53 protein-coding genes and 3 riboswitches (1 of these 56 cut by a window edge) are annotated in these 56,665 nt (G+C 67.4%); of the genes, 24 read left to right on the plus strand and 29 right to left on the minus strand.

The features are described from left to right. Nucleotides 1-1,161 (minus strand): BCCT family transporter (locus tag E4487_RS00005; RefSeq protein ID WP_175252465.1); only part of this gene is annotated, 1,161 nt, incomplete at its 3' end. 283 nt (nt 1,162-1,444) lie between these two features. Between E4487_RS00005 and cls the strand changes: the two genes are divergently transcribed. Further along, a complete protein-coding gene (cls, locus tag E4487_RS00010; RefSeq protein WP_175252466.1) occupies nt 1,445-2,890 on the plus strand; it encodes a cardiolipin synthase in 1,446 nt (481 codons plus the stop codon). Nucleotides 2,891-3,020: 130 nt separating this feature from the next. After that, entirely contained in the window at nt 3,021-3,752 is a 732-nt protein-coding gene (locus E4487_RS00015) for an ABC transporter substrate-binding protein (RefSeq protein WP_037054660.1), read from the plus strand. Nucleotides 3,753-3,755: 3 nt separating this feature from the next. Here the strand turns inward: E4487_RS00015 and E4487_RS00020 are convergent, their stop codons facing one another. The 10 genes from E4487_RS00020 to E4487_RS00065 all read right to left on the minus strand — a co-directional run bounded on the left by E4487_RS00020 (nt 3,756) and on the right by E4487_RS00065 (nt 16,662). Further along, nucleotides 3,756-4,268: a DUF3617 domain-containing protein gene (locus E4487_RS00020; protein ID WP_175252467.1), complete on the minus strand. Its 513-nt coding sequence runs from the start codon at nt 4,266-4,268 to the stop codon at nt 3,756-3,758. A 139-nt stretch (nt 4,269-4,407) separates the two neighbouring features. Then, a complete protein-coding gene (locus E4487_RS00025; protein ID WP_037054664.1) occupies nt 4,408-4,815 on the minus strand; it encodes a DUF1850 domain-containing protein in 408 nt (135 codons plus the stop codon). Further along, complete coding sequence (locus E4487_RS00030; protein ID WP_037054666.1) at nt 4,812-6,839, minus strand: TRAP transporter permease; 2,028 nt, start codon at nt 6,837-6,839, stop codon at nt 4,812-4,814. The genes E4487_RS00025 and E4487_RS00030 overlap by 4 nt, the downstream gene beginning before the upstream one ends. 130 nt (nt 6,840-6,969) lie before the next feature. Next, the gene (locus tag E4487_RS00035) at nt 6,970-7,923 is read right to left on the minus strand and encodes a TAXI family TRAP transporter solute-binding subunit (protein ID WP_037054668.1); all 954 of its coding nucleotides are present in this window, start codon (nt 7,921-7,923) and stop codon (nt 6,970-6,972) included. 466 nt (nt 7,924-8,389) lie between these two features. Further along, entirely contained in the window at nt 8,390-9,730 is a 1,341-nt protein-coding gene (locus E4487_RS00040; RefSeq protein ID WP_037054670.1) for a sigma-54 dependent transcriptional regulator, read from the minus strand. A gap of 171 nt (nt 9,731-9,901) precedes the next feature. Beyond that, nucleotides 9,902-11,653, minus strand: coding sequence for an ATP-binding protein (locus tag E4487_RS00045; protein ID WP_047589497.1), 1,752 nt, complete (start codon nt 11,651-11,653; stop codon nt 9,902-9,904). Nucleotides 11,654-11,790: 137 nt separating this feature from the next. Further along, nucleotides 11,791-12,798 carry an iron ABC transporter permease gene (locus E4487_RS00050; RefSeq protein WP_037054673.1) on the minus strand — a complete coding sequence of 336 codons (1,008 nt, stop codon included), beginning with the start codon at nt 12,796-12,798 and terminating at the stop codon, nt 11,791-11,793. Further along, nucleotides 12,795-13,787, minus strand: coding sequence for an ABC transporter substrate-binding protein (locus tag E4487_RS00055; RefSeq protein WP_175252468.1), 993 nt, complete (start codon nt 13,785-13,787; stop codon nt 12,795-12,797). Before E4487_RS00055 ends, E4487_RS00050 begins: the two co-directional genes overlap by 4 nt. Then, nucleotides 13,787-14,554 carry an ABC transporter ATP-binding protein gene (locus E4487_RS00060; protein ID WP_175252469.1) on the minus strand — a complete coding sequence of 256 codons (768 nt, stop codon included), beginning with the start codon at nt 14,552-14,554 and terminating at the stop codon, nt 13,787-13,789. Before E4487_RS00060 ends, E4487_RS00055 begins: the two co-directional genes overlap by 1 nt. Continuing rightward, nucleotides 14,554-16,662: a TonB-dependent receptor gene (locus E4487_RS00065; RefSeq protein WP_175252470.1), complete on the minus strand. Its 2,109-nt coding sequence runs from the start codon at nt 16,660-16,662 to the stop codon at nt 14,554-14,556. The genes E4487_RS00060 and E4487_RS00065 overlap by 1 nt, the downstream gene beginning before the upstream one ends. A gap of 325 nt (nt 16,663-16,987) precedes the next feature. Beyond that, a riboswitch (cobalamin riboswitch) is annotated at nt 16,988-17,182 on the minus strand. Between the two features lie 98 nt (nt 17,183-17,280). Between E4487_RS00065 and E4487_RS00070 the strand changes: the two genes are divergently transcribed. The 4 genes from E4487_RS00070 (at nt 17,281) to E4487_RS00085 (ending at nt 20,034) form a co-directional block, all read left to right on the plus strand. Then, on the plus strand, nt 17,281-17,997 hold the full coding sequence (locus E4487_RS00070; protein WP_150607261.1) for a ferredoxin: 717 nt from the start codon (nt 17,281-17,283) through the stop codon (nt 17,995-17,997). A 113-nt stretch (nt 17,998-18,110) separates the two neighbouring features. Continuing rightward, nucleotides 18,111-18,365: a membrane protein gene (locus E4487_RS00075; protein ID WP_037054684.1), complete on the plus strand. Its 255-nt coding sequence runs from the start codon at nt 18,111-18,113 to the stop codon at nt 18,363-18,365. 53 nt (nt 18,366-18,418) lie between these two features. Beyond that, nucleotides 18,419-19,261 carry a DUF692 domain-containing protein gene (locus E4487_RS00080; RefSeq protein WP_047589508.1) on the plus strand — a complete coding sequence of 281 codons (843 nt, stop codon included), beginning with the start codon at nt 18,419-18,421 and terminating at the stop codon, nt 19,259-19,261. Continuing rightward, nucleotides 19,252-20,034: a DNA-binding domain-containing protein gene (locus E4487_RS00085; RefSeq protein WP_037054688.1), complete on the plus strand. Its 783-nt coding sequence runs from the start codon at nt 19,252-19,254 to the stop codon at nt 20,032-20,034. Before E4487_RS00080 ends, E4487_RS00085 begins: the two co-directional genes overlap by 10 nt. Here the strand turns inward: E4487_RS00085 and E4487_RS00090 are convergent. Together E4487_RS00090 and cbiE are read right to left on the minus strand one after the other, a co-directional pair. Further along, nucleotides 20,031-20,750 (minus strand): cobalt-precorrin-6A reductase, encoded by a 720-nt coding sequence (locus E4487_RS00090; protein WP_150607263.1) that lies wholly within the window; start codon nt 20,748-20,750, stop codon nt 20,031-20,033. The two genes, E4487_RS00085 and E4487_RS00090, sit on opposite strands and share 4 nt — an antisense overlap. Beyond that, complete coding sequence (cbiE, locus tag E4487_RS00095; RefSeq protein WP_150607265.1) at nt 20,747-21,949, minus strand: precorrin-6y C5,15-methyltransferase (decarboxylating) subunit CbiE; 1,203 nt, start codon at nt 21,947-21,949, stop codon at nt 20,747-20,749. Before cbiE ends, E4487_RS00090 begins: the two co-directional genes overlap by 4 nt. A gap of 133 nt (nt 21,950-22,082) precedes the next feature. Beyond that, nucleotides 22,083-22,283: riboswitch (cobalamin riboswitch) on the plus strand. A gap of 93 nt (nt 22,284-22,376) precedes the next feature. Between cbiE and cobG the strand changes: the two genes are divergently transcribed. The 6 genes from cobG to E4487_RS00125 all read left to right on the plus strand — a co-directional run bounded on the left by cobG (nt 22,377) and on the right by E4487_RS00125 (nt 28,589). Further along, nucleotides 22,377-23,714 (plus strand): precorrin-3B synthase, encoded by a 1,338-nt coding sequence (gene cobG, locus E4487_RS00100; RefSeq protein ID WP_373921494.1) that lies wholly within the window; start codon nt 22,377-22,379, stop codon nt 23,712-23,714. After that, complete coding sequence (locus E4487_RS00105; protein WP_037054693.1) at nt 23,707-24,333, plus strand: precorrin-8X methylmutase; 627 nt, start codon at nt 23,707-23,709, stop codon at nt 24,331-24,333. The genes cobG and E4487_RS00105 overlap by 8 nt, the downstream gene beginning before the upstream one ends. Continuing rightward, on the plus strand, nt 24,333-25,073 hold the full coding sequence (locus E4487_RS00110) for a precorrin-2 C(20)-methyltransferase (RefSeq protein ID WP_047587061.1): 741 nt from the start codon (nt 24,333-24,335) through the stop codon (nt 25,071-25,073). Before E4487_RS00105 ends, E4487_RS00110 begins: the two co-directional genes overlap by 1 nt. A 197-nt stretch (nt 25,074-25,270) precedes the next feature. Further along, the gene (gene cobJ / locus E4487_RS00115) at nt 25,271-26,923 is read left to right on the plus strand and encodes a precorrin-3B C(17)-methyltransferase (RefSeq protein WP_150607269.1); all 1,653 of its coding nucleotides are present in this window, start codon (nt 25,271-25,273) and stop codon (nt 26,921-26,923) included. Between the two features lie 147 nt (nt 26,924-27,070). Then, nucleotides 27,071-27,910, plus strand: a complete 840-nt coding sequence (locus E4487_RS00120) for an AraC family transcriptional regulator (RefSeq protein ID WP_150607271.1) — start codon at nt 27,071-27,073, stop codon at nt 27,908-27,910. Nucleotides 27,911-27,989: 79 nt separating this feature from the next. Then, nucleotides 27,990-28,589 carry a LysE family translocator gene (locus E4487_RS00125; RefSeq protein WP_047588817.1) on the plus strand — a complete coding sequence of 200 codons (600 nt, stop codon included), beginning with the start codon at nt 27,990-27,992 and terminating at the stop codon, nt 28,587-28,589. Between the two features lie 49 nt (nt 28,590-28,638). On the opposite strand, the gene E4487_RS00130 is transcribed toward E4487_RS00125, so the two are convergent. Then, the gene (locus tag E4487_RS00130) at nt 28,639-29,622 is read right to left on the minus strand and encodes a GlxA family transcriptional regulator (protein WP_175252472.1); all 984 of its coding nucleotides are present in this window, start codon (nt 29,620-29,622) and stop codon (nt 28,639-28,641) included. Nucleotides 29,623-29,714: 92 nt separating this feature from the next. Between E4487_RS00130 and E4487_RS00135 the strand changes: the two genes are divergently transcribed. Beyond that, entirely contained in the window at nt 29,715-30,326 is a 612-nt protein-coding gene (locus E4487_RS00135; RefSeq protein ID WP_037054705.1) for a LysE family translocator, read from the plus strand. Between the two features lie 40 nt (nt 30,327-30,366). Here E4487_RS00135 and E4487_RS00140 read toward each other — a convergent pair whose 3' ends face one another. Then, nucleotides 30,367-30,936: a flavin reductase family protein gene (locus tag E4487_RS00140; RefSeq protein ID WP_150607275.1), complete on the minus strand. Its 570-nt coding sequence runs from the start codon at nt 30,934-30,936 to the stop codon at nt 30,367-30,369. Between the two features lie 84 nt (nt 30,937-31,020). Beyond that, on the minus strand, nt 31,021-31,764 hold the full coding sequence (locus E4487_RS00145; protein WP_037054708.1) for an SDR family oxidoreductase: 744 nt from the start codon (nt 31,762-31,764) through the stop codon (nt 31,021-31,023). 142 nt (nt 31,765-31,906) lie between these two features. Here E4487_RS00145 and E4487_RS00150 point away from each other — a divergent pair, with 142 nt between their 5' ends. The 6 genes from E4487_RS00150 to E4487_RS00175 all read left to right on the plus strand — a co-directional run bounded on the left by E4487_RS00150 (nt 31,907) and on the right by E4487_RS00175 (nt 38,401). Beyond that, nucleotides 31,907-32,818: a LysR family transcriptional regulator gene (locus E4487_RS00150; protein WP_037054709.1), complete on the plus strand. Its 912-nt coding sequence runs from the start codon at nt 31,907-31,909 to the stop codon at nt 32,816-32,818. Between the two features lie 101 nt (nt 32,819-32,919). Beyond that, nucleotides 32,920-34,215: an MFS transporter gene (locus E4487_RS00155; protein WP_175252473.1), complete on the plus strand. Its 1,296-nt coding sequence runs from the start codon at nt 32,920-32,922 to the stop codon at nt 34,213-34,215. A gap of 209 nt (nt 34,216-34,424) precedes the next feature. Next, on the plus strand, nt 34,425-34,904 hold the full coding sequence (locus tag E4487_RS00160) for a carboxymuconolactone decarboxylase family protein (protein ID WP_175252474.1): 480 nt from the start codon (nt 34,425-34,427) through the stop codon (nt 34,902-34,904). A gap of 145 nt (nt 34,905-35,049) precedes the next feature. After that, a complete protein-coding gene (locus E4487_RS00165; protein WP_175252475.1) occupies nt 35,050-37,188 on the plus strand; it encodes a TonB-dependent receptor domain-containing protein in 2,139 nt (712 codons plus the stop codon). A gap of 217 nt (nt 37,189-37,405) precedes the next feature. After that, nucleotides 37,406-37,909 (plus strand): GNAT family N-acetyltransferase, encoded by a 504-nt coding sequence (locus tag E4487_RS00170; protein ID WP_134676606.1) that lies wholly within the window; start codon nt 37,406-37,408, stop codon nt 37,907-37,909. A gap of 30 nt (nt 37,910-37,939) precedes the next feature. Beyond that, nucleotides 37,940-38,401, plus strand: a complete 462-nt coding sequence (locus E4487_RS00175) for a GNAT family N-acetyltransferase (RefSeq protein ID WP_134676607.1) — start codon at nt 37,940-37,942, stop codon at nt 38,399-38,401. Between the two features lie 166 nt (nt 38,402-38,567). Here the strand turns inward: E4487_RS00175 and cobF are convergent, their stop codons facing one another. The 7 genes from cobF to cobW all read right to left on the minus strand — a co-directional run bounded on the left by cobF (nt 38,568) and on the right by cobW (nt 48,306). Beyond that, on the minus strand, nt 38,568-39,335 hold the full coding sequence (gene cobF / locus E4487_RS00180; protein ID WP_175252476.1) for a precorrin-6A synthase (deacetylating): 768 nt from the start codon (nt 39,333-39,335) through the stop codon (nt 38,568-38,570). Next, a complete protein-coding gene (locus E4487_RS00185; RefSeq protein ID WP_306669861.1) occupies nt 39,332-40,087 on the minus strand; it encodes a VWA domain-containing protein in 756 nt (251 codons plus the stop codon). The genes cobF and E4487_RS00185 overlap by 4 nt, the downstream gene beginning before the upstream one ends. Next, nucleotides 40,069-41,076 (minus strand): ATP-binding protein, encoded by a 1,008-nt coding sequence (locus tag E4487_RS00190; RefSeq protein WP_175252478.1) that lies wholly within the window; start codon nt 41,074-41,076, stop codon nt 40,069-40,071. Before E4487_RS00190 ends, E4487_RS00185 begins: the two co-directional genes overlap by 19 nt. Nucleotides 41,077-41,137: 61 nt before the next feature. Beyond that, nucleotides 41,138-42,748: an ATP-binding cassette domain-containing protein gene (locus tag E4487_RS00195; RefSeq protein WP_175252479.1), complete on the minus strand. Its 1,611-nt coding sequence runs from the start codon at nt 42,746-42,748 to the stop codon at nt 41,138-41,140. A gap of 300 nt (nt 42,749-43,048) precedes the next feature. After that, nucleotides 43,049-43,318 (minus strand): hypothetical protein, encoded by a 270-nt coding sequence (locus E4487_RS00200; protein ID WP_175252480.1) that lies wholly within the window; start codon nt 43,316-43,318, stop codon nt 43,049-43,051. A gap of 115 nt (nt 43,319-43,433) precedes the next feature. After that, a complete protein-coding gene (gene cobN, locus E4487_RS00205; protein WP_175252481.1) occupies nt 43,434-47,180 on the minus strand; it encodes a cobaltochelatase subunit CobN in 3,747 nt (1,248 codons plus the stop codon). A gap of 76 nt (nt 47,181-47,256) precedes the next feature. Next, a complete protein-coding gene (gene cobW, locus E4487_RS00210; RefSeq protein WP_037054731.1) occupies nt 47,257-48,306 on the minus strand; it encodes a cobalamin biosynthesis protein CobW in 1,050 nt (349 codons plus the stop codon). Nucleotides 48,307-48,400: 94 nt separating this feature from the next. Further along, nucleotides 48,401-48,597, minus strand: a riboswitch (cobalamin riboswitch). 125 nt (nt 48,598-48,722) lie between these two features. Between cobW and E4487_RS00215 the strand changes: the two genes are divergently transcribed. Both E4487_RS00215 and cobM read left to right on the plus strand, forming a co-directional pair. Continuing rightward, on the plus strand, nt 48,723-49,124 hold the full coding sequence (locus tag E4487_RS00215) for a cobalamin biosynthesis protein (RefSeq protein ID WP_257229292.1): 402 nt from the start codon (nt 48,723-48,725) through the stop codon (nt 49,122-49,124). Then, nucleotides 49,121-49,876: a precorrin-4 C(11)-methyltransferase gene (gene cobM / locus E4487_RS00220; RefSeq protein ID WP_175252483.1), complete on the plus strand. Its 756-nt coding sequence runs from the start codon at nt 49,121-49,123 to the stop codon at nt 49,874-49,876. The genes E4487_RS00215 and cobM overlap by 4 nt, the downstream gene beginning before the upstream one ends. 229 nt (nt 49,877-50,105) lie before the next feature. Here the strand turns inward: cobM and E4487_RS00225 are convergent, their stop codons facing one another. Next, nucleotides 50,106-50,336, minus strand: coding sequence for a hypothetical protein (locus tag E4487_RS00225; protein ID WP_037054745.1), 231 nt, complete (start codon nt 50,334-50,336; stop codon nt 50,106-50,108). 152 nt (nt 50,337-50,488) lie between these two features. On the opposite strand from E4487_RS00225, the gene E4487_RS00230 reads away from it, so the two are divergent. Both E4487_RS00230 and map read left to right on the plus strand, forming a co-directional pair. Continuing rightward, nucleotides 50,489-50,701 carry a ParD-like family protein gene (locus E4487_RS00230; RefSeq protein WP_037054749.1) on the plus strand — a complete coding sequence of 71 codons (213 nt, stop codon included), beginning with the start codon at nt 50,489-50,491 and terminating at the stop codon, nt 50,699-50,701. Beyond that, a complete protein-coding gene (gene map, locus E4487_RS00235) occupies nt 50,698-51,468 on the plus strand; it encodes a type I methionyl aminopeptidase (RefSeq protein WP_080757102.1) in 771 nt (256 codons plus the stop codon). The genes E4487_RS00230 and map overlap by 4 nt, the downstream gene beginning before the upstream one ends. Nucleotides 51,469-51,482: 14 nt before the next feature. On the opposite strand, the gene E4487_RS00240 is transcribed toward map, so the two are convergent. After that, the gene (locus E4487_RS00240) at nt 51,483-52,100 is read right to left on the minus strand and encodes a nitroreductase family protein (RefSeq protein WP_175252484.1); all 618 of its coding nucleotides are present in this window, start codon (nt 52,098-52,100) and stop codon (nt 51,483-51,485) included. Between the two features lie 104 nt (nt 52,101-52,204). Between E4487_RS00240 and E4487_RS00245 the strand changes: the two genes are divergently transcribed. Beyond that, nucleotides 52,205-53,098, plus strand: a complete 894-nt coding sequence (locus tag E4487_RS00245) for a LysR family transcriptional regulator (RefSeq protein ID WP_175252485.1) — start codon at nt 52,205-52,207, stop codon at nt 53,096-53,098. Nucleotides 53,099-53,120: 22 nt separating this feature from the next. Here the strand turns inward: E4487_RS00245 and glmS are convergent, their stop codons facing one another. The 4 genes from glmS to glmU all read right to left on the minus strand — a co-directional run. After that, nucleotides 53,121-54,971: a glutamine--fructose-6-phosphate transaminase (isomerizing) gene (glmS, locus tag E4487_RS00250; RefSeq protein WP_175252486.1), complete on the minus strand. Its 1,851-nt coding sequence runs from the start codon at nt 54,969-54,971 to the stop codon at nt 53,121-53,123. 11 nt (nt 54,972-54,982) lie between these two features. Then, nucleotides 54,983-55,753, minus strand: a complete 771-nt coding sequence (locus tag E4487_RS00255) for a DeoR/GlpR family DNA-binding transcription regulator (RefSeq protein WP_175252487.1) — start codon at nt 55,751-55,753, stop codon at nt 54,983-54,985. Between the two features lie 73 nt (nt 55,754-55,826). Beyond that, nucleotides 55,827-56,438 (minus strand): LysE family transporter, encoded by a 612-nt coding sequence (locus E4487_RS00260; protein ID WP_037054755.1) that lies wholly within the window; start codon nt 56,436-56,438, stop codon nt 55,827-55,829. A gap of 105 nt (nt 56,439-56,543) precedes the next feature. After that, nucleotides 56,544-56,665, minus strand: partial view of a bifunctional UDP-N-acetylglucosamine diphosphorylase/glucosamine-1-phosphate N-acetyltransferase GlmU gene (gene glmU / locus E4487_RS00265; RefSeq protein ID WP_175252488.1) — the end only. It continues 1,240 nt past the right edge of the window; the window shows 122 of its 1,362 coding nt (coding positions 1,241-1,362); its start codon lies off the right edge, out of view; it ends in the stop codon at nt 56,544-56,546.

Here is a 56,665-nt window from a genome sequence, read left to right on the forward strand (position 1 = left end):
CGGCGACCAGCTGATCCACCAGGCCCAGTAGAACGCCGTCCAGCCCTGGCTGAAGTTGGCGTCCTCGCGCCCGACCGGATTGGACAGCGCCGGCAGGTACTGCAGGTAGGCACCGAGGTTCTTGAAGAAGTCGGTGAAGATCACCAGGGTCGGCCCGGCGATGATGACGAACAGCAACAGGGCCATGGCCAGGGCCATGTTGATCTCCGACAGGCGCTTGACCCCCTTGTCCAGGCCGGCGACGACCGAGGCCAGGGCGATCATGGTGATGGCGATGATCAGCAGCACCTTGGTGGTGTCCGTGGCCGGAATGCCGAACAGGTACTCCACCCCGGCAGCCGCCTGCTCGGCCCCCAGGCCCAGCGAAGTGACCAGGCCGAACAGGGTGGCGAACACCGCGAGGATGTCGACGATGTGCCCCGGCCAACCCCACACGCGCTCACCGAGGATCGGGTAGAAGATCGAACGGATCGACAGCGGCAGGCCCTTGTTGAACGAGAACAGCGCCAGGGCCAGGGCGACGATGGCGTAGATCGCCCAGGGGTGCAGGCCCCAGTGGAAGATGGTCGCGGCCATGCCCAGGCGCACCGCTTCCTCGGCGTTGCCTTCGGCCCCGCCCAGCGGTGCCCAGTCAGTGCGCACGCCGTCTTCACCCACGGTGATGCCGGCGATCGACGAGCTGTAGTGCGACATGGGTTCGGACACGCCGTAGAACATCAGGCCGATGCCCATGCCGGCGGCGAACAGCATGGAGAACCAGCCCATGTAGGTGTAGTCGGGGGTCGCTTCCTTGCCACCGATACGTACCTTGCCCAATGGCGAGACGATCAGCGCGAGGCAGAGCAGGACGAAGATGTTGGCGGCACCGATGAAGAACCAGGCCATGTGGTGGGTGAGCCAGTCGCGCACGCCGCTGAACAGCGGTTCGATCTGGTTCTGCAGAGCCAGGGCCAGGATCACGAAAATCACCGCGACCAGCGCGGAGATGGTGAAGACCTTGCCATGGATGTCGAGGGCGAAGACGAACTGCCCTTTGATGTTGTCCTGACCGATGACGTAATCGGTGTCGATCAGGTTGGCTTCACCGGTCGGTGCCGGGATGCCCTCGTGGGTTTCCGCTGCGGGTGGCGGGGTCATGTCATGCGAAGGGACGTTTCCCATACGTGGCGTGCTCCTTGATGCGTTTGACTCGCTAGACGAGCGTGAACAGGACGGATGCCCTCCTCCAATTAAAGACGACCCACACTCGGGTCGAACGGGAAAGGGTAACACATGAATTCCGCTCACTCAGAATCCAAGACACGTGAAAGCCTCGAATAATTCCCCGGAAGCTGGCCATCTGCCTGGCACTGCCATTCCCCGGATGGCCATGGCAGGATGACCATCGAACGCTGCGTAACCCCCGTGGTCAGCTGCACACAGCCCGTGCAAAGGAAGACCCTGCATGCCTGCGGATTTCGGCATTCCCCACCTGTTCGCCTACCTGATCGCCAGCATCCACGCCCTCGGTGTGCTGGCCGCGATCCATGCCGTGCTGACCGTACGTACCGCCCAGGGCGCCCTGGCCTGGGGACTGTCGCTGTTCTTCATGCCCTACCTGACGTTGCTGCCGTACCTGGTGTTCGGCCGCAGCCGCTTCGACGCCTACGTCAAGGCACGCCGCCAGGCCGACAGGGAAATGCACCTGGCCATGGCCGAGCAGGACTGGCGGCCCTGGGTCGAGGAAGCCAAGGCGGCGCACCTGTCGCCCGCCTATGCACGCCTGCGGGCCCTGCCGCGCCTGTCGCACCTGCCCGGCCTGACCGGCAACCGGGTGCAGTTGCTGATCGACGGCGAAGCCACCTTCGCGGCGATGCTCGATGCGCTGGCCGGCGCCCGGCAGGTGATCCTGCTGCAGTTCTTCATCATCCGTGACGACAGCCTCGGTCGCCGCCTGCATGACATCCTGCTCGAGCGCGCCGCAGCCGGGGTGCAGGTGCACGTGCTGTACGACGGCGTCGGCAGCCATGCGCTATCCGGCGCCTTCATCGACCGGCTGCGCCGGGGTGGCGTCCAGGTGCACGCCTTCCCCACCCGCTCCGGCCTGTTCAATCGCTTCCAGCTGAACTTCCGCAACCACCGCAAGATCGTCGTGGTCGATGGCGAGATCGGCTTTCTCGGCGGCCTCAATGTCGGCGTCGAATACCTCGGGCAGAAGCCGCCGCTGGCGCCCTGGCGCGACACCCACGTGGAAGTGCGCGGGCCGGTGGTGGCCAGCCTGCAGGAGGCCTTCGCCGAAGACTGGTACTGGGCCTGCCAGAAGCTGCCGCCGCTGCTGATGCCGAGCAAGCAGGACGAACCCGGCGTGCTCTGCCAGGTGATCGCCAGCGGTCCGGCCGACGCCCAGGAAACCTGCTCGCTGATGTTCGTCGAGGCGATCCACGCCGCGCGCGAACGCGTGTGGCTGAGCAGCCCGTATTTCGTCCCCGACGAAGCCCTGTTCGCCGCCCTGCGCCTGGCCGTGATGCGCGGGGTGGACGTGCGCCTGCTGCTGCCGGCGCGCCCCGACCACCGTATCGTCTATGCCGCGTCCAGCCTGTACGCCTTCGAGGCGCTGCGCGCCGGGGTGCGCGTGTTGCGCTACCAGCCGGGCTTCCTGCACCAGAAGGCGCTGCTGATCGACCACGACGCCTGCGTGCTGGGCAGCGCCAACCTGGACAACCGCTCCTTCCGCCTGAATTTCGAAGCCAGCCTGCTGATAGTCGACGAAGGCTTCAACGCCGAGGTCGCCCGGATGCTGGAGGCGGATTTCAGCCGCTCGCGCGAGCTGGTCAATGCCGACCGCCGCAACCTGCACCGCCTGCAGCAACTGGGCATGCGCGTGGCGCGGCTGATCTCGCCCATCCTCTGAGAAGCCTGAAACCTGCCCGTTCACTGCAATATCGCGCACTTTCGCCACCCCGGGCGCCTGCCGGCGCGACTTTGAACAGGCTTCGCGGCACGACTATGGTTATGGAGTCTGCCGCCCTTGGCACTGCCCCATGAAGACGCGCCTCGCCCAGCTGTTCTGCCTCTGCCTGCTCGCCCTGCCCTGCCTGGCGCAGGAGGTGATTCGTGTCGGCGTGGAACTGCAGCCCTACCAGCCCTATTCCGACGTGGAGAACGGCGAATACCGAGGCTATGCCCGCGACCTGCTGGATGCCTTTGCCGCCGAGCACGGCTACCGCTTCGTCTACGTGCCGCTGCCGGTGAGGCGCCTGCTGGGGGATTTCCTCGGCGGGCGGGTCGACCTGAAGTTCCCCGACCACCCGCAGTGGAACGCCGACCAGAAGGCCGGCCACGCCATCCACTACAGCCGCCCGGCGGCGCCCTATGTCGACGGCATCCTGGTCAAGCCGCAGCAGCTCGGCCAGGGCGTGGCGCGTATCCGCCTGCTCGGCACGCAGAACGGTTTCACCCCCTGGCCGTACCTGACGGAGATCCACGCCGGACGTATCAAGCTGATCCAGGCCAACCAGATCGAGTCGCTGCTGCTCATGGCCATCAATGACCGGGTCGACGCGGTCTACCTCAACCCCCGCGTGGTGGCCCACCAGCTGCGCCTGATGGACCTGGCGGAGCAGGCGCTGGTGCTCGACCCGCAGCTGCCGCACGTGGAAGACCACTACTACCTGTCGAGCATCCGCTACCCGCAGGTGATCGAGGCCTTCAACCGCTTCCTGGAGGAGCGCAGCGAACAGGTCGAGGCCATTCGCCTGCGCCACGGCCTGTGAAATCTAGCGCTTGAGCACGGCACAGTCCGCGCCGACCCAGCGCGCCCGGCTCTCCATGCTGCTCGGCTGGCCGTTGTAGGTACCGCTGACCTGGGTGGTGAATTCCTTGTCGCTGACGAAACGCGTCTCCCCTTCGCCCTGGGCATCCGGGCAGGTGAAGCGAAACTTCCACAGCGTCGCGCTGCGTTCGAGGACCTCGTTGCGGCAACCGGACTCGGGGTCGTGCAGGGGAATGTCCTGGGCCTTGATCTGCTCGGCGGTGAGGCACATCTGCACACCACCCGCGCCGAGCCTGATGCCCTGTTCGGCCAGCATGTTCTCCATCATCTGGCGCTGCTCCGGCGGCAGGTTCTGCAACTGCGCCAGCATCTCCTCCATCGCCGGCATGGCCTGGCCGCCGACCTGCATGTTGTGCGAGCTGACCTCCCAGACGCCGGGCTGGATATCCAGCGCGCTGGCCAGGGTCGGTGACAGGCAGAGGGCGAACGGCAGGGCGGAGCGAAAGACAGGGTGCATGACGGGTCTCCTCGAACGGGGCATTGCTCAAGCGTAGCCGCAGACGAACAAAACCCCCACCGGCTTGCGCCGCATGGGGGTTTCCTTCTTTTTCAGCCGGCACTTGTGGCGCCGGGAGCATGGGTCCGATCGGGCGAACCTAGCCTGCGTCAGGCGCAGGGGAGCTCAGCTCGCAGCTCCAGAGTTCCAACGCCGGCTGGCTCGCTTTTGGCGGGCCGAGCCAGTCGCTCATCGGGCGACAACGCTGGTCAATACACAGTTGGTAATCCCCGGCTTCGGGCGTACGCCCGACTCGCAGGGGTTGCAAAGGCGGTAGCTGACGCTGGTAGTGCCAGCTGCCATTGCGCAGTTCGGCGCCGTCGGGAATTTCCATCCCGGCGCCGGAACCCTTGACCCGCGCCTCGCCGAGGAGCAGGCCCTCGGCGGTGACGCGGTAATCCTCTTCCCAGCGGATCTTCTCGATGGTGTGGGTCCAGGCCAGGGTGAACTCGGCGGTGGGCAGCTCCGCCCACACCGCCCCGGCCAGTCCCAGACAGAGACCGATCACGCCGCCGCCACCTCGGCGCGACGCGCGCGCCAGAAGTGCTGGCCGATGAACAGCGCGCTGAGGGCGAAGCCCAGCTCATCGCTGATCGGCGTGGCGAGAATCAGGCTGGTGCCCGCCGCCAGGCCCAGGATGCGCTCCCACCAGCTCAGCTTGGCCTGCAGGAAGCCGGTGAACACCACGCCCCAGATGCCGATGGCCAGCGCGGCCTTGAACACCACGTAGAAGGTGGCCAGCAGGCTGTCGCCCTGCAGCATCAGCGCCGGCGAGTAGACCGCCATGTACGGCACGACGAAGCCGGCGATGGCGATGCGCACCGCCCACAGGCTGATCTTCAGGCCACGCTCCTTGGCGATCGGCGCGGCCGCGAAGCAGGCCAGCGCCACCGGCGGCGTGAGGTCGGCCATGATGCCGAAGTAGAAGACGAACATGTGCGAGACGATCAGCGGTACGCCGAGGTCGAGCAGCGCCGGGGCGGCGATCGAGCTGGTGATGATGTAGTTGGGGATGGTCGGAATGCCCATGCCCAGCACCAGGCAGGTGAGCATGGTCAGCACCAGCGACAGGAACAGGTTGTCCTGGCCGATGGCGAGGATGTAGCCGGCGAAGGTCGACGCCACGCCGGTCAGCGACACCACGCCGATGATCACCCCGACCAGGGCGCAGGCGATACCGACCGGCACCGCATGGCGAGCGCCCTCGACCAGCGCGTGCAGGCACAGGGTCAGGGTGTCGCGACCGCCCTTGACGAACCAGCACACCGCCACCAGCACGGCGATGACACCGAACACCACGCCGATCCCCAGCTGGAAGAAGCCGGCGCAGAGCACGCCCAGGGCGATCCAGAAGGCGAAGCGCATGATCTTGGACGACACCTGCAGGATGATCGCCGAGCCGAGGATGACCATGGCGGTCAGCGCCAGGCCGACGGTGCCGGAGAACAGCGGCGTGCGCCCGGAGAACAGCAGGTAGATGAGGATGAACAGCGGGATCAGCAGGAACCAGCGCTCACGTACGGACTTCCACGGGTTCGGGCATTCGTCCTTGGGCAGACCGCGCAGGTTGGCACGCTTGGCCTCCAGGTGAACCATCCAGAACACCGAGCCGAAGTACAGCAGCGCCGGGATCAGCGCGGCCTTGGCCACCTCGAAGAACGGCACGTTGATGGTCTCGGCCATGATGAAGGCCACGGCGCCCATGATCGGCGGCATGATCTGGCTGCCCATCGACGAGGTGGCCTCGACACCACCGGCGAAGGCCGGGCGGTAGCCGAAGCGCTTCATCAGCGGGATGGTGAACTGGCCGGTGGTGACCACGTTGGCCACGCCGGAACCGGTGATGGTGCCCATCAGCGCGGACGACACCACCGAGACCTTGGCCGGGCCGCCGACCTTGTGACCGAACAGGCCCATGGCGAAGTCGGTGAACAGCTTGATCATCCCGGCCTGCTCGAGGAAGGCGCCGAACAGGATGAACAGGAAGATGTAGGTGGCCGAGACGTAGGTCGGCGTGCCGTACAGGCCTTCGGTGCCGAACGACAGCTGGTTGACCAGCTGATCGATGCCATAGCCGCGGTGCACCAGGTCGCCCGGCAGGTACTGGCCGAGCATGCCGTAGGCCAGGAACAGCGCGCAGATGATCGGCAGGGCGATGCCCATGACCCGGCGCGCGGCTTCGAACACCAGCACCACCAGGGTCAGGCCGATGACCATGTCGGCGCTGGTCAGGTCACCCGAACGCTGGATCAGGTCCGCCTCGAAGTACCACTGGTAGATGGCCGTGGCCATGCCGGCCAGGCCCAGCAGCCAGGCCAGCGGCTGCCACGGACGGCCCTTGCCCAGCGCCGGGTAGCTGATGAACACCAGCAGCAGCAGGAAGCCCACGTGCACCGCACGCAGCACCTGGGTCGACACCGGGTGGAACGCCGCCGTGACGATCTGGAAGATGGAAAACAGCAGCGCGACGGCGAAGAGCGCCTTCGGCCAGTCGGACGGACTGGCGGACAGGCCGTTGTTCTGTTCACTCATGGAGTGCAAACCTCATGACTACTTCGATACGGGGCAGAGTCGCCAACAAAACCCACCGTCCATGAACGCCGGTTTTATTCGCGATTCTGTAGCAGGAGCCACGGCGCGCACGCCGTGGCCCAGGCCGTGATTACAGCGCGCCGACTTCTTTGTAGTAGCGCTCGGCACCCGGATGCAGCGGGATCGGCAGGTTCTTGGTAGCGGTTTCCAGCTTGATGTCCTTGGCCGCGGAGTGGGCGGTGCCCAGGCGGTCGAGGTTGTCGAACATCAGTTTGGTCATCTGGTAGGCCACGTCATCGGAGACGCCTTCGTGGCTGACCAGGATGTTGGTGATGGCCACGGTGGGCACGTCAGCGTCCTGACCGTCGTAGGTGCCGGCCGGGATGGTGGCGGCCTGGTAGGCAGCGTTGTCGATCTTCGCGGTCACGTCGGCCGGGATGGAGACGAAGCTGATCTTCATGGTCGAGGCCAGGTCGCGGATGGCGGCCATGCCCAGACCGGACGACTGCAGGGTGGCGTCCAGCTGGCGGTTCTTGATCAGCTCGACCGACTCGGCGTACGGCAGGAATTCAACCTTGCCCATGTCCTCGTAGCTCAGGCCGGCGGCCTTGAAGATGGCGCGGGCATTCAGCTCGGTGCCGGACTTCGGCGCACCGACGGAGATGCGCTTGCCCTTGAGGTCTTCCAGGCTCTTGATGCCGGATTCGGCGTTGGCCACGATCTGGATGTAGTTCGGGTAGGTGCCGGCGATGGCCCGCAGCTTCTTCAGCGGCGCCTTGAAGCCCGCGTCTTCCACGCCGTTCCAGGCATCGGCTACCGAGTCACCGAGAGCGAAGGCCAGTTCGCCACGACCCGCCTGCAGCAGGTTGAGGTTTTCCACCGAGGCCTTGGTCGCCTGGACCGAGGTCTTGGAGCCTTCGATGCCATTGGTGTACAGCTGCGACAGGGCGACGCCGATCGGGTAGTACACACCACTGGTACCGCCAGTGAGCACGTTGATGAAGGTCGGCGCAGCGAGCACGGCGGTGCTGGCAGTGATGGCCGCGGCAGCGGCGAACAGGCTGATTTTCTTGGTCAGTCGCATGGAAGTATCTCCGTCGTTGTTATGGCTTTATGCAGAGTTTCACTCTAGACGACGCCGGCCTGGCGTCATCGGCGGTGCGCGATCAGCAGCGCAGGGTGCAGCGTTGGACAAGAGCCGCGGCGAGCGCGGTGCGGAGGCGGCCCATGCTGAACAGCGCGTGCAGCAGGGTACGGGGGGCGTGGCAGTTCATGGGCTGACCTCTTGTCGTTGTTATGGTCGCCACGTCGGCAGGATGCGGCGCGGCTGCCATGGCTATAGCAGATGCCGTGCCAGGGCGCGAAAGGCCCGAGGTAGAGGGGTTCTATCCAGCGACCAGACGGTCACTGAGCGAGAAACCGCCGACACCTGTGACGGGGTCGGCAGAAATCCGCTTATCGCGTGAACCTGAATGAAGGGCCCGGTCGGATCAGGCTGTTTCCACGGCTTGCCCCGGGCCAGGCGGCCAGCCACATCGCCAGCGCCGCTGTCACTCCTCGCCGCCGGGCAGGTAGTCACCGCGCGACAGGCCGTGGCGCTGCATCTTCTCGTTGAGGGTGCGCCGCGGCAGCTGCAGCATCTCCATCACCGCCGTGATGTTGCCCTGGCAGTGCAGCAGGGCGTTGTGCAGGCATTGCGCCTCGAAGGCCTCCATCTGCTGCGCCAGCGCCTGGCCGGCGAAACGCTCCGCCGGGGGCGGGCTGGACAGGCCCAGGGCATGGCGCTCGGCGGCGTTGATCAGCTCGCGCACGTTGCCCGGCCAGTCATGCCCGAGCAGACGCGCCAGCTCGCTGGGCGCCAGCGGCGGCGCCTCGCGGCCGTGGCGACGGGCCGCCTCCTGGGCGAAATGCTCGAACAGCAGCGGGATGTCCTCGCGCCGTTCGCGCAGCGGCGGGATATGCAGGGTGGCCACGTTGAGGCGGTACACCAGGTCCTCGCGGAAGCGGCCTGCCTTGACCTCGTCGAGCAGGTCCGGCTTGGCCGCGCTGATCACCCGCAAGTCGACCTGGATGCTCTTGTTCGAGCCCAGGCGTTCCAGGGTCTTTTCCTGCAGCACGCGCAGCAGCTTGACCTGCTGCGCCAGCGGCAGGCTCTCCACCTCGTCGAGGAACAGGGTGCCGCCGTCGGCATGCTCGATGCGACCGATGCGCTTGGCCTGCGCGCCGGTGAAGGCGCCGCTCTCATGGCCGAACAGCTCGCTCTCGAAGATGGTCTCGGGGATCGCCGCGCAGTTCAGCGCAGCGAAGGCCTTGCCGGCGCGCGGGCTGAAATCGTGCAGGCAGCGCGCCACGCGCTCCTTGCCGCTGCCGGTTTCACCACGGATCAGCACGTTGACCGAGGTGCCAGCCAGCTCGAGGATCTGCCGGCGCAGGTTTTCCATCGAGCGCGACATGCCGATCAGCTGGCTCTCGATGCGCCCCTTGTCGGCGACCTGCTGGCGCAGCTGGCGGTTCTCGCAGACCAGCCGGCGCTTGTCCAGGGCACGCCGCACGCTGTCGAGCAGGCGTTCGGGGGTGAAGGGTTTCTCGATGAAGTCATAGGCACCCTGGCGCAACGCCTGCACCGCCATCGGCACATCGCCATGGCCGGTGACCAGGATCACCGGCAGGTCGGTGTCCACCTGCAGCAGCCTGTCGAGCAGTTGCAGGCCGTCACTGCCGGGCATGCGCACGTCGCTGACGACGATACCGGGAAAGTCACGGTCGACCAGGGCCAGGGCCTCGGCCGCGCTGGCACAGGTGCGCACCGTGAAGCCGGACAGCTCCAGCCACTGCTGGACCGCCTCGCGAATCGCCGCTTCGTCGTCGACCACTATGACCTGAGCGCTCATGACACCTCCTGAGGAAAACGGCAGGCAGTGTAGCCCGGAAGCGATCTCCTGAGACCATCCACAGCGTCAGGAGAAGAACCCGCAGGAGCGGCGTTGGCCAGCGGCCGTTCGCGGCTGAAGCCGCTCCTACGAAGGCTCGTCGCAGGGTGAATGACGCCTCACCCACAGGTATCAGGGTGCGCTCGGCAGCTTCAGGGTGAACACCGCGCCGCGCTCGCCGTTGTGCGCCTCGAGCATGCCGCCGAGGTCGCGGACGATACCGTAGGACACCGCCAGCCCGAGCCCCAGGCCCTGGCCCACCGGCTTGGTGGTGAAGAAGGGTTCGAAGACTCGGCCGAGGGCCTCTTCGGCGATACCGCCGCCACTGTCCTCGACGCTCAGCACACAGGCGGCGCCGTCACGGAAGATGCGTACCAGGAGGATGCGCGAATCGCTGTCGAGCATGGCGTCGAGGGCGTTGTGCAGCAGGTTGAGTATCACCTGCTCGATGCGGATGGCGTCCCCGAGCACTTCGGCCTCGCCGTCGACCTGGGTGCGCAGCTCCACCTGCTCGCTGCGCATGCGCGGCGCCAGCAGTTGCAGGGCCTGCTCCAGCACGTCGCCGAGGCACAGGCGCTCGCTGAGACCGGCCGGCGTCTTGCGCGCGAAGGTCTTCAGGTGACCGGTCAGCGCGGCCATGCGCTGCAACAGGCCATCGATGCGTTGCAGGCCCTCGTGCACCGCTTCCGGCCGACCGCTGTCGAGCAACAGGCGCAGGCTGCCGAGCTGCATCTGCAGGGCGGTCAGCGGCTGGTTGATCTCGTGCGCCAGGGCGGCCGACATCTGCCCCAGTGCGGCCATCTTGGCGGCATGCACCAGGCCGTCCTGGGCTTCGCGCAGCTCGGCGGTGCGCAGCGCCACCTCACGTTCCAGGCGCTCGCGGATACCGGCCTGCAGGCGCTGGTTCTTGCGCCGCTGGGCGAGGAACAGCAGGAGGAAGGCCAGCGTCATCCACACCCCGGCGGCGGCCAGGCGGTAGCTGCGGATGCTGTCGGCCAGCCCCGCCGGCTCGCTGAGCAGGTGCAGGGTCCAGCCCTCGTCGGGCATGACCAGGCGTTGCCAGAGGTAATCGTGATTGCCATCGGGGCCGTCGACACGCGCCCAGTCGGCCTCGTCGTCGATACGTCGGTACACCCGATGCGTCAGCGGTTGCAGCGCCTGCTCGGCGTAGCGGCGCACCTCCACCAGCTCGGCGCGCGCCTGCTCGTCCAGCGGCTGCAACGCGCGGAAGCGCCAGGCCGGCTTGTTGCTGAGGATCACCACCTGGTAGCCATCGGCGACCAGCAGCACGCCGGGCTGCCCGACCCACTCGCGCTGCAGGTCCTCCAGCTCCAGCTTGACCACCAGCACGCCGAGCAGCTCGCCGTCGTCGCCGCGCACCACATGGGACAGGAAGTAGCCGGGAATCCCGGTGGTCACGCCCACCGCGAAGTAACGCGCGCCGCCGTTGCGCACGGCGTTCTGGAAATACGGGCGGAAGGCGTAGTTGTTGCCGACGAAGCTGCTCCAGTCGCGCCAGTTGCTGGCCACCAGGGTTTCCCCACGGGCATCGAGCAGGTACAGCACGGTGGAGCCGGCAGCGGCGTTCAGGCGCTCCAGCCGCTGATTCAGCGCCAGGCGCAACTGGCGGTCGTGGGGCGCGCGCAACAGGCTGCGGATGTCGCTGTCCAGCGCCAGCACTTCGGGCACCGAGCTGAAGCGCTCGACCAGCGTGCGGATGGACTGGGCGTAGAGCTGCAGCTGGCCACGGGCTTCGGCGCTGCGCTCGTCCCAGGCCCGTCGTTCGGCGTAGCGCCCGCCCAGCCAGACGCTCAGCAGCAGGCCGACGAGAATCGCCAGAACGGTGAACAGAACACGGTAGCGATGGCGCTGCGGCAAAGGCATGGGACGGCTCGCGGGATCGACACGCGGGCCATTTTACTGCATCGGGCGTGCAGATCGGCGCACGTCCTGGGCAGATCGTGGCGCCCTTCGACGTGCGGCGCGCAGGGTCATCCCTCCTGGGCGGATGACGTGGCTGACTAGCGGCGCCTGAGCAGGGCCACGAAGAACACCCCGCCGATGGCCGCGGTGACGATGCCGATGGGCAGGTCCTGCGGCGCCAGCCAGGTGCGCGCGGCGACATCGACCCAGACCAGGAACAGCGCGCCGAGCAGCGCCGCCACCGGCAGCACGCGGCGGTGCTCGGCACCGACCAAAAAGCGCGCCACATGCGGCAGCATCAGCCCGACGAAACCGATGGCACCGGACAGCGACACCAGCACGCCGGTGAGCAGGGACGCCACCACGAACACCAGCAGCCGTACACGGCGCGGCTCCAGGCCCAGGCTCACCGCGCTCTGCTCGCCGGCCATCAGGCCGTTCAGCGCGCGGGCCAGCCCCAGCAGCACCAGCAACGCCAGGGCCAGGCACAGCGTCGGCAGCCAGAGCAGCTCCCAGCGCGCCAGGCCAAGGCCGCCGAGCATCCAGAACAGCACCGAACTGGCTGCATGCGGGTTGCCCAGGTAGAGCAGCAGGTTGCTCGCCGCCATCATCACGAAGGACACCGCCACCCCCGCCAGCAGCAGGCGGTCGCTGTGCAGACGCCCGCCACGATTGGCGATCAGCAGCACCAGCAGCATGCTCGCCAGCGCGCCGACGAAGGCGGCCAGCGGCAGGCTCAGGACGCCGGCGAATTCACCCAGGTAGAGCACCACCACCACCGCACCGAACGCCGCTCCCGAGCTGACCCCGAGCAGGTGCGGGTCGGCCAGCGGGTTGCGGGTGACCGCCTGCAGCACGGTACCGACCAGGGCCAGCCCGGCGCCGACCAGCGCGCCGAGCAGGACTCGCGGCGCGCGCAGTTGCCAGACGATGCTGTCCTGGCCGACGCTGATCGCCTGCTCGGGCTGGATGCCGAACAGGTGCCGGCCGAGAATCGCCAGCACGCGCTCGAGCGGCACCTGCGCCGACCCGAACGCCAGCGACACGGCGCACGACAGCAGCAACAGCAGCGCCAGCACCAGCAGCAACAGGCGCAGGCGCGTCACGGTGCGAAGGCCTCGGGATGCAGCGCGGCGGCCAGGGTCTCGATGGCGGCGGCGTTGTCCAGGCTCGGCGTCACCGCCAGGTAGGGCAGCACCACGAAGTGCTGCTGGCGGATCGCGCTGACGCCCTGCAGGGCCGGATGCTGCATGAGGAAGTCGCGCTTCTGCGCCGCGCTGCGCTCGCCATAGTCAACGATCAGGATCCATTGCGGGTCCTGCTCGACCACGGCCTCCCAGCCGACCTGCATCCAGTTGCCGGCGACCCCGTCCATCACGTTGCGCCCGCCAGCGGCGTCGATCAGCGACTGCGGCATGCCCAGTCGCCCGGCGCTGAAGGGTACGTCCTCGCCGCTGTCGTAGACGAACACGCGCGGCCGTTGCGGCTGCTCGCCGAGACGCGCCTGCACCGCCGCCACCCGCGCCTGCATGCCCTGCACCAGCCCCTCGGCCCGCGCCTCGACGGCGAAGATGCGGCCGAGGTTGCGCAGGTCGCCGTAGACGTCATCGAGGCTGGCAACGCGATTGGGCATGACATGCGCGCAGGACTCGCTCAGCTCGTACACCGGGATGCCGAAGCGCGCCAGGCTGGCCGGGGTCACTTCGCCACCGACGCGCATGCCGTAGTTCCAGCCGGCGAAGAAGAAGTCGGCGTCGGCATCCAGCAGGTTTTCCAGCGAGGGGTAGCGCGGCGCCAGCTCGGGCAGGCCGTCCAGATCGGCCTGCAGTTCGGGCGCCGGCGTCTTCCAGGCGCTGACGCCGCTGTAGCCGACCATGCGCGCCTTCAACCCCAGCTCCAGGAGCATGGCGGTCAGGCTGATGTCATGGCTGACCGCGCGTTGCGGCGGACGCTCGATGCTCACCTGGCGGTCGCAACTGGTCACGGTGACGGCCCAGCTCGGGCTGCTGGCCAACAGCAGCCATGCAGCCGCTGCCACGAGGAACGAAACGCGGCGGCGTGGAAGGCGCCTTGGCGTCGAGGTGAGGCGTGTCATCAGAGGATCCAGGTAATGCGCGGGTAACCCGCCAGTGGATGGGTATCGACCAGGGCCTGCACGCCGAACACCTGCTGCAGCAGTTCGGCGGTGAGCACCTCGGCCGGCGTTCCGACCGCCAGCAGGCGCCCGCGGTCGAGCACGCAGAGACGGTCGCAGAAGGCCGCCGCCAGGTTGAGGTCGTGAAAGCTGGCCAGGGTCGCCAGCCCCAGCGCCTTGATCTGCCGCAGCAGCTCCAGCTGGTAGCGTGGGTCGAGGTGGTTGGTCGGCTCGTCGAGAATCAGCAGCTGCGGTTGCTGCACCAGGGCCCGCGCCAGCAGCGCACGCTGCTTCTCGCCGCCGGACAGGCAGGCGAACGGCTGCTGCGCCAGCTCGCCGAGGCCGACCCGCGCCAGCGCCTCGCTGACCAGGCGCTGGTCCTCGGCATCGTCGCTGTCGAACAGCCCCTTGTGCGGCGTGCGCCCCATGGCCGCCACCTCGTGCACGCGCAGGCCGAAGTCCTGCGGGAACTCCTGCAGCACCACCGCCACACGCTGCGCACACCAGCGCGGCGAGCGCTGCCACAGCGCCTCGCCATCCAGCTCGACGCGGCCGGTGCTGGGCCGCTGGAAGCGATAGGCGCAGCGCAACAGGCTGGTCTTGCCACTGCCGTTGGGGCCGAGCAGGCCAAGCAGCTCGCCGTCAGCGACGTCGAGGTCGATGTCGTCGAGCAACGGTTGCTGCCCGTTGGGCGACCAGGCCAGCTGGCGAATACGCAGGCGTTGCATCAGAAGCTGTAGTCCGCGGTGACGAAGAACGAGCGCGGCGCACCCAGGTACCACTGCTGCCCCGCACTGCTGGCGGTGGTGGCGTACTGGCGGTCGAACAGGTTGTTCAGTTCCAGGCCCAGGCGCACGTCCGGCAGCGCCTGCCAGGCGATGTTGGCGTCGACCACGGTGTAGCCGGGTACCTCGATCTGGTTGGCGGCGTCGGCGTAGCGGGCATCGACATAACGCGCGCCGACACCGACATCCAGGCCAGGCCCCAGCGCCTTGTTCAACCACAGGTTGGCGGTGCGCCGGGGTACGTTGCTCGGACGATTGCCGCTGCGATCGCCACCGCCTTCGACGAAGTCGTCGTACTCGGCGCGGACGAAGGCCGCATTGGCCGATACCTGCCAGCCGCGCCCCAGCGCCAGCTCCAGGCTGGCCTCGAGGCCGTCGGCAGACTGCTGGCCGACCTGCTCGGTGGGCGAGCTGGGGGTCTCGCGGCTGAGCAGCTTCTTCTTGACGATATGGTAAGCAGCCAGCGTCCACTCGCCCTGCCCGTTCCAGAACGCCTGCTTGAGGCCGACCTCGGTCTGCCTGGCCCGGCTCAGGTCGAACTGTTGCTGGCTGGGGCTGAGCGTGAGCAGGTTGTTCACCCCTTCGGTGCTGGTGGCATGCTGGCCGTACAGCGACAGCTCCGGGGTCAGGGCGAACACCAGGCCGGCGCGCCAGTTGCCGCCGCTCAGGCTGCGGTCGACGCGGCTGTCGCCGAGCAGGTCGTCACGCTGGATATGCACCTGATCGCGGCGCACGCCAGTTACCAGGGACAGGCGCTCGCTCAGTTGCGTGCGGTTCTCGGCGAACAGCGAGAACTGCCGGGCCAGGTTGCGCTCGCGCGGGCCGTAGCCCTGCGGATCGTCGCTCTGGTAGCGGCCACCGCCAGAACCCGCCAGCGGCACGCTGTCGCTGAAGCTGCTGGCAAAGTCATGCTGTCGGGCGAAGTGGATTCGGTTGTAGTCCACGCCCACCAGGGTGCGACTGTCGAGACCGAACAGTGAGTGGTCCAGGGTGAAGCTCTGACGGTCGCCGACCTGCTCCTGGGTGTGCTTGATCTCGTAGAAGTCACTGCGCAGCACCAGGTCGCCGGGCTGCCAGCGGTAGGACTCGGCATTGCGCCAGTAGCGCTGGGTCTTGATGTAGTAGAGCTGGTTGCTCGCCGTCAGCGCATCGTTGATGCGCCAGTCGGTCACCAGGCGGGTGATCTGGTCGTTGTAGCGGACCTCGGCGTCGCCGACGTTGTAGTTGTGCTCACGGAGGCTCTCGCGGTAGTGGCCGTTGACCAGCGGGGTGCCGAAGTAGCGCTCGGGGTCCTGGTCGCCATGGTCGTGGGACAGGGTGAAGCTCAGCTCGTCACTCGCCTCCCAGCGCAGCGCGGCGCTGAACGCCAGGCTCTCCGAGTCGCCCCGGTCCACCCAGCCGTTGCTGGCCTGCTGATTGACGTTGAAGCGATAGCTCAGCGCGTCGCTCAGCGAGCCACCGCTGTCCAGCGCCACCTGCCGCCGGTCATCGCTGCCGTAACCGAGGCGCAACTGATTGTGGACCGGGCCGGCGAAGGGTTTCTTCGGCACCACGTTGATCACCGCGCCGGTGGCGCCCTCGCCGTACAGCACCGAAGCCGGGCCGCGCAGCACATCGATACGCTGCACGGACCAGGTGTCCACCGGGAAGGTCACGGTGCCGGCTCCGACGTACTGGCGCGTGCCGTCGTACAGCTGCATGGTCGCGGAATGGCCGGTGAAGCCACGCGCCGACAGCGCGGTGCCGCCGTTACCCGGCGTGCCGATACTGCTGATGCCCGGCGTGCGGGTCACCGCATCCTGCACGCTGCGGTTGTTGCGCCCGCGCACCTCGGCGCCGCTCAGGCTGGTGGTGCTGGCCGGCGTCTGCAGAGCCGACAGCTCGAGCCGCGAACCGGCGCTGGTGGGCGTATTCAGGTCGGTTTCGCCCTCCTCGGCGGCCTTGGCCTGGATGGTCAGCCCGGGCAGGTCGACGGGGTCTTCGCTGGCCACGGCCAGGCCGGCAAACGCCAGGGCGAGTGGCACGGAGCAATACAACAGGGAGTGAGACACGGCAGAACGTCCAGGATTGCGCAGGGAAACCGGCCCGGCGGGGACCTGCACCACCGGCTCGACAGCAGGTGTCGACGCGGATGAGGCAGACCCGAAAGGCATAATGTTATTGTTATAACATAACATTATGCTGTTTCGCAGCCGCTCGCCCGGGCCAGCCGGCCGGCGCAGGAAGTCCTGAGAAAAAAGGTCGTTGAAGCGGAAATGGCGCGCCATGAGTGTTCCATCGCAAAGGAAAAGGCACGGCAATCCGATGGAAATGCGCAACAGCAGACAGGGGCACGAACGCGCCCTACTGGAGTCAACGCCCGCCCACCGCGGGTTGCCAGACAGAGTGACTCCAGGCCGGTCTCCGGGCTTGCGAGGGGCATGAACGCATCGCCTTCCCATGCGCGTGGCGCACAGTGGCGTTTCGATGCGGTCGCTCGCTTACCGTTGCGGGGGCAGCGTCGGACTTCAACCGACTTCCCGTTTCACCTCACGCGCGGCGGCGTGAGACACCTGAAGCGGGGCGGATATGACCATCGCCGCCGCCTCGCGTCAAGGCACCTCGGGCATTGGGCCTGCGTGCAGCGCGCCGAGCCGCTAGACTGCCCCACCCTTTTCCCGGAGACGGCCATGACTCGAATCGCTTACGCCCGCGTCCTGTTCAGCGGGCCGGGCCTGTCCCGTGGCGCACTGACCCAGAGCCTGCGCCAACGTGCCGAAGCCCTGCTCGGCGAGGCCCATCTGCACGACAGCGAGCAGGACCCCGAAGCCTTCTGGCAGGCGGTGGCGGATGCGCCACGGCCGCTGCTGGTGGTCGACCTGGAACCCCGCGCCGATGCCATGCACCGTGACTGGCTGCGCCAGCGCATCGCCGAGCGCGGCAACGGCGAAGCCGTCTTCGTGGTGTGCAGCGCCCTCGAGGACGCCTGGCTGGACGGCCTGGCCGCACTGCTCGAACAGACCGGCCGCCACCTGCCCTGCCAGGACGTACCGGCCCTGCCCGAGCAGCACCCCTGGTCGCAGATTCCGCCGCACAGCCAGCGCCTGCTGCTGTGCAACGGTCCGCGTTGCACGCGCAAGGGCGCCCTCGGCCTGTGGAAAACCCTGCGCCAGCGCCTCAAGGCCGCCGGCCGCCTGGAATGTCCCGGCGGTGTGCACATCACCCGCAGCCAGTGCCAGTTTCCCTGTGACCTGGGCCCGACGGCGAGCCTTTATCCACAGGGCGAGTGGTACGGCGTCAGCGACGAGGCAGCGGTCATCCGCCTGGTGGACGAGCGCCTGGTCGCGGGGCGGGCCGTGCCGGAACTGCGTATCGACCAGCCTGACGACAGTGCGCAGACGCACTGAGCAGAAAGTTTTTTCCACCCCTGTAACGCCAGCGGCAGGTCCGACTCTAGTGAGTTGCCGGGCCTGAACGACGATGCTTCAGCCGGCCTCTCCAATTTCCAGAGGATAAGCGCATGACTATCAAGACCACCGCCGCTGGCGCCGCCATTGCCTTCGCCGCCGCCTCGCTGTTCGCCGGCATGACCGCCAGCGTCGCCTCGGCCGAGGAAGCGACCGTACACTGCTACGGCGTGACCTCCTGCAAAGGCCAGAACGACTGCAAGACCGCCGAGAACGCCTGCAAGGGCCAGGCAGTCTGCAAGGGCCACGGCTTCAAGGTGATGACCAAGGCCGAGTGCTCCGCTGCCGGCGGCACCGTAGGCGCCTAAGAGCCACGAGGGGCGGCCGGTCGGTCGCCCCGTTTTCACCTGCGGAGGCGGCGATGAAAGCAACGACGATGCTCGGCCACGGCCTGGGCCTGCGCAGCGAGTACTACCAGGAAATCCTCGAACGGCGGCCCGCGGTCGACTGGTTCGAGATCATCTCCGAGAATTACATGGTCGATGGCGGCAAGGCGCTGTACTACCTCGACGCCATCGCCGAACACTACCCGCTGGTCATGCACGGCGTATCGCTGTCGATCGGCGGGCCGCACGCGCTGGACCGCGACTACCTGCAGCGCCTGGCGCAACTGGCCAGGCGCGTGCGCCCGGCGTGGATCTCCGACCACCTGTGCTGGAGCCGGGGCAATGCCCACCAGCTGCATGACCTGCTGCCGCTGCCCTACACCGAGGAAAGCCTGCAGCACGTCGCCGCACGCGTGCGCCAGGTGCAGGACGTGCTGGAGCGGCCGCTGGTCCTGGAGAACGTCTCCAGCTACCTGCGCTGCGCCGATGACCAGATGAGCGAATGGCAGTTTCTCTCGGCCCTGTGCGAACTCAGCGGCTGCGAGCTGCTGCTGGATATCAACAACGTCTACGTCAGCGCGCGCAACCATGGTTTCGAGCCGTGGGACTTCATCAGCGCACTGCCGGCCGAGCGCATCCGCCAGTTCCACCTGGCCGGCCACCACGACTACGGCGACTACCTGATCGACACCCACGACCACCCGGTGTGCGACCCGGTCTGGCAGCTGTACCGGCGCACCCTGGCGCACCTGGGCCCGGTTTCCACCCTGCTCGAGCGGGACGACCACCTGCCGCCTCTCGACGAGTTGCTGAGCGAACTGCAGCAGGCGCGGCGCATCGCGCGCGAGGTGCTCGGCGAGGAGGCGGCATGCGCCTGAACGAATGGCAGCGCGAGGTCGAGCGCTACCTGCTCGGCAACCAGTCGACGCCCGATGCCGCCCTCGCCGCCAGCCTGCTCGGCAGCGCCGCACTGAGCGCCGAACAGGGCCTGGCGATCTATCACAACGCCTATCGCGCACGCCTGCTCGAAGCCCTGCAGGGCGACTACGCGGCGATTCACGCCTGGCTCGGCGACGACGACTTCGAGCGCCTCGGCCGCGACTACCTCGACGCCCATCCCTCGGCGCACTTCAGCCTGCGCTGGCTGGGCGCCAACCTGGCCGGCTTCATCGAGCAGCACCTGGTCGCCGAGCAGGCTGCACCGCTGGCCGAACTGGCGCGCCTGGAATGGGCCTTCACCCTGGCCTTCGACGCCCACGATGCAGAACTGCTGCGTGCCGAACACCTGGCGCACCTGGCGGCACAGGACTGGCCGCTGCTGCGCGTGGCGCTGCAACCGAGCGTGCAATGGCTGACCCTGCAGCACAACAGCCTGGAGCTGTGGCGTGCCCTCAAGCACGAGCAGGCATTCCCGGGCAGTCATGCCCTGGAGCACGCCGAGACCTGCCTGATCTGGCGTGAGCAACTGGTCACCCGCTATCGCAGTCTCGACCCCGCGCAAGCGCAGGCCTTGCAGGCCATGGCCTGTGAGGGGCTGAACTTCGCCGAGCTGTGCGACAGCCTGCAGGAACTGGGGGAGCAGGCCCCTGTGCAGGCCGCGCGCTGGCTGCACCAGTGGCTGAGTGACGGCCTGCTGGTGAAGGCGACCTAGCGCGGCAACGCCTCGAACAGCGTCTGCAGGTCGCAGAAACTGCGCGTTGCCGGCGCCGGCTCGGGCCGGCGCAACAGCAGCACAGGCAGACCCAGCTCGCGTGCGACCTGCAGTTTCGGCTCGGTCGCCTGGCTGCCGCTGTTCTTGCTCACCAGCACGTCGCAGCGGATACGGGCGAACAGGGCACGCTCCTCGTCCAGCGAGAAAGGCCCGCGGGCCCCGATGATCTCCGCGCGGGGCGGCGCCGGCTCGCTCTGCAGGCAACGCACCGTCCAGTGCTGGTGCGCAGGAATCTCATGCAGATGCGCCAGCGGCTCGCGCCCGGAGGTGAAGAATGGCCGCTGGAAGGGTGCCAGGGCATGGCTGAGCCCGTCCCAGCCCTCCACTTCGCGCCAGTCGTCGCCGGCCGCAGGTTGCCAACCGGGGCGCCGCAGCGCCCAGCAGGGCACACCGCTGAGCACGGCGGCCCGTGCCGCGTTGGCGCTGATCTGCGCGGCGTAGGGATGGGTCAGGTCCAGCAGCAGTTCGATGCCTTCGGCGGCGATGAACGCGGCCAGCCCGTCGGCACCACCGAAGCCGCCCACCCGCACGCGACAGGGCAGGTCGTCCGGTACCCGGCCCAGGCCGGCCAGGCTGTACAGCGTTTCGGGGCCCAGCTGACGAGCCAGGCGCAGCGCCTCGCTGGTGCCGCCCAGCAGCAGGATGCGCGGCCTCACGGCTTGCGTACCGCCAGCAGGGTGATCGGCAACGCCGCCCGCCAGGTATCGAACCCGCCCAGCGGTTGCGCCTGCGCCACCGTCAGGCGCAGCAGCTCGCCGCCCTGCCGTTCGCGAAAGGCCACCAGCGCCGCCTCGCTCTGGATCGTCACCGCGTTGGCCAGCAGCCGCCCGCCCGGTTTGAGCGCGGCCCAGCACTGTTCCAGCAGCCCCGACACGGTGACGCCGCCGCCGATGAAGATGGCATCCGCTGCCGGCAATCCGTCCAGGGCCTCCGGCGCATGCCCGGCCACCAGCTGCAGAGCGGGCACACCAAGGGCGTCGCGGTTGTGCCGGATATGCGCCTGACGGCCCTCGTTGGCCTCGATGGCGATGGCGCGGCAGGCGGGATGGGCGCGCATCCACTCGATACCAATGGAGCCGCAGCCGGCGCCCACGTCCCACAGCAGCTCGCCGGGCAGCGGCGCCAGGCGCGCCAGGGTCACCGCGCGCACGTCGCGCTTGGTCAGCTGGCCGTCATGCCGATAGGCATCGTCAGGCAGGCCGCAGGTCGGCGGCAGCACCTGGGTCCCGGCGTCCGCCAGGCACTCCACGGCGAGCAGGTTGAGATCGGCCGCGCGCGGCAGGCTCCACTGCGCGGCCAGGCCATCGATACGGCGCTCCTCGGGCCCGCCGAGGTGCTCCAGCAGGGTCAGGCGACTGGCAGCGAAACCGCGCGCGCACAGCGCTGCGGCAACCTGGGCAGGCGTGTCGCCGTCGGCGCTCAACAGCAGCAGGCGCACACCGGGAAACAGGCGGGCATTGAGCGTGGCCAGCGGCCGGCCGACCAGCGAGACCACGTCCACCTCCTGCAGCGGCCAGCCCAGGCGCGCCGCCGCCAGCGACACCGACGACGGTGCCGGCAACACCTGCAGCTCATCGGCCGCCAATTGCCGCGTCAGGCTGGCCCCGACGCCGTAGAACATCGGATCGCCGCTGGCCAGCACGCATACCGCCTCGCCGCGCCGCGCCAGCAACGGCTGCAGGTCGAAGGGGCTCGGCCAGTGTTCCCGCTCGCCAGCGATGCACGGCGGCAGCAACGCCAGCTGGCGCGGCGCACCGACGATGCGCGTGGCCGCCAGCAGGGCCCGCCGCGCAGCCTTGCCCAGGCCGGGGTAGCCGTCTTCGCCGATACCCACCAGGGTCAACCAGGGTTTCATCCACCTTCCTCGCAAGTAGCCGACAGGGCGCGTGTCGCGACGCCGCGCAAAGCGGGCATAATAGCGCCTTCGTCGGTGCCCCTTGTAAACGGGCCCAAGAGTCTGTTCACGATCTGCATGCGTCAGCCGCCGGTGGCTTTCCGAGCCTGGCGTTGCTGCAGTGGATCGTCGACAGCCTCGAAGAGGGAATCCGGAGCGATCAACCATCGCCACCGAGCTGCCCCCGCAACTGTAAACAGCGAGTCCGCTGCACATGCGCCACTGGGCAACCGGGAAGGCCGTAGCGGATGAAGACCTGTCAGCCAGGAGACCTGCCGACGAACGCTGGTCGCGAGTGCCAACATCGGGCGGGGTGTACCGATGCCATGAAACCCTCTCGACGGGTTTCGCTGGTCCGGTCGCCGCGTCGTTGTTGCTGGTGAACCCTGTGCGCGACTGTCCCCTCACCGCCGAACTGCCAACCCCTCGGGCTTCTGCCTGTCCGGGCCTGCTGCGCATCGTGCCCGCACTGGACGGCGGCATCTGCCGCGTCAAGCTGCCTGGCGGCGTGCTGCACAGTGCCCAGGCGCGTGCGATCGGAGAGGCTGCCCGGCGCTACGCCAGCGGTACCCTGGAGCTGACCAACCGCAGCAACCTGCAGATTCGCGGCGTGCTGCCCGGCCAGGAGAGCGCGTTGATCGGCGCACTGCTCGCTGCCGGTCTCGGTCCGCGCGTGGCCGCCGCCGACGACGTACGCAACCTCCTGCTCAGCCCTGCCGCTGGCCTCGACCCGCAGGCACGGATGGACGTTCGCCCGCTCGCCGGGCAACTCCTCGACCTGCTGCAGGACACCCCGGCGCTGCATGCCCTGTCAGCCAAGTTCGCCCTGCAGCTGGATGGCGGCGAAGCCCTGGCGATGCGCGAACACCCGCACGACCTGTGGCTGGCCGCCGCAGATGAACGCCACCTGTTGCTGGGCCTGGCCGGCTGCCCCGGCGACGCGCCGCTGGCACGCATCGAAGCCGCGCAGGCGGTCGAGCTGGTGCACCAGCTGCTGCTGCTGTTCCTCGAACTGGCCACGCCCGAACAATCACGCATGCGCCAGCTGCTGGCGCAGCTCCCGGCCAGCGAACTGCTGCAGCGCCTGCAGGCACGCCTGGACTTCCCCCTGCAGCCGCCAACAGCCGACTGGCAGACGCCCGCAGGCGTCGAGCGGGCGCCCGCAGGGATTTATCCACAGGCCCGGGCCGGCCTGTGCATGGTCGTCGCCGGGGCCCAGCTGGGTCGCCTGCACGCCGAACAGCTGCTGGCCCTCGCCGAGCTGAGCGAGCGGTATGCCGGCGGTGAACTGCGCCTGACCCCCTGGCAGGGCCTGCTGCTGGGCAACGTGCCGCAGGCTGAGGCCGCAACCCTGAGCAACGCACTGGGCGAACTCGGCCTGCTGCACGAGGCCGGCGACCCACTGCTCGGGCTGGTCGCCTGCACCGGATCGGCCGCCTGCGCCCGTGGCCTGGCCGACAGCAAGCACCACGCGCTGCACCTGGCCGAGCTGCTGCGCGCCAACGGCGCCCGCCCGCAGGCTCACCTCAGCGCCTGCCCGCGCAGTTGCGCCAGCGCGCGGGTGCAGCCCTACACCCTGCTGGCCAGCACGCCCGATCACTACCAGCTCTATCAACGCACCCCCGAGGTGACCGGCTTCGGTCGCCTGCTGGTGCCGTCCATGACCATCGACGAGGCCGGCGCCTGGTTCGCCCGCCACCTTCCCGCAGGACTCCCTGATGCTTGATTACATCCGCGACGGCCAGGAAATCTACCGCCGCTCCTTCGCCACCATTCGCGCCGAGGCCAACCTGTCCGGCATTCCCGCCGACCTGGAGAAACTCGCCGTGCGGGTGATCCACGCCTGCGGCATGGTCGACGTGGTCGAGGACCTGCGCTTCTCCCCCGGAGCTGGCGCCGCCGGCCGCGCAGCCCTGCTGGCCGGCGCGCCGATCCTCTGCGATGCGCGCATGGTCGCCGAGGGCATCACCCGCCCGCGCCTGCCGGCGAACAATCCGGTGCTCTGCACCCTGCACGACGCCGGCGTGCCCGAGCTCGCCCGTGAAGTCGGCAACACCCGCTCGGCGGTGGCCCTGGAACACTGGCGCGAACACCTGGAAGGCAGCGTGGTGGTGATTGGCAACGCCCCCACCGCGCTGTTCTACCTGCTGGAAATGCTCGACGCCGGCGCCGCGAAACCGGCGCTGATCATCGGCATGCCGGTGGGCTTCATCGGCGCCGCCGAATCCAAGGACGCCCTGGCCGCAGACAGCCGTGGCGTGCCCTACGTGATCGTGCGCGGTCGGCGCGGCGGCAGCGCCATGGCGGTGGCCGCGGTCAACGCGCTGGCCTCGGAGGTGGAGTGATGGCCGGTCGTCTGCTTGGTCTCGGCGTCGGCCCCGGCGACCCCGAGCTGCTCACCCTCAAGGCGCTGCGCCTGCTCAAGTCGGCGCCGGTGGTGGCCTACTTCGTGGCCAAGGCGAAACACAACGCCGGCCAGGGCGGCAACGCCTTCGGCATCATCGAGGCGCACCTGGACGACGCCCAGCAGCGCCTGCCGCTGGTCTACCCGGTGACCACCGAGAAGCTCGCCGCACCGCTGTCCTACGAGGATGTGATCGCCGATTTCTACGACACCTGCGCCGAACAGATCGCCCAGCTGCTGGACGCCGGCCAGGACGTGGCGGTGATCTGCGAGGGCGACCCGTTCTTCTACGGCTCCTACATGTACCTGCACGACCGCCTCGCCGAGCGTTACGACGTCGAGGTGGTGCCTGGTGTGTGTTCCATGCTCGGCTGCGCCTCGGTGCTGGGCACGCCGCTGGTGTACCGCAACCAGAGCCTGAGCGTGCTTTCCGGCGTGCTGCCGGAGGAAGAACTCGAACAGCGCCTGCGCGACGCCGAGGCCGCCGTGGTGATGAAGCTCGGGCGCAACTTCGACAAGGTCCGCCGCGTGCTGCGCAAGCTCGGCCTGGACGACCGTGCCCATTACGTCGAGCGCGCGACCATGGCCAGCCAGAAGATCGTCGCGCTGGACGAGGTGGAGCCGATGGATTCGCCGTACTTCTCGATGATTCTGGTGCCCGGCCAGAAATGGCGGGGGTGATCGATTGCCTGTGGGAGCGGAATGCGGCCCAGCCGCTCCTGGACTCGTAGGGTGGATGACGCTTTTTTCATCCACCATCGTGGCGGTGGATGGGTGAAGCGCCATCCACCCTACACGCTCCCCCAGCTCGCACGTAGCCCGGATGCAATCCGGGAAACACACACCCCGGATTTCATCCGGGCTACAGGATCTACCGCATGAACATCGTCATCCTCGGCAGCAGCGCGCTGGCCACTGCACAACGCCTCAAGGCGCTTTATCCACAGGCGCTGATCCATGGCCTGCGCGGCCGGGTCGAGGCTGCCGAGCGTCACTACGACGACTTCGGCGACAGCCTGCGTGCGCTCTATCGGGCCGGGCAACCGCTGCTGGTGCTGTGCGCCGCCGGCATCGTCATCCGCAGCCTCGCCCCGCTGCTGGCGGAGAAGGGCAGCGAGCCACCGGTGCTGGCCCTCGCCGAAGACGGCAGCGCCGTGGTGCCACTGCTCGGTGGCCTGGCCGGGGTCAATCGCCTGGCCCGCGAGATCGCCGCACACCTGGAGGTCACGCCGGCGATCACCACCAGCGGCGAGCTGCGCTTCGGCACCTGCCTGCTGGAGCCGCCGGCCGGCTACGCCCTGGCCGACCTGCAACAGGGCAAGCGCTTCGTCAGCGACCTGCTCGGCGGCGAAACGGTGCGCATCGAAGGCCAGGCGCCCTGGCTGGAGGCCGCCCAGCTGCCTGTGGATAACGCTGCGAAGCGGGTTATCCACATCACCCCGCAGGCCCGCCCGGCGCAGCCCGACGAGCTGCTGATCCATCCGCGCAGCGTCGCCGTGCTGGTCGAGCGAACCGACGACCAGCTGGCGGCGCGCATCCACCGGGCGCTGAGCACCGCCAACCTGGCGCCACAGGCCCTGGCCGCTCTGCTCGCGGACAAGGCCCGGATGGCCGATGCCGAACTGCACGCAGCCGCGCGCGAGCTGAACCTGCCGCTGCGCTTCATTCACGGCGCAAGCGCAGAACTGCCCGCCCGGCAGCTCGCCGGCGACGGCCTGCGCCTGCTGCTGGCCGAGCAGCCGCTGGATGTCGAACGCCTTGGCCAGCGTCGTGGCCGCCTCAGCGTGGTCGGCCTTGGCCCTGGCGCCGCCGAGCACATGACCCCCGCCGTGCGCCGCGCCCTGGACGAGGCCGAAGACCTGCTCGGCTACGACACCTACGTGAAGATGGCCGGCCCGCTGCGCGCCGACCAGCGCCTGCACCCCAGCGACAACCGCGAGGAACTGCAGCGCGCCGCCCATGCCTTCGAGCTGGCTGCCACGGGCCGCCGGGTGGTGATGATCTCTTCGGGTGACCCCGGCGTGTTCGCCATGGCCGCTGCCGTGATGGAAGCGCTGGAAAGCCCGCAGAGCGATGCCTGGCGCGGGGTCGAACTGGAGGTACTGCCGGGCGTCTCGGCTGCCCTGGCCACCGCAGCCAAGGCCGGTGCGCCACTGGGCCATGACTTCTGCCTTATCTCCCTGTCCGACAATCTCAAACCCTGGGCGGTGATCGAGCAGCGCCTGCAGCACGCTGCCGCCGCCGATTTGGCCATGGCCTTCTACAACCCGATTTCCAGGGCCCGCCCCTGGCAGCTCGGCCGCGCGCTGGAACTGCTGCGCCAGCACCGTGCGGCGGAAACCCTGGTGGTGCTCGGCCGCGACATTGGTCGCCCCGCCGAAGCGCTGCGCAGCCTCACCTTGGGCGAGCTGACCCCGGAAATGGTCGACATGCGCACCCTGGTGATCATCGGCTCCAGCCAGACCCGCCGCTTCCCCCGCGCCGAGGGCGGCGAATGGGTCTACACACCGCGCTGGTATCCCGACCTGTAGGAGCCCGCTTGCGGGCGATCCGACCTCATCGGGCAAATCGATCGCCGGCAAGCCGGCTCCTACAGACCGTACGCGTGCACAAACCTTCTAGTCCTGCGTGCTGAACGCGCTAAGCTCAGGCGTTCAAGCAACCAAGGGCAGATGGCGATGAACGCGCAATCATGGGTCGACCTCAAACAGGATGCCGATACCGGCATCGAGGTGATCCGCGCGCATTTCGAGGGGCATGCCTACGATCCGCACTGGCACGACAGCTACCTGATCGGCTTCACCGAGCAGGGCGTGCAGCAGTTCAATTGCCGCCGCGCCCTGTTCAGCAGCGTGCCGGGGCAGACCTTCTTCCTCGAGCCCGGCGACATTCATGACGGCAACGCCCCGGCGCCTGGGGGCTTCACCTACTCCACGCTGTATCTGGAACCGGCCTGGCTCGAAGGCGCCTTGCCGGCGCTGTTCGAACAGGCCCCCGTGGACTGCCTGCCCAGCGTGCCACGCACCCAGCCGGACGACCCCGGCCTGCTCCCGCACATCGCCAACGCCCTGCAGGCGCTGCGCGAGGGCGAGCCGCGCATGGTCCGCGATGCGGCCCTGGATGGCCTGCTCGAACGCCTTTCGCGCAACCTGCAATGGCGCCAGCGCATGCAGGGCAACCCGCAGATTCCCGGCGTGGCCCTGCGCGCACGCGACTACCTGCACGCGCACTTCCACGAGAACATCGGCCTCGGTGAACTGGCCCGGGTCTGCGGCGTGGACCGCTTCCACCTTACGCGAGCCTTCAAGGCCGCCTTCGGCATCGCCCCGCACGGCTACCTGATCCAGTTGCGCCTGGTGCGCGCGCGCCGCCTGCTGGCCCTCGGCAGTGCGCCCGCCGATGTCGCCAGCGATCTGGGCTTCGCCGACCAGAGCCACCTCGGCCGCTGGTTCCGCCGCGCCAATGGCGTCACCCCCGGCGCCTACCGCAACCTCTGCACAAAGCTTCAAGACCACTGAGCGGGGCCACTGGACAATCGCCACCATGACCCGACATGGAGCGATCATCGATGCCCCTCACCGCACCAGGGCCCCGGCCATGAACCAGTGGCTGCCCTTCATCCTCTTCGCCTCGGCGGCTTCGATCACCCCGGGGCCGACCAACCTGCTGATCCTCGGCAGCGCCTCGCGTTTCGGCCTGCCCATTGCCCTGACCATCGCCCTCGGCGCCAGCCTGGGTGCCAGTCTCATGCTGCTGGTGGTCGGCCTTGGCCTGGGCGAGCTGCTGGCGCGCACACCGCTGCTGCAAACGGCGATGACCTGGGCCGGCGCCGCCTGGATCAGCTGGATGGCCTGCAAGCTGATGCGCCGCGACGCGGCCGGTATCGAGGCACGGCCCATCGAGCGACGCCAGGGGTTCGTCCAGGGCGCCGTCCTGCAACTGATCAACCCCAAGACCTGGCTGATGACCCTCTCGGTCACGGCGATATTTCTCGATGGCCAGGCTTCACCAAGCCGCGTGGCCATCCATGCCGCGCTGTTCCTGCTGGTCTCCACACCCTGCCTGCTCAGCTGGGGCCTGCTCGGCGCCGGCAGCGCCCGCCTGCTGCGGCAACCGTCGCGGCTGCTGCTGTTCAACCGGGCCATGGCGCTGTTGCTGCTGGCATCGGTGTGGCTGCCGTTGCTGATGGATCGATGAAGCACAGCGGTGCGTCCACTGACAGTGGATCGGTGAAGCGTGATCCACCCTACGACGGCATGCCGCCCTGGCGACGAAAAGCGCCGGGAGCGACACCGAACCGCTGGCGAAACAGCTTGCCCAGGTGGCTGGCGTCGCTGGCACCGATCTCGTCGGCGATCTGCGCCAGGCTGTGACTGGAGTTGAGCAGGCGCCAGCGCACGTGTTGCAGGCGCAACTCGTTCCAGTACTCACGGGCACTCATGCCCTGGCGGGCGCGGAACAGGCGGTCGAGCTGCCGGCGACTGATACCGACGCTGGCCGCCAGTTGCTCGATACCGTCGGCGCTGGCCAGGCCGTGGCGCATCAGGGCGATGGCACGGTCGACATGACGTTCGCCGCTGGACGTGCCATGCAGCGAGCGCAGCGCGTGCTGGCCACTGCGCGTCTCGTCCACCAGCATGTCGGCCAGGCCCTTGAGCGCCCGCGCCCGTCCGCTGCCACGGGCCAGCAACTCCACCGCCAGATCGATGGCCGCCGTGCCCCCGGCACAGGAAATCCGCTCGGAATCGATGCTGTACAGGCGCTCGTGCGCCAGCCGCAGGTGGGCGAAGCTGGCGCGAAACTCCGCCTGGTGACGCCAGTGCACCGCGACCTGATGGCCATCGAGCAGGCCACAGGCGGCCAGCAGGAAACTGGCGTTGTCGATCGCCACCAGCTTCACCCCGGCACGTACGGCGCGGCGCAACAGGGCCCGGTAGGCCGGCGCCAGCGCCGCCGTGGCCTGCGCGTTACGCCCGCCGAACAGCACCAGATAGTCGTGCTCGGCCAGCGTCAGCTCCTGCGGCGTGGCCTCGATTCGCAACGCCGCACCGCTGCTCGACGACACATGCCCCGGCTGCAGGCCGAGAATGGTCCAGGTGCAGTAGCGCTGACGGCTGTAATCCTCGTCGTCGGCGCTGAAGCGCAACTTGTCGAGAAAGCCGCCGAACGGCAGCAGGGCGAACTCCGGCAGAGGCAGCAGGAGGAAGCGCAGGTCAGGGCGTTGCGACATGAGTCGTCCAGAATCGACTGGTAGATGACCAGAATCTACCTCATTACTGACTGCAGCGCTGAGTAGACTGGCCACCTTCCCAGGAGACCCACATGGCCCTCGAACTCTGGCTCGTCTACTTCGTCGCAACCCTCGGCCTGGCGCTGACGCCCGGCCCCAACAGCCTGCTGGCGCTGACCCATGGCGGGCTGTACGGCGCACGCATGGCGCTGGCGACCATCCTCGGCGGCGTGGTCGGCTTCGGCACGCTGATCGCCCTGGCCATGTTCGGCCTTGGCGCCCTGCTCAAGACCGCACCCACCGCGCTGCTGGCACTCAAGTGGATCGGCGGCGCCTACCTGGTGTGGCTCGGCATCCAGCTCTGGCGCGCCCCGCCGATGAACCTGACGCTGGCCGACAGCGGCGTGCGCCCCAGCGCCGGGCGACTGTTTCGCCAGGGCCTGCTGTCGGCCTTGTCGAACCCCAAGGTGATTCTGTTCTACGGCGCCTTCCTGCCGCAGTTCCTCGACCCCCAGCGCGGCCTGGCCGTGCAGTTCGTGGTGATGGCGGCGACCTTCGCCGTGGTCGAGTTCCTCGTCGAACTGCTGCTGGCCCTGACCGCCGTGCGCGTACGCCCCTGGCTGCAACGCGGCGGCCACACCTTCAACCGCAGCTGCGGCACGCTGTTCGTGCTGATCGGCATGGCGCTGCCATTGGCACGCTGAGGCGAGCGCCTGGCTGCAGCGCTTCAGGCACCTCGTCCACTCAGGCCTTGAGCGCCTCGCCAACCGCGTAGTAGTGCCCGCCCGCCACATGATGCAGGCTGCGCAGGTTCGGGTCGGCCGTTTCGAAGTGCCAGCGGCCATCGCGGAACACCCGCTCGTCGGCCCAGGCGGCGATCACCTCGCCAATGAACAGGTCGTAGGCCTGCTGGTTATGCGGCTCATTGATCATCCGGCAGACCAGCCAGGCCGAGCAGCCGGCAACCAAGGGCACATCGTGGCCTGCCATCTCGAACAGGTCGACCCCGGCGTGCGCCAGCTTCGCCGGGTCATCGCCAAGGCTGGCATTGCCCACCGCCTGGGTCAGCTGCAGCTGCGCCACGGTCGGCACCTGAACGGCGAACAGGCCACTGCCCTCGACCAGCGCACGGGTGCGGGTGGCCTTGTCCAGCACCAGGCTCAGCTTCGGTGGGTCGAAATCCAGCGCACAGCACCAGGCCGCCGCCATGACGTTATCCACAGCCTGGTGACGTGCGGACACCAGCACGGTGGGGCCGTGGTTGAGCAGGCGGTAAGCCTTGGCCAGATCGACCGGACGAATGGACGCGCTCATGCAGACTCCTGAAAGCGAAAAAGGCGCCTGCATGCTGGTCCGTACGGACCCGCATCGCAAGCGCCCGGATGCAGCGGATCGGGATCAGAACTCCTGCACGGTCGGACGCAGGACGATCTCGTTGATATCCACATCCGCCGGCTGCTCGATGGCATAGGCGATGGCGCGGGCCACCGAATCCGCCGGGATGGCCTGCTTGTAGAAGTCGACGACGAAGTCGCGGCTCTGCTGGTGCGAGCTGCCGAACTTCAGCTCGGAGTCCACCGCACCCGGCTCGATGGTGGTGGTACGGATGCTGCCGCCGACCTCGTGACGCAGGCCCTCGGAGATGGCGCGCACGGCGAACTTGGTGCCGCTGTACACGGTACCGCCCGGGCTGAACACCTTGATCCCGGCCACCGAGGCGATGTTGATGAAATGCCCGGCGTTCTGCTGCTGGAACACCGGCAGCGCAGCGGCGATGCCATACAGCACACCCTTGATGTTGATGTCGATCATGCGATCCCACTCGTCGGTGCGCAGATCGCTCATCGGCGCAATGGCCATCAACCCGGCGTTGTTGACCAGCACGTCGACCCGGCCGTAGGTATCCACGGCACCCTGGATCAGGGCCTTGACCTCATCGGCACGCGTGACGTCGGTCTGGTAGGCGACCGCCTCGCCACCGGCAGCGACCAGTTCGCCGACCAGTTGTTCGAGGCGCTCCTTGCGCCGTGCAGCCAGCACCACCTTGGCGCCCAGTTTGCTCAGATGACGTGCGCTGGCTTCGCCCAGACCGCTGCTGGCGCCGGTAATGACCACGACCTTGCCGGAAATGTTGTTGCTCATCGGTAAGCCTCTCTTTCGGATTCGTTGAAGTGTCCGCGCCGTATGCCGGACATGGGCTCACACTAGAGGCGATTTTCGTTTCAATGAATGGAAGTGTTTGGATTAGGCTATTCCACATTATGGAATACAAAGGCGTAGCGACATGCTCAACCGCATGGAGATGATCCGCATCTTCTGCAGCGCGGCCGACTGCAGCAATTTCCGCGAGGCAGCGACGCGGCTCGGCGTCTCCCCGCAGGCCGTGACGCGCGCGATCAAGGCGCTGGAGGAAGAGCTGGGCGAGATTCTCTTCCACCGCAACACCCGCCAGGTGCACATCACCGCCTTCGGCGAGGCCTATGCCGTGCGGGCACGGCAGACGCTGGAGGGCTTCGACTCGCTGTTTCGTGGCCATCGCGCCGATACCGAGTCGGGCTTCAGCGGGCGTGTCGGCATCACCGCGCCACAGGCGATCGGCAAGCGCTTTCTGGTCGGCTTCCTGCAGCCCCTGCTCAAGCGCCACCCGCACCTGCAGCTGACCCTGCGCCTGGAGGACGAGATCACCGACGCGGTCGATGCGCAGATCGATATCGGCATCCGTATCGGCTCGTTGCGCGACAGCCGCTACGTCGCCCGCACCCTGGCGCCCGTGCCGCTGCAGGTGGTGGCCACGCCCGAACTGATTGCCACTACCGGCAGCCCGCGCACGCTCGCCGAGCTGCAGCAACGCCCGCTCTCGGTGCTGATCGACCGCAAGAGCGGCCGGCCCTGGCCCTGGACCTTCGCGGACGGCCCAAGCCTGCTTCCCGCCAACCCGGCACTGACCTGCGACGACCCCGAAGCCGAGCTGGAAGTCGTGCTCGCCGGCCTGGCCTACGGGCAGTTGCCCGCCTACCTGGCCCAGCCGCACCTGGAGAGCGGCCGCCTGCAGGCCGTGATGGCGCAGCAGGCCCCCGCCCCCTGGCAGCTGTTCATCTACCGCCCGCAACAAGGCCCCGTATCGCCCAGGGTGCGCCTGGTTTTCGATCACCTGCGCGCCTGCTTTTCCGACCCGGCGCAGTTCCCCCAGGGCTGAGGTCGCTCAGAGCAACGCCACCGTCGTGTCGGAGGCGCCGGCTCGCGAGCACCCTGCGTAACGTGCCTGAACCCGTCTGGATCAGGGATCAGGAGCAACGCATGAACGCCATAACCCACACTCGGCAGGTCAGCCCGGCGACCCTGCGCAAGGTGATCGCCGCCTCGGCCATCGGCAACTTCGTCGAGTGGTTCGATTTCGCCGTCTACGGGTTTCTCGCCGTGACCATCGCCGCCCTGTTCTTTCCCCAGGGCAACCCGACCCTGGCCTTGCTGCAGACCTTCGCGGTGTTCGCCGTGTCGTTCGCCCTGCGCCCGCTGGGCGGGATCTTCTTCGGCAGCCTCGGGGACCGCATCGGGCGCAAGCGGGTGCTGTCGATCACCGTGCTGATGATGGCCGGCGCCACCACACTGATCGGCCTGCTGCCGACCTACGCCAGCATCGGTCTGTTCGCCCCGCTGCTGCTGGCGCTGGCGCGCTGCCTGCAGGGCTTCTCGGCCGGTGGCGAATACGCCGGTGCCTGCGCCTTCGTCATGGAGCACGCGCCCACCGAGCGCAAGGCGCGCTATGGCAGTTTCGTGCCGGTCTCGACCTTCCTCGCCTTCGCCTCGGCCGCCGGACTGGTGTTCGGCCTCGACCAGTTCATCAGCAACGAGCAGATGCAGGCCTGGGGCTGGCGCCTGCCGTTCCTCATCGCTGCGCCGCTGGGCCTGGTCGGCCTGTACATGCGCCTGCGCCTGGACGAATCGCCCGCCTTCCAGGCCCTGGCCGCCGAGCAGGCCCCCGAGCATTCGCCGCTGCGCGAAACCCTGCGCAGCCACGGCGCCACCATCGTCTGCCTGAGCGCATTCATCTCCGCCACGGCGCTGTCGTTCTACATGTTCACCACCTACCTCAGCACCTACATGCAGGTGGTCGGCGGCGCCAGCCGGCCCACGGCGCTGCTGGCCAACCTGATGGCACTGGTGTTCGCCGGCCTGCTGTGCCCGTTCGTGGGGCGTTACTCGGATCGCGTCGGCCGCCGCCGGACCATCCTCAGCGCCTGCCTGGCGCTGATCGTAGCGGTCTATCCGGCCTTCTCCCTGGCCACGTCCGGCCAGCTGCTGCCCTCGGCGCTGGGCGCCATGCTGCTGGCCGTCGGCGCGGTGATCTGCGGCGTGGTCACCGCCGTGCTGCTCTCCGAACAGTTCCCCACCCGTGTGCGCTACACCGCCTCGGCCTTCACCTACAACATCGCCTACACCCTCTTCGGCGGCACCGCTCCGCTGGTGGCGACCTGGCTGATCGAGCAGACCGGCGACCGCATGGCGCCAGCCTACTACCTGATCGTCATCGCCCTGATCGCCATGGCCGGTGGCATGGCGCTACCCGAGTCGTCGAAACGCCCACTGCACTGAGTACCGACAGCCATGGCGCAGTGCTGCGCCATGCACCGAGTAGCGGGAGGCACACGCCTCTGCGCAAAAGTGGACCAAGCAGAATTGGGTGAAATGGATCTATGTGACTGGCCCACCGGTGCGTAGATTTCTCTTCACCGGGCCGCTGTGGTTCTGCCAGTCGCAGAGACGCATCGGTTTCTTCTCGACTCGGATTAAGGGTGAAAACCATGAGCCAGCGTCTCGACTACTTCAAACTCTCCCCGACGGCCTCCAGCAAGTACGCGGAATTTTCCACCCTGCTGAGCAAGACGCCGTTCCTCACCGAACTCGCCCACCTGGTCACCTTGCGCGCCTCGCAGATCAACGGCTGCGCCTTCTGCGTGGACATGCACGTCAAGGAGGCGAAGATTCACGGCGAACGCGAACTGCGCCTGCATCATGTCGCCGTCTGGCGCGAATCGCCGCTGTTCTCCGACCGCGAGCGGGCCGCCCTGGAGTGGACCGAAGCCCTGACCGTCCTGTCGCCGCACGGCGTCAGTGATGCCATCTACAACAGCGTGCGTGAGCAGTTCTCCGAGCAGGAACTGGCCGATCTGTCCCTGCTGGTGGTGGCCATCAACGGCTGGAACCGCCTCAGCGTGGCCTTCCGCAACGTCCCCGGCTCCGCCGACAAGCTGTACGGACTGGACAAGGCCGGCCTGGCCTGAGGGCCCGTCTACAGGGCAAGGTCGGCCATAGCCCGAGCGCCCCATGGCTCCCTGAGCGTAACGCGAGTGACGAGCCCGTCGGTGGTGACCAATCCCCGGTGGCATCCATCAGACACACTCGCTGTCCGCTCAACGGAGCCCTTGCATGCCGCCCTTGCAACTTTCCCGCCAACCTGCCCGACTCACCCTGCTGGCGCTCGCCAGCCTGGGCATCAATCACGCCCGGGCCGACGAACCCGTGCAGCTCGATGCGTTGCACATCAGCGCAACACCGGTCAGTGAAGCGGACGCCGCGCGCAAGACGCTCGAGCGCGTATCCGGTGCCACCAACCTGGTAGACATGGACCAGGTCGATCAGGGCCGCGTGGCCGGTGTCGCCGACGTGCTGGCCTATCAGCCCGGCGTCTATGCGCAATCGCCGGGCAATGAAGGGGTGAAGATCAGCATGCGGGGTTCCGGCATCAACCGTGGTCCCGGTGCCCATGCCTCCGGCACGCACATCCTGCTCGACGGCCTGCCGCTGACCGGCTCCGGTGGCACCCCCTACGAGCTGCTGGAACCCCTGTGGATAAGTCGCGCGGAGGTCCTGCGCGGCGCCAACGGCTTCGAACGCGGTGCGCTGGCCCTCGGCGGTGCCATCGACTACATCAGCCACACCGGCTACAGCGCACCCAAGCTGCAACTGCGCTACGAGGCCGGCAGCCATGGCTACCAGAAACGCAGCATCGCCTCGGGCCAGGTTCTGGGCGATGTCGACTACTACCTCAACCTCACCGACAGCCACTACGACGGCTATCAGGATCACGCCTCCGGACAGGGCAAGGGCATTGCCGGCAACGTCGGCTATCGCCTCAACGACAGCCTGGAAACGCGCTTCTACCTGCGCTACCGCGAGACCGAGCACGACACGCCGGGGCGCCTGAGCAAGGCACAGATCAAACACGATCCGCGCGATGCCGCAGCCGCGAACCTGCGCATCGACGCCCACCGAGACCAGCCTGGCAGCACCTGGCTGGCCAACAAGACCACCTGGTACCTGGACGACGACGCCACCCTGGTCGCCGGCCTGGCGTACCACCACTACCCGATGGATATCGTCGAGAGCCCCTACCGCAACAGTGCCTACCGTGTCCGCGTCGACTACAGCGACATCAGCGCCACGCTGAACTACACACGCCGCCACAGCCTGTTCGGTCTGGACAGCAGCACCAGCGTCGGCCTGCGCAGCACCCGCAACCTGCCCGGCAGCAAAGCGCGAGAGAACGCCACGCAACCGCTGACCGTCGATGGCAACACCTACCCGGCCGGCACCCTGATGCGCGAATACATCCACCAAGGTTCGGACAACACGCTGCACATCAGCAACGAACTGCAGCTACGCCCCGAGCTATGGCTGGATACCGGCCTGGCGCTGATCAATACCCGGCGCAAGGTCGAGGTGACCGCTCCGGCCAATCCCTACAGGCTCGACACCGACACCTGGGACTACGCGCCCCGCATCGGCCTGCGCTACCAGCTCGCCCCCGCCGTACAGCTGTATGGCAACATCAGCCGCTCGGTGGAACCAGCGCATGCCTGGTCGATGATCTGGAGCTCGAACGACTATTTTCCGGCCGGCAGCGGCCCGGCGACAGGCCGCTACCGCGCCCCGGTCTCTCTGGATAACCAGACGGCAACGACCTTCGAAGTCGGTGGTCGTGGCGATTCGCCGCTCGGCCAATGGGACCTTGCGCTCTACCACGCGCAAGTACGCCACGAGTTGCTCAGCGTCGAAGTCGCTCCAGCAGTCACCCGCGAGTCCAACGCCAGCCCCACCGTGCACCAGGGCATCGAAGCCGGCCTGAACAGCCTGCTCTGGCAAGACCACGGCAGCGCCTTGAGCCTGCGTCAGGCCTACACCTTCAGCGACTTCCACTACCGCGATGACGACAGCTTCGGCGACAACCGCCTGCCCGGCCTGCCGCGCCACTACTACCAGGCCGAACTGCGCTACGACCACCCGAGCGGCTTCTATGCCGGGGTGAATACCCGGTACGCCTCCAGGGTCGCGGTGGACTACGCCAACTCCTACTACGCCGACGCCTATGCCCTCTTCGGCGCCACCCTCGGCTACGCCTCGCCGAAGGACGACTGGCAGGCCTGGCTCGACCTGCGCAACCTCACCGACAAGCGCTACGCCGCCACCGTCACTCCCGGCTATGACGACAAGGGCGCGGACGCCGCGCGCTCCACGCCCGGGGAAGGGTTCGGGGTGTACACGGGGGTTTCCTGGAGCTGGCTGTAAACCGCCCTGCTCGCCGGTGGATGACGCTATTTGCATCCACCCATCGGACTCCTGGGGCCACATGCTGGCGGACATGAAAAGCGCTGTCCGCCCTACGCATGACCCGGCGTAGCGTGGACAACGCGAAGCTTGTCCTCCAACGAAGCACCAACACGCCGACGATAACAACGCACGGCAAGCGCCGGGTTATAGTCCGGCTCTGTCCGTGAGGTCCGTGATGAGCCAACCCTATACCACCTACTACCTGGAGATGACCCGCGCCGAACAGCTGCGCGCCAAGGCGCCACGCAGCGAACTGCAGATCGTCGAATGCGAGGAGTCACAAGGCGCGTTCAACCGTTTTCTCTACCAGTTGGTCGGTTCGGCCTGGGAATGGGGTGATCTGGACGACTGGGACGACGCGCACTGGCAGGCCATGGTGGAGAACCCGGCGCACCGCACCTGGGTGGCGTACCACCGTGGCGCCATCGCCGGTTACTACGAGCTGCTGCGCCCCGATGGTCACAACACCGAAATCCGCTATTTCGGCCTGGCCCCGCAGTTTCTCGACCGTGGCTTCGGCGGCGCCCTGCTCAGCCACGCCATCACTTCCGCATGGCAGTGGCCCGGTACCGAACGTGTCTGGGTACACACCTGCACCTTCGACCATCCAGCTGCCCTGGCCAACTATCAGGCACGAGGGATGCGGGTCTATCAGGAAGAGATCAACAACGCCGATTGAGTCGTTGACCGACAAAGGAGCGAGAACAGCATGGACTGCATGATTCGACCGGCGACACAGGACGATGCGGCAGCGATCAGTCGAGTCGTGATTACCGCGTTACGCGAGTCGAACGCCCGGGACTATGCACCCGAGGTGATCTCTCGGATCGAGCAAAGCTTCACACCTCAAGCCGTGGCTGCACTGCTCGGCACGCGCAGGGTCTTCGTCGCCTCGCTGCACGGAATGCCGATCGCCACCGCCAGCCTCGATGGCGAGGTGGTCAGGACGGTCTTCGTCGATCCGGCGTACCAGGGCGGCGGAGTGGGTCGCCGACTGATGGAAGCGCTCCACGCCGAAGCGCTGAACCTCGGCATGGCCAAGCTGCTGGTGCCGTCGTCGCTGACTGCCGAAAGCTTCTACGCAGGCCTCGGTTACCGCAAGGTACGTGATGAATTCCATGGGGCGGAACGCACCGTGGTGATGGAAAAGACGCTGCCGGCTTGTGGATAACGCTTCGCTGCCCGGCATTCTTGCGCGGAAGCAGCCTGGTCAAGCAAGAAGGTGGACGACGCTCTTCATCCCCCCATCGGATTCCTGAGTCCACATATTGGCGGACATGAAAAGCGATGTCCGCCCTACGCATGACCCGGCGCAGGGCGAACAACGCCCCCTCACCTCAAGCCTGCACCGTCCCTTCCTTGCGCAGCAGGTAGCTGTCCATGATCCAGCCGTTACGCTCGCGCGCCTCGGCGCGGGTGATGGCGATCTTGTCGGCCAGTTCGTCCAGCGGGCCGGCCATGAGGATTTCGTCGGCGGTGCCGACGTAGGCGCCCCAGTAGATGGTCAGGCCCTGGCCGGTGAAGCGGCGGTAGGTGTCCTTGGCGTCGAGCATCACCGCCACGCTGTCCACACCCTGCGGCCAGCCTTCGGCGAGCAGGCGACCGGTGGTGATTTCCACGGCGCGGCCGATGCTGTTGAGCGGGATGCGATGGCGTGCGGTGAGCGCCTGCAGGCTGGTGATGCCGGGGATCACATCGTAGGCGAAGTCGCTGCGACGGGCAGCGATGGCCTCGATGATGCGGATGCTGCTGTCGTACAGCGACGGGTCGCCCCAGACCATGAAGGCGGCGGTCTCGCCGTCCGCCATCTGCTCGTCGAGCAACTGCTCGAATACCGCCTGCTTGTCGCGGTTGAGCTCGTCGACGCTGGCGCGGTAGTCGGCGGCCTCGCGCTCGCGCTCCGGCTGCTGGCCCTCGGCGAAACGCGGCGTGTGGCCGTCGAGAAAGCGTGCGCAGATCTCGCGGCGCAGGGCATTGAGCTTGTGCTTCGCCGCGCCCTTGTCCATCAGGAAGATCACGTCGCTGCGGCGCAGCGCCTTGATCGCCTGGTAGGTGATGTAGTCCGGGTCGCCGGCGCCGATGCCGACCAGCAGCAGGGTTTTCATGGGGTTCTCCACGGAATGGACAACCCGTAGGAGCCGGCTTGCCGGCGATCATCGCCCGCCAGCGTGCTCCTACAGGGCAGTAAGTCATCGATATGCTGGTAATCGGCGCCCAGCTGGCGCGCCAGCTCGCGGCCGCGACCGAGGCGGATCGGCACTCGCTCGCTGTCGATCAGCAGGGTCGGGCAGCCCAGTGGGTGCATGGCCGGCCAGTCGCGCAGGCGGCCGTCGGTGAGGATCAGCAGGCGCTGCTGTTCGGCGGGCTTCTGTCGCCGCCGCCGCACCAGCCAGTCACCGGCCTGCTGCAGTGCATCGAGCAGTGGCGTACCGCCGCCGGCGCCGAGTTGCTGCAGCCAGGCATGCAGTTCCGCGCTGGCCTTGCGCCCCTGCCACAGCCACTGCGCCTCGCGACCACCGGCCTGCAGCACGGCCAGGCGCGCGCGCTGACGGTAGGCGCTGTCGAACAGCTCGGCGAGCAGGCCCTTGCTCAGGCTCAGCGCGCCATGGCGGCGGGTCGAGGCAGAGGCATCCACCAGCACCAGCCAGAGTTCATCGGCCTGACGGCTGCGCGGCCGCAGCACCAGGTGCTCGCGGCGTAGCGGGCGACCATGGCGCAGGCTCGCCGGCCAGTCGATGCGGCCGTGCGCACCCGCCCGCGCGGCGCCACGCAAGCCGCCACCGAGTCGTCCGGGCCGTTTGCCGGCATCCGCGCCTGTGGCGTTGCGCGGGCGGATGCTCAGGGCTTTTTTGTCCAGCGCGGCGGCACCCGCCGCTCACCCATGGCCTGCACCTGCGCCGGCAACTCGCCCCATTGGCCTTCGCCCTGCTGTGGCGACTGCTCGGATTGCTGCGCCTGGGGCCGCTCGGGCCGCGTGGCGGCAGGCGGTTGTGGTGCCTGCTGGCGACGGCGATGACGCAGGACGAAGTCCTCCACCGCGTCGATATCCACAGGCTCGATGGCCCCGGCACCCCGCCAGGCGGCATGGGCGCGGGCGGCGCGCAGCCAGACCAGGTCGGCACGCAGGCCGTCGACGCCAGCGGCGAAGCAGCGCTGGCTGATCTCGCCCAGCGACGCATCATCCAGGGCAATGGCGGCCAGGTGTTGGCGGGCGCTCTGACAGCGTGTCGCCAGGGCCTGTTGTTCAGCTTGCCAACGCTGTACGAAGGCATCCGGAGACGCATCGAAGGCCAGGCGCCGGCGAACGATCTCGGCGCGCTCGAGCGGCTGCGGCTGACCATCCAGCGCCAGGTTGAGACCGAAGCGGTCAAGCAGCTGCGGGCGCAGCTCGCCTTCCTCGACGTTCATGGTGCCGATCAGCACGAAGCGCGCGGCGTGGCGATGGGAGATGCCATCTCGCTCGACATGGTTGACCCCGCTGGCAGCGGCATCGAGCAGCAGGTCGACCAGATGATCGGGCAGCAGGTTGACCTCATCGACATACAGCACGCCGCCATCGGCGCGCGCCAGCAAACCCGGGGAAAAGCGCGCCTGGCCCTGACCCAGCGCGGCGTCCAGATCCAGGGTGCCGACGATACGTTCCTCGCTGGCGCCCAGCGGCAGGGTGACGAAACGCCCACCGTCGAGCAGATCGGCCAGGCCACGGGCCAGGGTGGACTTGGCCATGCCGCGCGGGCCTTCGATCAGCACCCCGCCGATGGCCGGGTCGATGGCCGCCAGGCACAGCGCCAGCTTCAGCGAGTCGGCGCCGACCACGGCGGCAAGGGGGAAGTGATGTTCGGTCATGGCGGCATTCACTGGCGGCAAAGATCGGCATTGTAGACCAGAGCCCCCGGCCACTGGCGTTTCACAACACCTCGTGCAGCCAGCCAGCGGCCGTCCACTGCAGGCGGTCGGTCAAGGCCAATGCGTCGAGAAAGGCGCCATCATGGGAAATCACCAGCAGCGCCCCTCGGTAGGCCCGCAGAAAGCGCTCCAGCGCCAGGCGCGAGTCGAGGTCGATAAAGTTGTCCGGCTCATCCAGCATCAGCAGTCGGGGCTGTGGCTCACGGACCAGGGCCCCGGCCAGCACCACCTTCAGGCGCTGACCGCCACTGAGCCTGGCACAGGGCAACAACGCGGCATCAGGGCCGATGCCCAGGTGATCCAGGCGGGTACGCAGCACGCTCTGCGCGCTGCCGGGTGCCAGGCGGCGCAGATGTTCCAGCGCCGATTCCTGCGGCGCCAAACCGTGCAGCTCCTGGTCGAGCAACGCCCAGGGTACCTCGACCCGACACTCGCCCGAGCGCGCGGCCAGGCGACCGCTGAGCAGCGCCAGCAGACTCGACTTGCCGCAGCCGTTGGGGCCCACGATGGCCATCCGCGGCGAGCCGAACAGCTCGACATCCGGCAACGGCGCCGAGCCGAACGGCAGGCGCAGATCACGCCAGGACAGAACCCGGCGTCCCGGCGGCAGCGGCGCCGCCTGCCCGTGCAGGGTCACCTCCCGCTCCTCGTCCAGCGCCGCTGCGGCGTCGCGCACCTGCTCGTCGAGCTTCTGGCGCTGTGCCTGCAAGCGCATGGCAACGCGCCCGGCGCTGCTCTCGCTGCGGTTCTTCTGCATGCCCAGGAGGATTTTCGCCTGGTTGCTGTCCTTGCCCTGGCGCAGGCCGCTGGCCATGCGCTGCTGCTGACGCTCATGCTGCTGGCGCAACGCCCGCTCACCTCGCTTGCGCTCGACACGGGCGCTGTTCAAGGTCTGCCACGCAGCCTCGCGCTCCTGCTCACGGCTCGCCTGATAGAAGGCATAGTCACCGCCATAACTGCGCAAGCCGGAAGCCGACAGCTCGACGATACGCTGCATGCCCGCCAGCAAGTCACGGTCATGGCTGATCAGCAGCACGCCGCCGCGCCGACTCGCCAGGCGCTGGCCCAGGCGCGTGCGGCTGGCCTGGTCGAGGTGGTTGCCGGGCTCGTCGAGAATCAGCAGATCGGCATCCGCCTGCAGCGCGCCAAGCAGGGCAATGCGGCTGCATTCCCCGCCGCTCAGCTGCGCCGCCGGCGTCTGTACATCGAGGTGGTCGAGGCCCTCCTCATGCAAGGCAGCTTGCAGCCGCTCGACCAGGTCCCAGCGCCCTTCGAGGCACTCGATATCGTCCTCATGCGGCTGACCACGCATGACCCGCTGCATGGCATCGAACCAGTGTGCGCAACCCGCCAGGTCGACGACACGGGCGTCGGCGGCGGCCACGATGCGTTGCGGCAGGTAGGCGATACGCCCCTGTCGCACGACACGCCCCTCGCTGGGCTGCAGGTCACCGGCCAGCAAGCGGCCGAGCAGCGTCTTGCCAACGCCATTGCGTCCAACCAGACCCGTGTGACGGTCATCGAATACTTCGCTGAGCCCCTCGAACAGCATGACGCCATCGGCAAAGCGAAAAGAAACGCGCTCGAGCGCAATATGCGGGGAATCGGTCATCCATGCCTCCAGGCAATGCCGTGAGTATGCGCGGGCTGAAGCCGCGATCGATCACTGGTCGTGCGGACACGACGGCATTACAGACGCATTGGACGAGACTCCGACATGAAATGAGCGCTCAGGGTAAGACCCCGAGGCATCCGCGACAAGTGCTGAGGATGACGGGGCAACGCAATCCGCCGGGCCATGCACGGAGCCCCGCCAGCGTCAGCTCAGGGCATCCATTCTGTGGATAACTCCACACCACGGGCGGCGAACACGAAGGGTTTCAGCCAGGCTACGGCGCCGGGAAAGCCATGCTCAGTTACCGATACCGCAGATGCTCAGAGGGAAAAGCACGATACCAAGAACCCGCGGAAACAGAGCCGCCAATCCGGCGCTACCCGCCATGCCCGACAGGAGCCAGGTGCCGATCCCGGCAAGGCTGATGGGACCGCCATCGACCAGCATGAACGCGAACAAACCAATCCATATGCCGGCCATCGCGCCGATGCAGGCCGAGCGAACTCGCTCACGCCGGGTAATCGGCCGGCGCCACCATGCGCCCATTCGCGCCAATGCTGCTTTCACACGCCTTCCTTGCTATCGAGCAACAGATATTCCATCAAGGTAGCCCGGATGAAATCCGGGAATGCGGGCTCAGGCAAACGGAAACCGTTTCAGGACCCTACGGAAACGAGTCGCTTCAGGATTCCTCGCTGTCGAGCAACAGATTCTCCAGCGCCTCGCGGTACTCGCCGGGATGCTCCCACAGACCACGCTGCTGGGCCTCCAGCAGACGCTCGAGCATGTCGTTGAGGGCTCCGGGGTTGTGCTGCTGGATGAACTCGCGGGTGTCGCGGTCCAGCAGGTAGGCATCGGTGAGCAGCGCGTACTGGTGGTCGTCGACCAGTTCGCTGGTGGCGTCGAAGGCGAACAGGTAGTCGATGGTCGCCGCCAGCTCGAAGGCGCCCTTGTAGCCATGGCGCTTCATGCCCTCGATCCACTTGGGGTTGGCCGCGCGGGCGCGCACCACGCGGTTCAACTCTTCCTTGAGGCTGCGGATGCGCGGCGTATCCGGCTGGCTGTTGTCGCCGAAATAGCTGGCCACCTTGAGCCCGCGCAGGGTCTCCACCGCTGCCAGCATGCCGCCCTGGAACTGGTAGTAGTCGTTGGAATCGAGGATGTCGTGCTCGCGGTTGTCCTGGTTGTGCAGCACCGCCTGCATCTGCTCCAGGCGCTCGACGAAGCGCTGCCGCGCCGGCGCGCCCTCGACGCCGCTGCCGTAGGCATAGCCGCCCCAGTTGAGGTACACCTCGGCGAGATCCTCGCGGCTGTGCCACAGGCGCTCCTCGATGGCGTTCTGCACCCCGGCGCCATAGGCGCCCGGCTTGGCGCCGAACACACGCCAGCCGGCCTGGCGACGCGCCTCGGCTTCGTCCAGGCCGCCGTCCTCGAGCGCCAGCGACTCGCGCCAGACCCGCGCCGACAGCGGGTTCATGTCTTCCGGCTCGTCCAGTTCGATCACCGCCTGCACGGCATCGTCGAACAGGCGAATGAGGTTGCTGAAGGCATCGCGGAAGAAGCCCGACACGCGCAGGGTGACATCCACCCGTGGCCGGCCCAGCTGCTCCAGCGGCAGCACCTCGAAGCGTTCGACACGCTGGCTGCCCGGCTGCCATACCGGGCGCACGCCCATCAGCGCCAGCGCCTGGGCGATATCGTCACCGCCGGTGCGCATCGTCGCCGTGCCCCACACCGACAAGCCGAGCTGACGCAGGTGGTCGCCCTCGTCCTGCAGATGGCGTTCGAGCAGACGATCCGCCGCCTGCACGCCCAGGCGCCAGGCGGTCGGCGTGGGCAGGTGGCGCACGTCGACGGTGAAGAAGTTGCGCCCGGTAGGCAGCACGTCGAGACGCCCGCGACTCGGCGCGCCGCTCGGCCCGGCAGGGACGAAACGCCCGGCCAGCGCGGCGAGCAGGCCGCCCATCTCGGCGTCACCACAGGCATCCAGCAGGGGCGCGACATGCCCGGCCAGGCCATCGAGAATCGCCGCGACGTCGGCGCCGAAGGCATCGATACGCTCGCCGTTCAGGCAGCGCTCGATCAGCGCCAGCGCCAGCAGCTCGAGCCGCTCACGGGTATCGCCGACCGTGCGCCAGGGGCTGTTGTCCACAGCCTGCAGGGCATCCGCACGGGCACCGTCCCAGGGCTGGCCCATGTCGCAGTCGAGCGGGTCGAGGCCCAGCTCGAGACCCCGAGCCAGCGCACGCAGCAGGCTGGCGTTGGCGCCCTGGCCGTCGCCGCGGGGGATGCGCAGCAGCGCCAGCAGGGTGTCACGACGCAGTTGTCCACAGGGCGATTCGCCGAACACATGCAGGCCATCGCGGATCTGCGATTCCTTGAGGTCGCACAGGTAGGCGTCGAGCTGTGGCAGCCAGCTGTCACCGTCGTCATTCAGTTGCAGGCCCAGCTCGCGGTCGAGGCTGACCTCGCGCACCTTGGCCAGGATCTCGCCGCGCAACTCGACGGCGCGGCGCTGGTCGAGCTGGCTGGCGTCGTAGTACTCGTCGGCCAGGCGCTCCAGGTCGCGCAACGGGCCGTAGCTCTCGGCGCGGGTCAACGGCGGCATCAGGTGATCGATGATCACTGCCTGGGTGCGCCGCTTGGCCTGCGCGCCCTCGCCCGGATCGTTGACGATGAACGGATAGACGTTGGGCAGCGGGCCGATCAGCGCCTGGGGCCAGCAGCTCGCGGAGAGACCGACGCTCTTGCCCGGCAGCCATTCCAGGTTGCCGTGCTTGCCGACATGGACCAGCGCATCGGCGGCGAACGCCGTGCGCAGCCAGGCGTAGAAAGCGATGTAGCCATGCGGCGGAACCAGGTCGGGGTCGTGATAGACCGCCGCCGCGTCGAGCTGATAGCCACGCGCCGGCTGGATGCCGACGAAGGTCAGGCCGTAGCGCAGGCCGGCGACCATCATCCGCCCGCTGCGGAACATCGGGTCGTCCTGCGGCTCGCCCCAGCGCTCGCGCACCGCCTGCTGATTGGCCGCCGGTAGGCGGTGGAAGAACGCCAGGTAGTCGTCCAGCGCCAGACTCTGAGCACAGGGGCGCATGTCGAGGCCGTCGAGGTCGTTGGTGACGCCACCGAGCAGGCTGTGGATAAGCGCCGTGCCGCTGTCCGGCAGGCTATCCACCGGGTAGCCCTCGGCCTGCAGGGCGCGGAGGATATTCAGCGCAGCGCCCGGGGTATCCAGACCGACCCCGTTGCCAATCCGCCCGTCACGCGTCGGGTAGTTGGCAAGAATCAGCGCAATACGTTTGCTTTCATTGCTTTTATTCGCAAGATCGCACCACTTTCTCGCCATTTCCGCGATATGAGCCATGCCCGGCTCATGCGCCTGGTAGCACACCACATCGCTCTGGCTGCGCTCGCTGCGCCAGGCCAGGCCCTTGAAGCTGATCGCCGTGCCGATCAGGCGCCCGTCCAGCTCCGGCAGCACCACGTGCATGGCCAGGTCGCGGGAACCCAGGCCCTGGGCGCTGGCCTGCCACTGCGCCTGGTTATCCAGCGCGCAGATCGCCTGCAGGACCGGAATGTCGCGGCGGAACGGTCGGTTCTGCGGCGCCTCGGGGTTGGACAGGGCAAAGCCGGTGGTGTTGATGATCAGCGCGGTGGCGGTTTCATCCAGCCAGTCCTGCACCTGGGCCAGGCAGGCCGCCTCCTTGAGGCTGGCCACGGCGATCGGCAGCGGGTTGAGCCCCTGGTGGCGCAGTTGCGCACAGAAGGCATCGACGAAAGCGGTATTCGCCGCCTGCACGTGATTGCGGTAGAACAGCAGCGCCACCACCGGCGCACCGGGCTGCCAGTGCGCCTGCCAATCGGCCAGCGTGGCCGGACTGCGGTGCGGGTGATAGAGCCCGACCCGGGGCAACGGCTGCGGCTCGACCCAGCTGTCGCTGCGTCCCAGCCAGCGACTGCCGATGAAACGGAACAACTGCTGTGCGTTGTCCAGCCCGCCCTGGCGCAGGTACTGCCAGAGACGGCGGCTGTCGTCCTCGCTGGCGTTGCCCATGGCCATCAGCTGCGGATCGGGCTGATCGTCGCCCGGCACCATGATCACCTGCGCACCGAGCCCGGCCAGTTCGACCAGACGTTCGATGCCGTAGCGCCAGTAGCTTACCCCGCCATGCACGGAAATCAGGATGACCTTCGCATGCTGCAGCACCTGCTCGACGTAGAAGTCCACCGATGCGTGGTTGCTCAACTGCGCCGGGCTGGCCAGGCGCAGGCTGGGGTAATCGTCCGGCAACTGCCGGGCGGCCTCGGCGAGCAGAGACAGGTGCGAGTCACCGGTGCAGAGAATCACCAGCTCGGCCGGCGTCTGGCCAAGGTCGGCGATGCTGTCGGCCGGCAGCTGGGCGCCAGGCTGGGTGCGTAATAGATGCATGGTCGTTCCGTGGGAGGGGCTTTCAGCCGCGACGATCAGCGAGCCAGGTCGTGGCTGAAGCCCCTCCCATGCTCACTCAGGCCAGCGCCGCTTGCAGCTCGGCCTGAATGGCCGCACGGTCGAGCTGCTGGCCGATCACCACCAGACGGCTGATGCGCGGCTCGTCGGCTTGCCAGGCACGGTCGAAGTGACGGTCGAAACGCTGCCCCACGCCCTGTACCAGCAGACGCATCGGTTTGCCAGGGATGGCGGCGAAGCCTTTCACCCGCAGGATGCCGTGCTTGACCACCGCCGCCTTCAGCGCAGCCAGCAGGCGCGACTCCTCGGCTTCCGGTAGTTCCACGTGGAACGAGTCGAATTCTTCATGATCGTGATCCTCGTCTTCATCGTCATGATGGGTGCGACGGTTGTCGATATGCAGCTCGGTTTCGCTGTTCAGTCCCAGCAACACATCCATCGGCAGATCGCCGCCATGCGCTTCGATCACCTTCACCGCCGGCGGCAGCTCCTCGGCGACTTCGGCGCGTACCGCCGCCAGCGCTTCGGCATCGAGCAGATCGGCCTTGTTGAGGATCACCAGGTCGGCGCTGGCCAGCTGGTCGGCGAACAGCTCATGCAGCGGCGACTCATGGTCGAGGTTGGGGTCCAGCTTGCGCTGCACGTCGACCTGCTCGGGGAAGGCGGCGAAGGTGCCGACGCTCACCGCCGGGCTGTCGACCACGGTGATCACCGCGTCGACGGTGCAGGCATTGCGGATTTCCGGCCAGTTGAAGGCCTGCACCAGCGGTTTGGGCAGGGCCAGGCCACTGGTCTCGATGAGGATATGGTCGAGGTCGCCACGGCGCGCCACCAGCTCGCGCATCACCGGGAAGAACTCTTCCTGCACGGTGCAGCACAGGCAGCCGTTGGCCAGCTCGAACACGCGGCCGTTGGCCTCTTCCTCGCTGCAACCGATGGAGCACTGCTTGAGGATCTCGCCGTCGATCCCCAGCTCGCCGAACTCATTGACGATCACCGCGATGCGACGGCCGCCGGCATTGGCCAGCAAGTGGCGCAGCAGGGTGGTTTTACCGGCACCGAGAAAACCGGTGACGATGGTGACAGGCAGTTTGGCGAGGGTTTGCATGAAAGGCCCCGTGGCGACGATGAATTCGGCGGACGGGTACGGGCAGACAGGCACGCGCGAGCATGCAGGCCGCATCGGATCACCCCGTCCGAACAGTTGGCTGACGAAACGAGGCAGGTCTCCTGGCTCACGGTCTGCACAGGGTGCGCCCTTCACCTTCCCGCCCTGGGCAGTGGTGTATCGAAGGGTTTGAGACCGTTCACAGTTGCGGGGGCAGCCAGGGCATCGACCCTGTTCCCTCTTAGCTTCACGACAACCGCGCCGTGAAGAACCTCGAATGCGCGAAGGCTACGCAGGCCACGGCGGCCGGTCAATCACGGTTGACCGCCGGCAGGTGCCATGATGAGCTACGCCCCCGTCCAAGCCGAATGCCGCTTATGCTGCCGACCCCCTCCACACGCCACCCAGCCCCGCCGATGCAGGTCGTTGCCGGGCTGGGCTGCAGAAGTGGCTGCGCCATGCAGGAGCTGCTCGACCTGCTCGTCGACAGCCTGGCGCAGCATGAGCTGACGCTGGGCAACCTGGCAGGACTGGCCAGCAGCGCCCACAAGCGCAACGAGGCGGGCCTGCAGCAACTGGCCGAGCATCTGCAGCTGGAGTTGCACCTGTTCACTGCCGCAGAGCTCTCGCCCTACCAGCCACCAGCACCCGGCAACCCCCGTGTCCAAGCAGCCACTGGCGCTGCTACCGTGGCCGAGCCCTGTGCGCTCGCGCTGGCCAGGCGCATGGGCAAGAGCACGGCGCACCTGCTTGGCGAAAAACGCAAAACCGCCAGGGCAACCTGCGCCCTGGCAGCATTCACGAGAGAGTCCGCATGACCGTCTATTTCATCGGGGCCGGCCCCGGCGACCCCGAGCTCATCACCGTCAAGGGCCAGCGGCTTATCCACAGCTGCCCGGTGATCCTCTACGCCGGCTCGCTGGTGCCCGAAGCCGTGCTGCAGGGCCATCGCGGCGAGCAGGTGGTCAACACCGCCGAGCTGCATCTCGGGGAAATCGTCGAGCTGCTGCGCCTGGCTCATGAGCGCGGCCAGGACGTGGCTCGCGTGCATTCCGGCGACCCTTCGCTGTACGGCGCCATCGGCGAACAGATCCGCGAATTGCGCCGCCTGGGCATTCCCTTCGAGATCGTTCCCGGCGTCACCGCCGCCGCCGCCTGCGCGGCGTTGCTGGAAAGCGAGCTGACCCTGCCGGGCATCGCCCAGACGGTGATCCTCACCCGCTACGGCACCACCTCGCCGATGCCCGAAGGTGAACAGTTGCACGATCTCGCCCGGCATCGGGCGACCCTGGCCATCCACCTCGGCGTGCGCCAGCTACCCGCCATCGTCGGCGAACTGCTGCCGCACTATGGCGCCGACTGCCCCGTCGCGGTTATCCACAGAGCGAGCTGGCCGGACCAGGACTGGGTGCAAGGAACGCTCAGCGACATAGAGGAGAAGGTCGCAGCCAAGGACTTCCGCCGCACGGCGCTGATCCTGGTCGGCCGCGTGCTCGACCCGGGCGCCTTCGCCGAGTCGGCGCTGTACGACGCCGCGCACCGGCATCTCTATCGCCCAGGCAGCGACTGAGCCGAGCTGCGCTGGCGATAAACTGCACAAAGCGCTGAGAGCACCGTAAACAGAGGCCTGCAGAACCTTATCAACAGGTTAGAAAAGAACTTATCCCAACTCTTTGTGGATAGCCCTGAAACAAGGCTCAGTTTTTGTACAACTGCCTGAAACGCCCTGAACACAAGGACTTCAGCCAGGTATCACGAGGATATCCACAGGATGATCCACGCCAACTGTTAGCAACCGCTCAAAGCTGTACTTCCAACCGCTTGATACCCACCGCCCGCAACTCGACCACCAGCTCGTCGAGGCTGGCAAAGCTCTCGACCTGTTCGGCCGCATCCACCAGGAAGAAGCTGCGCCCGGCGTCTTTCTTGAAGAAGACGATCCACTCGGCGGTATTGGCCGGGTTCGCCATGATCTGGGTGTCGAACATGACCCCTTCAGCCGTTCTGCGTTTTACATCCGCACGTTTCATCGTCTCTCCCGTTTCAACCTGACTGCAATGTCCTGCCATCGCACCTGCCATGCGAACAGCCCCCACAGTTTAAAGGATGGCGCCCCCTGTTGAAGAAACTGGCGAAACGTGGCTATATGATTCATATATATTTCATATAGACGGGAGGCCTCATGGGTATCGTCAACATCGATGACGAACTGCACGACCAGATTCGCCGGGCGAGCAGCGTGTCGCATCGCTCCATCAATGCTCAGGCCGGGTTCTGGATTCGCATCGGCATGCTCTGCGAAATGAACCCGACGCTGAGTTTCAACGACGTGATGGCGGCCGAGATGCGCGCAGCCGGCATCACCGTGCAGCCGAGCCTGGCAGCGACCTCATGACCAAGACCGCGCAGGAGATAGCACTGATGGCCGAGTCCGGCAGGTTGCTGGCGTCGGTGTTCGGCTATCTCGATCGTCTGGATCTGCTCGGTCTGTCGACGCTGCAGGTCAACGACCTTGTGGAAAAGTACATCGTCGACACGCTCGAGGCGCGCCCGGCGAGCAAGGGCCAGTATGGATTCGCCTATGCCATGAACACCTCGCGCAACGAGGTGGTGTGCCATGGCGTGCCCAGCGCCAGCGACATCCTGCGCGATGGCGATCTGGTGAACTTCGATATCACCCTGGAGAAGAACGGCTACATCGCCGATTCCAGCAAGACCTACCTGCTCGGCTCCGTTTCAGAAGCCGGGCGCAAGCTGGTCGACGTCACCTACGAAGCCATGTGCAAAGGCATCGAGGCGGTGCGCCCGGGTGCCCGCCTCGGCGACATAGGCCACGCCATAGAACGGCATGCACGGGCCCATGGGTATTCGGTGGTTCGCGAATACTGCGGTCACGGCATCGGCCGGGACATGCACGAGCCGCCCGAAGTGCTGCACTGGGGCAAGGCCAATACCGGCCTGACCTTGCGCGAGGGCATGACCTTCACCATCGAGCCCATGCTCAATCTGGGCAAGGCGGATGTACGCACGCTGGCCGATGGCTGGACGGTGGTCACCTGCGATCGCAGCCTCTCGGCGCAGTTCGAGCACACGGTGGCGGTCACCCGTGATGGCGTCCGTGTGCTGACCCTGCGCCCGGACGAGCAGCGCCTCGGCGCCTGAGCCGGGCGCCGCTCTCACGCCAGCTCGAGAATCTCCTTCACCGGGCGGCGCGGTTTCTGCGGCCAGTTGTTGGCCTGCGCCTTGCCCAGGGTCACCAGCATCACAGGGATTTCCTCGTCGCCCAGGGCGAAGGCACGGCTGACGCCGGCGATGTCGAAACCACTCATGGGGCTGGCTGCCAGCCCCAGTGCCTGGCCGGCCAGCATCAGGTTCGACGCGGCGAAGGTGGCGCTGCGCACGGCCTCGTCACGCCGGCTGTGTGGCACCTCGGCATACATTCGCGCAGCGCTGGACTGCCAGCTGAGCGCCATCTCGCTCGGCATCAGCCCCGACGCCACCGCAGGCGACAGGCGCTCGCCAAGCGACTCGGCGCACGGCAGCACGCCGCAGATAATGAAGGTCACAGCCGCTTCGCTGACCTTGGGCTGGTTCCAGGCCAGCTCGCGCAGGCGCTGTTTGCCCGCAACGCTACGCACCGCGACGAAGCGCCAGTTCTGCAGGTTGAACGCACTGGGCGCGCGCCCGGCCCAACCGATCAGGGCTTCGATGCTGGCGTCGTCGAGCTGATGCTGCGCGTCGAAGTGGTTGACCGAGTTGCGTTGTTCGATGGCGGCAAGCAGAGGGTGGGTCATGGCGATGTCCTGTCGTGAGTGAATGATCGACAGATTAGTTACATGGACCCTGGTTGATAATCTCGTTTATCGTGTGATGACCATTCACTAGAAGTTGATAATCGATGGATCGCCTGACCGCCCTTGCCGTGTTCCGCCAGGTCGTCGAACGTGGCAGCTTCGCCGCCGCCGCCCGCCACCTGAAGCTTTCAGCGGCCGCCGTGAGCAAGAACATTGGTGAACTGGAAGCCCACCTGGCAGTCCGCCTGCTCAATCGTACGACACGCTCCATGAGCCTCACCGAGGCTGGCCAGCGCTACTACGAGCAGGTGGCGCGAATCCTCGACGACCTGCAGCAGGCCGACAGCTCCCTGGGCGAGCTGCAGGCAACCCCCAGCGGCACCCTGCGCGTCAGCGCGCCGATGTCGTTCAGCCTGGTCTGCCTGGCCGATGCCATCCCGCGCTTTCTCGCCCGCTACCCCGAGCTGACGCTCGACCTGCAGCTCGATGACCGTCGTGTGGACATGATCGCCGAGGGCTTCGATCTGGCGGTGCGCGGCAGTGATCGTCTGGAGGACTCGAGCCTGGTCGCCCGCCCGCTGCTGACACTGCGCCACGTGCTCTGCGCCGCCCCGCAATACCTGCGCCGGCACGGCACGCCGCAGGTGCCGGAGGACCTGCAGGCGCTGGAGTGCGTGCAGTTCTCGCTGTCCGGGCATGCCCATGAATGGGTGTTCCAGCGCGGTGAGCAGGTGCGCCGCCTGGAGGTGTGCGGACGCTACAGCGTCAACTCCAGCCTGGCGTTGTGCGCCGCACTGCGCGCCGGCCACGGTATCAGCCTGGTCCCGGAGATCTACGTACGCGACGACCTGGCCCAGGGCAGGCTGCAGCCGCTGCTCGAAGACTGGCAGATGATGCAGACGCAGCTCTACGCCATCTACCCGTCACGCCGTCAGTTGCAGGCCAAGGTCCGCGTGTTCATCGACTTTCTGCTGGAGGAACTGGGCCAGCAGGCATGAGCTGCCGGCCCGGCGAGAGCCGTTATTCGACCGTCACGCTCTTGGCCAGATTGCGCGGCTGGTCGACGTCGGTGCCCTTGAGCACAGCGACGTAGTAGGACAGCAGCTGCAACGGCACGGTGTAGAGGATCGGTGCCAGCAGGTCGTGGATATGCGGCATGGCCACCACGTGGGTGCCCTCGCCGTTGCTCATGCCCGCCTGCTGGTCGGCGAAGACGATCAGCTCGCCGCCACGCGCACGCACTTCCTGCAGGTTGGACTTGAGCTTCTCCAGCAGCTCGTTGTTCGGCGCCACGGTGACCACCGGCATGTCGGCGTCGACCAGGGCCAGCGGACCATGCTTGAGCTCGCCGGCCGGGTAGGCCTCGGCATGGATGTAGGAAATCTCCTTGAGCTTGAGCGCACCTTCCATCGCCACCGGGTACTGCGCGCCACGGCCAAGGAACAGGCTGTGGTGCTTCTCGGCGAACAGCTCGGCGATCTTCTCCACGGTCTTGTCCATGGCCAGCGCCTCGCCCAGGCGCGTCGGCAGGCGCCGCAGCTCTTCCACCAGCTCGGCGCTCAGCGCCTTGTCCAGGGTGCCGTGTACCTGCCCGAGCGACAGGGTCAGCAGCATCAGGCCGACCAGCTGGGTGGTGAAGGCCTTGGTCGAGGCCACGCCGATTTCCGGGCCCGCCTGGGTCAGCAGGCACAGGTCGGACTCGCGCACCAGCGAACTGGTGCCGACGTTGCAGATCACCAGGCTGGCCAGGTAGCCGCCCTGCCCCGGCGCCTTCTCCTTGGCGTTGCGCAGCGCCGCCAGGGTGTCGGCGGTTTCACCGGACTGCGAGACGCTGACGAACAGGGTGTCCGGCTGCACCGCGACCTTGCGGTAGCGGAACTCGCTGGCCACTTCGACCTGGCAGGGAATGCCGGCCAGTTCTTCCAGCCAGTAGCGGGCGACCATGCCGGCGTGGAAGCTGGTGCCGCAGGCGACGATCTGCACGTTCTTCACCTTGGCGAACAGCTCGGCGGCCTGTGGGCCGAAGGCCTGCACCAGCACGTGATCGCTGCCCAGACGGCTTTCCAGGGTGCGCTGCACCACCTTGGGCTGCTCGTGGATTTCCTTGAGCATGAAGTGGCGGTATTCGCCCTTGTCCGCAGCCTCGGCGCCCTCGTGGTACTGCACGGCTTCACGCTGTACCGGGTTGCCGCTGGCATCCCAGATCTGCACGCCATCACGACGGATTTCGGCGATATCACCCTCTTCCAGGTACATGAAACGGTCAGTGACCTGGCGCAGAGCGAGCTGGTCGGAGGCGAGGAAGTTCTCGCCCAGGCCCAGGCCGATCACCAGCGGGCTGCCACTGCGGGCGGCGAGCAGGCGATCCGGCTGCCTGGCGCTGATCACAGCCAGGCCATAGGCGCCATGCAGCTCGGGAATCGCCGCCTTGAGCGCGGCGCTGAGGTCGCCGAGCTGCTGCAGCTTGTGGTCGAGCAGATGGACGATGGTCTCGGTGTCGGTATCGGAGGTGAAGACGTAGCCCAGGCCCTTGAGGCGCTCACGCAGCGCCTCGTGGTTCTCGATGATGCCGTTGTGCACCACCGCCAGTTCGTGCCCGGAGAAGTGCGGGTGCGCGTTGCGCTCGCTGGGTGCGCCGTGGGTGGCCCAGCGCGTGTGGGCGATGCCCAGGCGGCCCGCCAGGGGCTCGTCCTGCAGGGCCGCCTGCAGCTCGCTGACCTTGCCGACACGGCGGCGACGGTCGAGCGTGCCCTGCTCGGTCAGCAGTGCCACACCGGCGCTGTCGTAGCCGCGATACTCCAGGCGCTTGAGGCCTTCGACCAGGATCGGGGTGATGCTGCGCTCAGCGATGGCGCCAACGATTCCACACATGGGGCTCTCCTTCAGTTTTCCAGCGGCGCGAGGATCAGCTGGATGCCGCGCGCGCGTATCTGTTCGGCAGCCTGGGCATCCAGGCGCTCGTCGGTAATCAGGGTATGGACGCTGCTCCAGGGCAGTTCCAGATTGGGGATGCGTCGGCCGATCTTGTCGCTCTCGACCATGACGATGACCTCGCGGGCGACTTCGGCCATCACCCGCGACAGCCCCAGCAGTTCGTTGAAGGTGGTGGTGCCACGCTCCAGATCGATGCCATCGGCGCCGATGAACAGCTGGTCGAAGTCGTAGGAGCGCAGCACCTGCTCGGCGACCTGCCCCTGGAAGGACTCCGAGTGCGGGTCCCAGGTGCCGCCGGTCATCAGCAGGACGGGCTCGTGCTCGATGTCGCGCAGGGCATTGGCCACGTTGAGCGAGTTGGTCATCACCACCAGCCCCGGCCTGTGCCCCAACTGGGGAATCATCGCCGCCGTGGTGGTGCCACTGTCGATGATGATCCGCGCGTGCTCGCGGATGCGCGTCACGCCGGCGCGGGCGATGGCCTGCTTGTGCGGGGAAACCGGCTGGGCGCCGTCGCCGATCAGTTCCTGGGGCATGGGCACCGCACCGCCATAGCGACGCAGCAGCAGGCCGTTCTTTTCCAGCGCGGCGAGGTCCTTGCGAATCGTCACCTCGCTGGTGGCGAAGTGCTGGGCCAGCGCATCAACCGACACCTCACCCTGCTCGGCGAGCAGGGCCAGGATGGTGTGGCGACGCTGCGGTGTGTTGCGCTTCGACATGTTTAAGTTTCGATTCGAAAGATAATGGCGCGAATCAAAACATAAGGCCGTTCGCTCTGCAAGCAACCGTCGGTCAGTTGAGGGTCAGCTTCACCCCGAAGCCCAACAGGCTGAGCCCCGCCAGCTTCTCCAGGCCACGGGCGATACGTGGATTGGCGCGCATGCGCTCGGCGAGAAAGTGAGTCAGCAGCACGATCAGCAGCCCGTAGAGGAAGGTCAGCGCCATGATGGTCACGGCCATGAAGCCGAAGGTGATCAGCCCCTGATGCCGCTGCGGATCGATGAACAGCGGGAAGAACGCCATGTAGAAGATGATCGCCTTGGGGTTGAAGACGGTGATCATCAGCGTCTGCCACAGGTAGTGGCGCGGCTCGATATTCAGCGTCGGCGCAGCCCCCGGCTTGGCCAGCAGCATGCGCAGGCCGAGATAGATCAGGTAGGCCGCCCCCAGCCATTGCACCAGGTAGAAGGCTGTCGGATAGGCCTTGAGCAGCGCGGCGACACCGGCCACCGCCAGCCACAGCAGCACCTGGTCGCCGAACATGATGCCGAAGGTGGAGGCCAGCCCGCCGCGAATGCCGCCCTTGCCGGTGGACAGGATCAGCGCCAGGTTACCGGGGCCGGGAATGGCCAGCAGGATGATGAAGGCCACCACGAAGGCGGCGTAATCCGTCACACCGAACATGAAGTCAACTCCAAGCCACAAGCCACAAGCCACAAGCCACAAGCCACAAAGCATAGAGGAAATGGCGTCAGCCAGGGCTCTTACTTGCAGCTGGAGGCTTGCAGCTCATCGCTGCTTTTGCGGGCGTTTCCAGCCCTCGATGTTGCGCTGTTTGGCCCGACCGACGGCCAGGGTGTCTGCCGGCACGTCGCTGGTGACCACCGAACCGGCGCCCGTGGTGGCACGAT

This window comes from Pseudomonas sp. BMW13 (assembly GCF_013357275.1).
In the GTDB taxonomy this organism is placed as follows: domain Bacteria; phylum Pseudomonadota; class Gammaproteobacteria; order Pseudomonadales; family Pseudomonadaceae; genus Aquipseudomonas; species Aquipseudomonas khazarica.

Coding starts and splice junctions, on each gene's coding strand:
- cls (WP_175252466.1), top strand. CDS start 1,445: ATGCCTGCGGATTTCGGCATTCCCCACCTGTTCGCCTACCTGATCGCC.
- E4487_RS00015 (WP_037054660.1), top strand. CDS start 3,021: ATGAAGACGCGCCTCGCCCAGCTGTTCTGCCTCTGCCTGCTCGCCCTG.
- E4487_RS00020 (WP_175252467.1), bottom strand. CDS start 4,268: ATGCACCCTGTCTTTCGCTCCGCCCTGCCGTTCGCCCTCTGCCTGTCA.
- E4487_RS00030 (WP_037054666.1), bottom strand. CDS start 6,839: ATGAGTGAACAGAACAACGGCCTGTCCGCCAGTCCGTCCGACTGGCCG.
- E4487_RS00035 (WP_037054668.1), bottom strand. CDS start 7,923: ATGCGACTGACCAAGAAAATCAGCCTGTTCGCCGCTGCCGCGGCCATC.
- E4487_RS00040 (WP_037054670.1), bottom strand. CDS start 9,730: ATGAGCGCTCAGGTCATAGTGGTCGACGACGAAGCGGCGATTCGCGAG.
- E4487_RS00045 (WP_047589497.1), bottom strand. CDS start 11,653: ATGCCTTTGCCGCAGCGCCATCGCTACCGTGTTCTGTTCACCGTTCTG.
- E4487_RS00055 (WP_175252468.1), bottom strand. CDS start 13,787: ATGACACGCCTCACCTCGACGCCAAGGCGCCTTCCACGCCGCCGCGTT.
- E4487_RS00060 (WP_175252469.1), bottom strand. CDS start 14,554: ATGCAACGCCTGCGTATTCGCCAGCTGGCCTGGTCGCCCAACGGGCAG.
- E4487_RS00070 (WP_150607261.1), top strand. CDS start 17,281: ATGACTCGAATCGCTTACGCCCGCGTCCTGTTCAGCGGGCCGGGCCTG.
- E4487_RS00075 (WP_037054684.1), top strand. CDS start 18,111: ATGACTATCAAGACCACCGCCGCTGGCGCCGCCATTGCCTTCGCCGCC.
- E4487_RS00080 (WP_047589508.1), top strand. CDS start 18,419: ATGAAAGCAACGACGATGCTCGGCCACGGCCTGGGCCTGCGCAGCGAG.
- E4487_RS00085 (WP_037054688.1), top strand. CDS start 19,252: ATGCGCCTGAACGAATGGCAGCGCGAGGTCGAGCGCTACCTGCTCGGC.
- cbiE (WP_150607265.1), bottom strand. CDS start 21,949: ATGAAACCCTGGTTGACCCTGGTGGGTATCGGCGAAGACGGCTACCCC.
- E4487_RS00105 (WP_037054693.1), top strand. CDS start 23,707: ATGCTTGATTACATCCGCGACGGCCAGGAAATCTACCGCCGCTCCTTC.
- E4487_RS00110 (WP_047587061.1), top strand. CDS start 24,333: ATGGCCGGTCGTCTGCTTGGTCTCGGCGTCGGCCCCGGCGACCCCGAG.
- cobJ (WP_150607269.1), top strand. CDS start 25,271: ATGAACATCGTCATCCTCGGCAGCAGCGCGCTGGCCACTGCACAACGC.
- E4487_RS00120 (WP_150607271.1), top strand. CDS start 27,071: ATGAACGCGCAATCATGGGTCGACCTCAAACAGGATGCCGATACCGGC.
- E4487_RS00125 (WP_047588817.1), top strand. CDS start 27,990: ATGAACCAGTGGCTGCCCTTCATCCTCTTCGCCTCGGCGGCTTCGATC.
- E4487_RS00130 (WP_175252472.1), bottom strand. CDS start 29,622: ATGTCGCAACGCCCTGACCTGCGCTTCCTCCTGCTGCCTCTGCCGGAG.
- E4487_RS00135 (WP_037054705.1), top strand. CDS start 29,715: ATGGCCCTCGAACTCTGGCTCGTCTACTTCGTCGCAACCCTCGGCCTG.
- E4487_RS00140 (WP_150607275.1), bottom strand. CDS start 30,936: ATGAGCGCGTCCATTCGTCCGGTCGATCTGGCCAAGGCTTACCGCCTG.
- E4487_RS00145 (WP_037054708.1), bottom strand. CDS start 31,764: ATGAGCAACAACATTTCCGGCAAGGTCGTGGTCATTACCGGCGCCAGC.
- E4487_RS00150 (WP_037054709.1), top strand. CDS start 31,907: ATGCTCAACCGCATGGAGATGATCCGCATCTTCTGCAGCGCGGCCGAC.
- E4487_RS00155 (WP_175252473.1), top strand. CDS start 32,920: ATGAACGCCATAACCCACACTCGGCAGGTCAGCCCGGCGACCCTGCGC.
- E4487_RS00160 (WP_175252474.1), top strand. CDS start 34,425: ATGAGCCAGCGTCTCGACTACTTCAAACTCTCCCCGACGGCCTCCAGC.
- E4487_RS00165 (WP_175252475.1), top strand. CDS start 35,050: ATGCCGCCCTTGCAACTTTCCCGCCAACCTGCCCGACTCACCCTGCTG.
- E4487_RS00170 (WP_134676606.1), top strand. CDS start 37,406: ATGAGCCAACCCTATACCACCTACTACCTGGAGATGACCCGCGCCGAA.
- E4487_RS00175 (WP_134676607.1), top strand. CDS start 37,940: ATGGACTGCATGATTCGACCGGCGACACAGGACGATGCGGCAGCGATC.
- cobF (WP_175252476.1), bottom strand. CDS start 39,335: ATGAAAACCCTGCTGCTGGTCGGCATCGGCGCCGGCGACCCGGACTAC.
- E4487_RS00190 (WP_175252478.1), bottom strand. CDS start 41,076: ATGACCGAACATCACTTCCCCCTTGCCGCCGTGGTCGGCGCCGACTCG.
- E4487_RS00195 (WP_175252479.1), bottom strand. CDS start 42,748: ATGACCGATTCCCCGCATATTGCGCTCGAGCGCGTTTCTTTTCGCTTT.
- cobN (WP_175252481.1), bottom strand. CDS start 47,180: ATGCATCTATTACGCACCCAGCCTGGCGCCCAGCTGCCGGCCGACAGC.
- cobW (WP_037054731.1), bottom strand. CDS start 48,306: ATGCAAACCCTCGCCAAACTGCCTGTCACCATCGTCACCGGTTTTCTC.
- E4487_RS00215 (WP_257229292.1), top strand. CDS start 48,723: ATGCAGGTCGTTGCCGGGCTGGGCTGCAGAAGTGGCTGCGCCATGCAG.
- cobM (WP_175252483.1), top strand. CDS start 49,121: ATGACCGTCTATTTCATCGGGGCCGGCCCCGGCGACCCCGAGCTCATC.
- E4487_RS00225 (WP_037054745.1), bottom strand. CDS start 50,336: ATGAAACGTGCGGATGTAAAACGCAGAACGGCTGAAGGGGTCATGTTC.
- E4487_RS00230 (WP_037054749.1), top strand. CDS start 50,489: ATGGGTATCGTCAACATCGATGACGAACTGCACGACCAGATTCGCCGG.
- map (WP_080757102.1), top strand. CDS start 50,698: ATGACCAAGACCGCGCAGGAGATAGCACTGATGGCCGAGTCCGGCAGG.
- E4487_RS00240 (WP_175252484.1), bottom strand. CDS start 52,100: ATGACCCACCCTCTGCTTGCCGCCATCGAACAACGCAACTCGGTCAAC.
- E4487_RS00245 (WP_175252485.1), top strand. CDS start 52,205: ATGGATCGCCTGACCGCCCTTGCCGTGTTCCGCCAGGTCGTCGAACGT.
- glmS (WP_175252486.1), bottom strand. CDS start 54,971: ATGTGTGGAATCGTTGGCGCCATCGCTGAGCGCAGCATCACCCCGATC.
- E4487_RS00255 (WP_175252487.1), bottom strand. CDS start 55,753: ATGTCGAAGCGCAACACACCGCAGCGTCGCCACACCATCCTGGCCCTG.
- E4487_RS00260 (WP_037054755.1), bottom strand. CDS start 56,438: ATGTTCGGTGTGACGGATTACGCCGCCTTCGTGGTGGCCTTCATCATC.